Raw genomic sequence first — 57,181 nt, 5'->3', positions numbered from 1 at the left:
ACCACGGCGATGAATTGCTCGTGGATTTCGTTGAGCATGCTCAGTGCGTGCTGCTTCTGCTTGTCCGACTGCGGGCTGAACGGATCGAGGAAGCCCTTGTTTTCGCCCGCGGTCAGCAGGCGCCGCTCCACGCCCAGCTTGTCCATCAGCCCGGTAAAGCCGAAGCCATCCATCAGCACGCCGACCGAACCCACAATGCTGGCCTTGTTGACGAAGATCTTGTCGCCGGCAGAGGCAATGTAATAGCCACCCGAGGCGCAGATCTCGTCGACCACCACGTACAGCGGCTTGTTCGGATAGCCGCGCTTCAGGCGCTGGATCTCGTCGACGATAATGCCGGCCTGGACCGGACTGCCACCCGGGCTGTTGATGCGCAGCACGACCGCAGCCGAGCCCGCATCCGAGAAGGCCTTGTTCAGCGACGGGATCACGGTGTCGGCGGCGCCGCTGCCTTCTTCGTCGATAGAACCCTCGATTTCGATCAGGGCCGTGTGACGCCCCAGCGATTCAATGTCGGATGTGCCGAAATTGAAGTCGAAATAAGCCCAGATCGAGAAAAAAGCCAGCACCAGGAAGGACAGCTTGAAGAAGATGCCCCAGCGCCGCGCCGCCCGCTGTTCCCTGACGGTGGCAAAGACCAGGCGCTCGAGGGTGTCGCGTTCCCAGTTGTTGAACGTGGCCGGCGCGGGCTGGCGCGGCTCGTTCGGGTTGTCGTTACGGGTGTTATCGCTCATAAATGCCTGTTCAGTATCCCACTCGCTTTGTTACTGGGCGGCAGGCGGCCGGATAAATTGGTCCGGCTGCCAGTAGACGTCGCCCTCGACCTCGTGCACGCCGATCGGCCGCAGCTTGCCGCCGCGGCAGGGGCCGCCGGCACAGACGCCGGTGTCGGGGACATAGATCGCGCCATGGGTCGAGCACATCAGGTGCAGCTTGCTCGATTCGAAAAATTCGCCCTTGAACCAATCCAGTTCGACCGGGACGTGGGCGCAGCGGTTCAGGTAGGCGTACACCTTGCCGCCATAGCGCACGGCAAAGCCGGTCGCGTCGCTGCCGAACGCGACGACTGGAAAACGCACCCCCAGCCCGCCGTCGAGCAGGTCGCCCGATGCGCAGACGAACAATCCTTCAGTGGTGCTCATGCGTTCTCGACCAGCCAGTCGTGCAGCTCGGGCACGCTCTTTGCCGTGAATACCGGGTGACATGCCTGCAATTGCTGTACAGGATGCGCGCCATACTCGACCGCAATGCCGTATGCGCCGGCGCTATTGGCCATCAGCAGGTCATGCGTCGTGTCGCCGATCATAACGGTGCGCCGCATGTCCTGCCCCAGTTCCCGTGTCAATTCCTGCAACATGGCTGGATGCGGCTTGGAAAATGTCTCGTCGGCACAACGGGTCGCATCGAAGGTCGACAGCAGGCCGGTGGCGTTCAAGGCACGGTTCAGGCCGACCCGGCTTTTGCCGGTGGCAACCGCCAGGAAATAGCCCTGCTGCGACAACTCGTCCAGCATCGGCCGGACGCCTTTGAACAGCACCAGCTCGTGGTCTTTTGTCAGGAAATGGTAGCGATAGCGTTCTGCCATGCGCGGGTACAGGGCCGGATCGATATTCGGCATGGCCGCCTGCATCGCTTCCGACAAGCCCAGGCCGATCACGTGCGACGCCGCCATGTCGCTGGGCACCGGCAAGCCCAGGTCCTTGGCAGCCGACTGTATACATTTGACGATGGTGGCGGTGCTGTCCATCAGCGTCCCGTCCCAGTCGAAGACAATCAGGTCGAATTGCTTTCTTGCCATGTTATACGGCGCCTGGTAGGCACCCGCTCCTCATGTCGCCTTGTCAGCGTTTGTTGTGTTCATTAATGGGTTGCCCCAAGCTTACCAAGAAACGATCGCATTCCGCCGGCAATGGCGCCTTCAGGGTCATCGGCTTGCCCGTTTCCGGGTGCTGGAAGGTGATCTGGTAGGCGTGCAGGAACATCCGCCGCAGGGCGCCGCGCGTGTCGCTTGCCTTCTGAAGCTGCTTGTTCAATGCAAAATCGCCGTATTTCTCGTCACCTGCGATCGGGAAGCCGCTGGAAGCGAGGTGCACCCGGATCTGGTGCGTGCGCCCGGTCTTGAGTTCCGCTTCGAGCAGCGCGAAATCCTTCCACTTGCGCAACAGGTTGAACACCGTATGCGATTCCTGTCCGCCGGCCTGGACCACTACCCGGCGTTCGCCGTCCGGTGTCGTGTACTTATGCAGTGGTAATTTCACGTGCTGGCGCGGGTTTTTCCAGTCACCCACGGCCAGGGTCAGGTAACGCTTGTCGGTTTTGCCGTCGCGCATCTGCTCGTGCAAATTGGTCAGGGCCGAGCGTTTCTTGGCCAGCAACAGCAGGCCCGAGGTTTCGCGGTCGAGCCGGTGCACCAGTTCCAGGAACTTGGCATCCGGACGCGCGGCGCGCAATTGCTCGATGACGCCATACGACACGCCCGAACCGCCATGCACGGCGACGCCGGCCGGCTTGTCGATCACGAGCAGGTGATTGTCTTCGTGCACGATATGGAATTCGGCACCCGGTACCGGCGCGCTGCCGGCAGCTTTTTCGGCGATGCGGATCGGCGGGATACGCACCAGGTCACCTGTTGCCAAACGGTACAACTGGTCGATGCGGCCCTTGTTGACGCGGACTTCACCGGAACGCAGGATGCGGTAGATATGGCTTTTTGGCACACCCTTGCAAACACGTAGCAGGTAGTTATCGATACGTTGGCCGGCTTCTTCCTCGGTGATCGTGACGAACTGTGCAGTGGCGGCGGGGCGGCTGTCTGTCTGTGATGAAGGGGGAACAACATCGTTTTGCAAGGTCATTCGCTCTGTCTTCCCAGAAATTCTCTCTAAGTCCTTCATTTTGAATATATAATCGACAGGCGGCGGTCAAACCTCTGCTGGTGTAAGAATTAAAACGATATTTTACACAGGGGCGTGTCCATCGGCCTCGCTAAGATGCAAATTCGATGGAAACTAACGTGTACGCACATTCCTGTGCGAACCAGGGTTGCACCGCAGTTGTAATCGGGTAGCGCACAGGATTGCAGGATAGGATTGTTTGGAATTAAAGGATAAGTACCGGAAAGCCTACCGGAACCTCAGGTCCCGTACAGGTAGGCTCGCCGGGTAATGGCGTCGATAACGCTTGCTGTTTCCGCCGGATTTGTTAGCAGTCACCTTCGTGGAATCCTGGACGCCAAGGCTGGTTGATCGCCTGGCGCGATCCATGAAGTGTTCGCCGGCTAAATCCGGCCCGTGCCGCACTGCCTGAAGGCCCCCTGCGCCGCCCCGATCGGGCCGCCCGGGCCTTGCAGGACAGCTATGCGCGCGGCAATGACGTTCGATGCCATTTGCGCCCTGTGGCCGGCCCGCCGTGCCACGCTCCGGGCATACCACCGCCAACACTCCGCTCCCCGCGTACATCCCTGTACATGAGAACGGCCCTCGGGTCGCGGAGTCTATAAAAATGAAACGAATGTTGTTTAACGCTACGCAGCAAGAGGAGTTGCGCGTAGCGATTGTCGACGGCCAAAAACTGATCGACATCGATATCGAGACCGCCGGTCGCGAGCAACGCAAGTCGAATATCTACAAGGGTGTCATCACCCGCATCGAACCCTCCCTCGAAGCCTGCTTCGTCAGCTACGGCGAAGACCGCCACGGTTTCCTCCCCTTCAAAGAAGTCGCCCGTTCGTATTTCCGTGACGGTGTCGACGTCCGCAATTGCACCATCAAGGAAGCCCTGCGCGAAGGCCAGGAAATCATGGTGCAGGTGGAGAAAGAGGAGCGCGGCAACAAAGGCGCCGCCCTCACCTCCTTCATTTCGCTGGCCGGCCGCTACCTGGTCCTGATGCCGAACAACCCGCGCGGCGGCGGCGTGTCGCGCCGGGTCGAAGGCGAAGAGCGCCAGGAACTGCGCGAAACCATGGACAAGCTGGACCTGCCGCAGGGCATGTCGGTGATTGCCCGCACCGCAGGCATCGGCCGCAATGTCGAAGAGCTGCAGTGGGACTTGAACTACCTGATGCAGCTGTGGCGCGCGATCGAAGGCGCCGGCAAGTCGGCCCCGGGTCCTTTCCTGATCTACCAGGAATCCTCGCTGGTCATCCGTGCCATCCGCGACTATTTCCAGCCTGACATCGGCGAAGTCCTGATCGACACCGACGAGATCTACGACCAGGCCCAGCAGTTCATGAGCCACGTGATGCCCGACATGGCGCACCGCGTGAAGCGTTACAGCGACGACGTGCCGCTGTTCTCGCGTTTCCAGATCGAACACCAGATCGAAACCGCCTACGCACGCACCGTGCCGCTGCCATCCGGCGGCGCCATCGTGATCGACCACACCGAAGCCCTGGTCTCGATCGACGTCAACTCGGCACGCGCCACCCGCGGCTCCGACATCGAAACCACCGCCTTCAACACCAACTGCGAAGCCGCCGACGAAGTGGCGCGCCAGCTGCGCCTGCGCGACCTGGGCGGCCTGATCGTGATCGACTTCATCGACATGGAAGTCGCCAAGAACCAGCGCGAAGTCGAACAGCGCCTGAAGGATGCCCTGCACCACGACCGTGCACGCGTGCAGATGGGCAAGATTTCGCGGTTCGGCCTGATGGAACTGTCGCGCCAGCGCCTGCGTCCGTCGCTGTCGGAAGGCTCGCACGTCACCTGCCCGCGCTGCTCGGGCACCGGCCACATCCGCGATACCGAATCGTCCGCCCTGCAAGTCCTGCGCATCATCCAGGAAGAGGCGATGAAGGAAAACTCGGCGACCATCCACGTGCAGGTGCCGGTCGACGTCGCCGCCTTCCTGCTGAACGAGAAGCGTGGCGAGATCCTCAAGATCGAGACCCGCCACCGCATCACCGTCATCCTGATCCCGAACAAGCACCTCGAGACCCCGCACTACAAGCTCGAGCGCATCAAGGTCGACGATCCGCGCCTGGAAGACGCCGCCGCCAGCTATACCCTGGCCGAGTCGACCGAAACCGACATGGCTTACGCCAAGCGCCAGAAGGAAGAAGCCAAGCCGCGCCAGGAAGCCGTGGTCAAGTCGATCACCCCGGCCCAGCCGGCACCGGTGGTCGAGCGTCCGGCGAAGCCTGAGGTTGCTACATCAGCTGCACCTGCGGCCGCGGCCCCGGCCGAACCGGTGTTCACCCCGCCGCCGCCGCCGCAAGGTTTCTTTGCCAAGCTGCGCAGTTTCTTCTTCGGCGAGCCGGCACCGGTGACGCCGCCGCCGGCCCCGGTGGCCCCGGCCAAGCCCGCTGAACCGGCCCCGGCCGCGGCAGGCGAACGCGGCGACCGCAATGGCCGCGGCCAGCGCAACGCGCGCGGCGGCCGCAACGGCAATGGCAATGGCAAGGGCCGCGAGCGCGACGAGCGCGAGCCGGTCGCGAAAGCCGCGCCGGGCGAAGACAGCGTCAAGCCGGTCGACCTCGAAGGCAAGCCGGCACGTCCGCCGCGCCCGCCGCGTCCGCCACGCGAAGGCCGTGAGCCGCGCGAACCGCGCGAGACCGTCGACGCCCAGGGCCAGACCGCGGCGCCGGCAGCACGTCCCGAGCGCGCCGAGCGTCCGGAGCGTGGCGAACGCGCCGAGCGTGGCGAGCGCCAGGAACGCGCACCGCGCCAGCCGCGTGAACGCACCGAGCGTACCGAGCGCACCCAGCAGGCGATCGAAGCCAAGCTGGACGAAGTAAGTATCGTCCAGGCAACGTCGGCGACGACCGTCACCGTGGCCACCACCGGTCCGGATGGCGAGCAGGAAATCGTCCAGCAACAAGTCGTGAAATCGGTCACGGCAATCGGCCCGAACGGCGACGCCGACGAACTCGACGCCAATGGCGACGAACCGCGCCGCCGCCGCCGCCGTGGCGGACGCAACCGCAATCGCCGCGACCGCGACCAGGTCGAGGGCATGGAGCAGGACGGCATCGACGGCGACGCCACCCCGGCCTTCACGCCGGTGGCCGACGAGGAAGCTGCCAAGGTCCAAGCCGAAGCCCGGGCTGCACGCAAGAAGGCCGAGCCGAAAGCGGCCAAGGCCGCCGACAAGGGTCCGTGGCCCTTCCCGACCGCCGCATCGGTGAAAGCCGCCGCGGTCAAGGCTGCCGCCGAGCAGGCGGCCGAGGCTGACGCTGCTGCGGCTGCCGTTGCGGCCAAGGCCGCGCCGCTGGCACAGCCGCAAGCCGCTTCGGCCCAGGCACCGTGGCCGTTCCCGACCTCGAAGTCGGTGGCGGATGCCGTGGCACGCACTGCCGCTGCCGAGGCACCGGCTGAAGCTGCGCCTGCTGCGCCGGTCGAATCGGCTCCGGTTGCTGCGGCACCGGTTGCTGCCGAGCCTGCACCAGCCGTTGCGCCGGCTGCGGCCCCAGCAGTTGCGCCGGTGGAAGCACCGGCAGCAGCACCTGCCGCGGTAGCTGCCCCGGTGGACACCGCCCCGGCAGTCCAGGCAGTCCAGGCTGTCACGGCGACGCCGGCACTGGCCCCGGCAAGCGCCCAGGCTGCTGCACCGGCCGACATCGACGCCGCCCTGGCCCAGGCCGGCCTGACCCTGGCCGCGACCGACCCGGCAAAGCTGCGCGCGGCCCAGGAAGCCGCCGCCCAGGCAGCGGCCCCGGTCCGCGTCGGCCGCGCCCGCAAGGTCGCACCGCCGCCGGTCGACGAGCCGCTGATCCAGGTCGACACGCGCCAGTAAGCAAGACTTGTTGAACAAGGCTTGTTGAAATAAAAAGGGAAGCTTCGGCTTCCCTTTTTTATTGCACATGAATTGGATGTTTGGCGGCAATGCTGCGACCGCCTGCGGAGGAACTGGGCACACTATTCGTTCAGATTGTCTTATTGAGAATTGCAATGAATGGTGTCAAGAAAATCAGTCTCGGGCTGCAGGGTGGCGGGGCCTACGGCGCCTTCGGTTGGGGTGCGCTGGATTGCCTGCTGGCCGATGGCCGGCTGCAAATCGATGGTATCGGCGCCGCCAGCGCGGGCGCGATCAATGCGGTGGTGCTGGCCGACGGTTATGCGCGCGGCGGCGGCCCCCAAGGTGCGCGCCGCAAGCTGCGCGCGTTCTGGAATGCATTGGGCCAGAGCGCGATGATGGGACCGATGCGCCCTACCCCATTCGATTGGTTCAGCGGCCGCGGCAGCATCGAAAGCTCGCCCGGCTACCTGCTGCTGCAACTGGCCAGCGCCGGCATGGCGCCCGGCGTCATGAATCCGCTGAACATCAATCCGCTCGGGACACTGCTGGCGAGCCTGGTCGATTTCGAGCGGGTGCGCGCCTGCGAGGAACTGAAGCTTTTTATATCGGGCACGAATGTGCGTACCGGCAAAGGCCACAATTTCCGGCGCGACGAACTGACCGTCGACCACGTCATGGCATCGGCTTGCGTCCCCCAGGTGTTCGCACCGGTGCATATCGATGGCGAAGCCTACTAGGATGGCAGCTTCGCCGGCAATCCCCCGCTGGCGCCGCTGGTCGACGAAGTGGCCGCGCGCGACCTGCTGGTGATCCTGAACAACCCGATTTCGCGGCGCGACCTGCCGCTGACCATGGCTGACGTGCACAACCGCACCAACGAAATCGCCTTCAATACCAGCCTGATCCGGGAGTTCAGCGCGATCCAGCACATGGCCGCCGCAGTCGACGAAGAAGATGGGGAACGGGTGCACATGGGCGCGGTCCGCCTGCACGTGATCAGCGGCACGGCGCTGATGCGCGACCTGAGCATTTCGAGCAAGTTCAATACGGACTGGTCGTTCATCCTGAAATTGCACGACCTCGGCCACGCGGCGGCCGAGCGCTGGCTGAACGACCGGTTCGACGGCGTGGGCATCGCGTCGACCTTCGATCCGGCCGAGATTTACGCCTCGGAGACCATCGGCCGGGCCGTGTAAATATGGCCGTGTCCTGTGCGCTTTCGTCGCGCGTGCTATCGTAACGGAATGTCTGAAAAAATCATTATGCTGGCAGATGCCAGGGCGCCGTCCCTGCCCGTCCCGGACGCGCTCGAAGCCCCGACCGGGCTGCTGTCCGACGCGCTCGCGCGTCCGTTGCACGACCTGCGCATCTCCGTCACCGACCGCTGCAACTTCCGCTGCGTGTATTGCATGCCGAAGGAAGTGTTCGACAAGGATTACGCCTACCTGCCCCACTCCTCGCTGCTGAGCTTCGAGGAGATCACGCGCGTGGCCTCGCTGTTCGTCGCCCATGGCGTGGAAAAGCTGCGCCTGACCGGTGGCGAGCCGCTGTTGCGCAAGAACATCGAAGGTCTGATCGCCCAGCTGCGCGCGCTGCGCACGCCGTCCGGCAAGCCGCTCGACCTGACCCTGACCACCAACGGCTCGCTGCTGGCGCGCAAGGCGCAGGCGCTGAAGGATGCCGGCCTCGATCGGGTGACGGTCTCGCTCGATGCGCTCGACGATGCCGTGTTCCGGCGCATGAACGACGTCGACTTCGCCGTGTCGGACGTGCTGGACGGGATGGCGGCGGCGCACGCCGCCGGCCTCGGCCCGATCAAGGTCAACATGGTGGTCAAGGGCGGCATGAACGACGACCAGATCCTGCCGATGGCGCGCCATTTCAAGGACACGCCCTATATCCTGCGCTTCATCGAGTACATGGACGTCGGCGCTTCCAATGGCTGGAACATGGACGAAGTCGTGCCCTCGAGCGAAGTGGTGCGCCGCATCTCGGCCGAGATGCCGCTGGTGCCGGTGAGTGCCAACTACGCCGGCGAGACCGCCGCGCGCTGGCGCTACCAGGATGGCCAGGGCGAGATCGGCCTGATCTCCAGCGTCACCCAGGCCTTCTGCCAGGACTGTTCGCGCATCCGCCTGTCGACCGAGGGCAAGCTGTACACCTGCCTGTTCGCCACCCGCGGCCACGACCTGCGCGCGCTGATGCGCGAAGGCCGCAGCGATGCCGAGCTGTCGTCCGCAATCGCCCAACTGTGGCGCAAGCGCGCCGACCGCTATTCCGAGACCCGCACCATCAATACGGCCGGGCTGGAGCGCAGCGGCCAGCGTATCGAAATGTCCTATATTGGCGGCTAACCGGGGTCGGATAAAATAACGGGATGAACAAGGAATCGATCAGCGGCCTGCTCCTGGCCGGCGGACGCGGCACGCGCATGGGCCACGTCGACAAGGGCCTGCAGCCGTTCGGCGGCACCACCATGGCCGCGCACGTGCTGGCGCGCCTGGCGCCGCAAGTCGCCACGCTGGCCATCAACGCCAACCAGAACCTCGACACCTACGCCGCCTTCGGCGTGCCGGTATGGCCGGACGATACGCCCGGTTTCGCCGGTCCGCTGGCCGGGCTGGAGGCGGGCCTGCGCCGCTGCACCACCCCCTACCTGCTGACGGCCCCCTGCGACTCGCCCCTCCTGCCCGCCGACCTGGCCGAGCGCCTGTTCGAGGGCCTGCAGCGTGAGGATGCCGACCTGGCCGTCGCCGTCACCGAAGAGAACGGGCTGCGCCAGCCGCACCCGGTGTTCTGCCTGCTCAAGACCGGCCTGGCGCCGGTGCTGTCGAACTACCTGGCGGCCGGCGGCCGCCGCATGGATGGCTGGTACCCGCAGATCAAGGTGGCCGAAGTGCTGTTCGGGGATGCCGACGCCTTCCGCAACATCAATACCCGGGAAGAGCTGCAGCAGCTCGATCCGTCTGCGCATCAAGCCAAACCCTTGCCGCGGCTGGCCGACGTCGTCAGCTGCCTGTCCAGCTACGACCCGGAGGCGCTGCCGGTACGCGATGCCCAGCGCATCATCCGCGACTTCGTGACGCCGGTGCGCGCCACCGAACAGGTCGCGCTGCGCGCCGCGCTCGGACGCGTGCTGGCGCTCGATGTCATTTCGCCGATCAACGTGCCTTCGCACGACAATTCGGCCATGGACGGCTATGCGCTGCGCGGATCCGACCTGCTGCCCGACACACCAACCCGCCTGCGGGTGGTCGGCACCACCTATGCCGGCCGTGCCTTCGACGGTGCACCGCAAGCCGGCGAATGCATCCGCATCATGACCGGCGGCGTGATGCCGGCTGGCTGCGACAGCGTGGTGCCCCAGGAATTCGTGCAGATCGACGGCGAATCGATTGTCCTGGCGCCGGGCGTGATCCGTCCCGGCGACAACCGCCGCTTTGCCGGCGAAGACCTGAAGCTGGGCAGTGCCGCGCTGGCCGCCGGCAAGGTGGTGCGCCCGGCCGACCTCGGGCTGCTGGCCTCGCTCGGCGTGGCCGAGGTGCCGGTACGGCGCCGCCTGCGCGTCGCCTTCTTCTCGACCGGCGACGAACTGCGCTCGATCGGCCAGCCACTCGACGAAGGCTGCGTCTACGACAGCAACCGCTACACCATCTACGGCATGCTGCAGCGCCTCGGCTGCGACATCATCGACATGGGCGTGGTACGCGACGACCCGCAGGCGCTCGAGCAGGCCCTGCGCGATGCCTGCGAAAGCGCCGACGCCATCATCACCTCGGGCGGCGTCTCGGTCGGCGCTGCCGACTACACGCGCGACATCATGGCGCGCCTGGGCGACGTCACCTTCTGGAAGATCGGCATGCGCCCGGGCCGCCCGCTGGCCTTTGGCCGCATCGCGTCGAACGGCCGCAGCGCTTTCCTGTTCGGGCTGCCGGGCAATCCGGTGGCGGTGATGGTCTCGTTCTACTTCTTCGCGCGCGAAGCGCTGCTGCGCATGATGGGCGCCGAGGCGCCATTGGAACTGATGCGCGCGCGCTCGAGCGCCACCATCCGCAAGAAACCGGGCCGCACCGAATACCAGCGCGGCATCCTGGCGCGCGGCGCCGACAGGCAGCCGGAAGTGCGCATCACCGGATCGCAGGGTTCGGGCATCCTGCGCTCGATGTCCGAGGCGAATTGCATGGTGGTGCTGCATGACGAGCAGGGCAACGTGCAGGCCGGGGACATGGTCGACGTGCTGCTGTTCGAAGGGCTGATTTAGCACACGCCGCGTCGGTGGCGGCACGGATCGATGTCCGTGCCGCCACCCCGGCTGCATCCGCCACGATTATCTGGCGGTGGCCATTTTTGCATCCGTTTCCAGTCGTTTTTGCAGGCGAACCCGGGCGGTAGCGACGTAGGCCTTGCACGCATTCCCATCGATGAACGCCGTATTGCCCATCTGCGGCTGCTTCGCCTTGCGTTCCCACAGTCCGCTGAATTCGGGATGCGCCGACACCAGCACGTCGCATTTCAGCCCTTCCACCGTCGCCATCGAGCGTTCGATGTCGGCGCGGGCGGTCGGGTAGCCCGGGTTGCCGTCGAAGCGCTTGCCGTCGGCGGCGACCGCGTTCAGGCTGTCGGCATAGACGATGTCGACGGTCTTGCCGCCTTCCGATGCGCGCCAGGTCCAGCTGGTGCCGCCGCGGGTGTGGCCGGGCGTGAAGCGGGCGGTCACGGCCAGCGGGCCGAGCGTGACCACTTCGCCGTCGCGCACTGCGCGCAGTTTGGCGACCGGCGTCATCGGCGGCAGGTCGCCGTCCGGACCGGTGTATTGCGGGTCGCCCTTGTCGGCCTGGCCGGTGCGCAGGACCTTGAGCGCTTCCGGGCTGGTCAGCACGGTCGCGCCGCTCAGTTTCTGCAGCTCGGCGAGGCCGCCGGCATGGTCGAAGTGTTCGTGCGAGGTCAGGATGTAGCGGATGTCCTCGACCCGGAAGCCGAGCTGGCGGATGTGCTGCGCGATCTGCGCCGCGGCCTGGGGCGTGGCGCCGTCGATCAGGATGTGGCCGGCCTTCGAGGTGATCAGCACCGAACTCAGGCCGGCGGTGCCGACATAATAGGTGTTGCCGAACAGGGCGAACGGTTCCTGCGGGCCGTTCCAGTCGGCGGCCAGCACGGGCGCGGTCAACGCGGAGGCGCACAGGGCGGCGGCAAGGAGATGGCGGAGAGTGGTTTTCATGGTGGTCCTATTGTAGGGCAGCCTCCCTGCCCGCCCGGCCGCCGTGTGACGAAACGCCGGCCTCGTGTGACGCCGGCGGTCCTGCTTACTCGTCGCGCTCGGCCGATGCCGACGATTCGGCGGTGCCCAGCATCAGCTGCGCCGCCTCGTTCGGCAGCGCTTCCACCGATTTCAGCTTGCGCGCCATCTGCCGGCTCCTGACTTCGGCGCTTTCGATGTTCTTGGCGGCGCGCTCCAGCGTCAGCTTGGTCGCGGCCAGCACGTCGCCGAACTTGCCGAATTCCGTCTTCACCGCGCCCAGCACCTGCCACACCTCGGACGAGCGCTTTTCCAGCGCCAGCGTGCGGAAGCCCATCTGCAGGCTGTTGAGCAGCGCGGTCAGGGTCGACGGGCCGGCGATGGTCACGCGCAGCGTGCGCTGCAGGTCGTCGGCCAGGCCGGGGCGGCGCATTACCTCCGCGTACAGGCCTTCGGTCGGCAGGAACAGGATCGCGAAGTCGGTGGTCTGCGGCGGCGACACGTACTTGTCGCAGATGGTCTTGGCTTCATTGCGCACCGCGCGTTCCAGCTCGGCGCCGAAGCGCGCGACGCCGTCGGCATCCGCGCTGTCGGCCGCGTCCACCAGGCGCTCGTACTGCTCCTTCGGGAACTTGGCGTCGATCGGCAGCCACAATGGCGGGCCGCCGTCGACGGTGCCCGGCAGCTTGATCGCGAATTCGACGCGCGCATTGGTGCCGCGCACCGTCTCGACGTTCTTGGCGTACTGGTCGACGGTGAGCACCTGCTCGAGCAGCATCTCGAGTTGCACTTCGCCCCAGGTGCCGCGCGTCTTGACGTTGGTGAGCACGCGTTTCAGGTCGCCGACGCCGACCGCCAGCTGCTGCATCTCGCCCAGGCCCTGGTGCACGCGCTCCAGGCGGTCGGACACCTGGCGGAACGATTCGGTGAGGCGGGTCTCGAGCGTCGCGTGCAGTTTTTCGTCGACGGTCTGGCGCATCTCTTCCAGGCGCTTGCCGTTATCGTTCTGCAGGTCGCGGATCTTCGATTCCAGTGTGGCGCGCACTTCGAGCATGCGCTGGGCGTTCGATTCGGTCAGGTTGGCGAGCGCGCCGTTCAAGGTATCGGCGAAGCGCTTCAGGGTGCGCGCCTGCTCTTCGCGGCCGCCGGCCGCGTGCATCTGGATCTGCTGGCGCATGGCGTCCAGCTGCTGGGCGGTGGCGCCCTGGTTCTGCGCCAGGTGGGCGGCGAGTTCCTGGCGCGTGGCCTGGGCGCTGGCCTGCAGTTCGTGGCGCAGTTCGCGCTCGAGGCGCTCGAAGGCCTGGGCCGAGCCGTCGTTCCTGGCGCCGGCGCGGCTGCGCGCCAGCAGTGCGAACTGCAGCGCGATCACGGCCGCCAGGCCGATCGCGAGGACGATGAATTCGATGGTGGACATGGTGTTCTCGGTGCGGCCGCTCAGTGGGGCTTGTTGCGCATCCAGTCCGCGGTCTGGAAGAAGGCGGTCATCAGACGCAGGCGCAGGTCGTAGTCGTAGCCGAGGTCTTCCAGCGCCATCGCCATCGCGCGCAGCCACTGGTCACGCTCGCTGGTGCCGATCGCGAACGGCAGGTGGCGCGCGCGCAGCATCGGGTGGCCGTATTTTTCGATGAAGAGATTGGGGCCACCCATCCAGCCGGACAGGAACATGAACAGTTTCTCGCGCGAGCTGTCGTTGGGGACCGGGTGCATCGCGTGGATGCCGGCGAAATCGGCTTCCAGCTGCATGATGTCGTAAAAACGGTCGACCAGTTCGCGCAGGCGGCTTTCGCCGCCGATGATCTCGTACAGGGTAGGTTGTTGGGTGTCTTCGGTATCAGGCATCCATCCATGATAGCGCAGCGGATGGATGCCGTGAATGGCGCGCCCCCTTACGTTGCCTCGCGCAGCGTCTGCAATGGCGGCTGGCGCAACACATTGCGCAGCCCCAGCCAGCCGCCGATCAGCGCGCACGCCGCGCCCACCACCAGCCCGGCCACCCACACGGTCGGATCGAAATGCCAGGGAAACTTGAACTGGTACTCGGCCAGCGCCCACCCCAGCGCAGCGGCGCCCGACGCCGCCAGCAGCCCGGACAGGCCGCCGACCAGCGCGAATTCGATGCGCTGGGCCTGCGCCAGCTGGCCGCGGGTGGCGCCCAGCGCGCGCAGCAGGCCGGCTTCGCGCGTGCGCTCGGCCTGGGACCCCATCAGCGCCGCATACAGCACCAGCACGCCCGAAGCCAGCGTGAACAGGAACAGGAACTCGACCGCGGTAACGACCTGGTCGAGCACTTCCTGCAGCTGGCGGATGATGCCGCTGACGTCGACCACGGTCAGGTTCGGAAACTGGCGCGTCAGCGTGTTGGCCAGGCCGATGCCCTTGGCCGGCAGGCGGAACGCAGTCATGTAGGTGGTCGGCGCGTCGCGCATCGCGGCCGGGTTGATGATCACGAAGAAATTGGCGCGCATCGAGCCCCATTCCAGCTTGCGCAGGCTGGTCACCCTGGCATCGACCGCGAGGCCGCCCATGTCGAAGCGCAGCGTGTCGCCCAGCTTCAGGCGCAGCGTGTTGGCGATGCCCTGCTCGACCGAGGCTTCGGCCATGCCCGGCTTGTCGTCGTACCAGCGCCCCGCCACCACCTCGTTCCCGGCCGGCAGGTCCGGCACGCTGGACAGGTTGAATTCGCGGTCGGACAGGCTTTTCGCGCGTGGATCGGTATACGTGGTGGCCGTCACCTCCTTGCCGTTCACTGCCGTCAGGCGGCCGCGGATCATCGGGTACAGCGGCAGCTCGGTGACGCCGGCGCTGCGGATCTGGCGCGCGACCGCATCCTTCTGGTCGGGCTGGATGTTGATGATGAAGCGGTTCGGCGCATCGGGCGGCGTCGACAGGCGCCAGGCCTGCATCAGGTCGCCGCGCACCACGGTCAGCACCAGCAGCGCCATCAGGCCCAGCGACAGCGACACGACCTGCACGATGGTGGCGCCGGGACGCCGCTGCAGCGAAGTGATGGCGAAGCGCCAGCCCTGGTGGCGGGCGGCGCCGCGCAGCCGCCGCAGCGCCTGCAGGCACAGCCAGCCGACCAGCGCGAACACGGCCAGGCCGCCGAGGAAGCCGCCGGCGGTCAGCATCGCCAGGCGCACGTCGCCGGCCTGCCACAGCAGCAGCGCGAAGAACACCGCGATGCCCAGGCCATAAGTGATCAGCGCCATCGGCTGCGGCGCCGCCTGCTCGCGCCGGATCACGCGGTTGTGCGGCACGTTGCGCAGCTGGAGCACCGGCGGCAATGCGAAGCCGACCAGCAGCAGCATGCCGGTGGCAATGCCCTGCAGCGCCGGCAGGATCGAGACCGGCGGCAGCTCGGCCGGGATCAGGTTGCCGATCATTTCGAGCAGCACGAAGTGGGCGCCGAAACCGGCCAGCACGCCGAGCACGCTGCCGGCCAGGCCGACCAGTGCGAATTCGAGCAGGAACATCAGCCCGACCTGGTTCTGGGTCATGCCGAGGCAGCGCAGCATGGCGCAGGCGTCGAGGTGGCGCTGCATGAAGCGGCGCGCCGCCATCGCCACGGCCACCGCTGCCAGCATCGCCGACAGCAGGCTGACCAGCGCCAGGAAGCGCTCGGCGCGGTCGAGCGTGTTGCGCATCTCGGGGCGGCCGTTTTCCAGGGTCTCGATGCGCACGCCTTTCACGTTGTCGGCCTCGATGCGCGCACGCAGCCAGCGCTCGTAGCCGGCGATCGGCGCAATGTCGTTGGGCGAGGCCGATGCCACCTGCATGCGGTAGGTCACGCGCGCGTAATTGTCGACCAGGCCGGTGCCCTTCAGGTCGGTCAAAGGCAGCATCACGCGCGGCGCGAAGTTCGAGAACGAGGCGCCGCGGTCCGGTTCGGTCGCGATCAGGCGCGCCACCTTGAAAGTCTTGTCGCCCAGCTGGATGGTGCTGCCCACCTTGATGCGCAGCGGCGGCAGCAGGTTGACGTCGACCCACACCGTGCCCGCTGCCGGGATGCCCTCGGCGGCATCGCCCAGCGCCTCGCTGGCGTCGTCTGGACTGGTGGTGGTGCGCAGCTGGCCGCGCAGCGGATAGCCTGTGGACACCGCCTTGACCGAAGCCAGCACCGCCTGCGAGTCCTTGCCCTGCCCGGCCTGGGCCATGCTGGGGAAGGTGACGGTATCGGCCAGCACCAGCCCGCGCCGCTGCGCCTCCGCGCGCCAGGCGGCGGGCAGCGGCTGGTCGGCGTTGACCAGCAGGTCGGCGCCGAGCAGCTGGTGGGCATCGCGATTCAGGCCGCTGCGCATGCGGTCCACGAAAAAGCCGACCGCGGTGAGCGCGGACACCGCGACGATCAGCGCCACCAGCAGGAAGCGCAGCTCGCCGGCGCGCCAGTCGCGCGCGGTCATGCGCAGGGTTTGGATCAGTAACGGCAGCCGCATGGCGATATCCCTTTTGTACCTGTGTACCTTGCTTTATGCGGCGGCCGCGAAAAAGCGGTCGACTTCGTCGAGGAAGGCGCGCTTCTGTGCCGGCGCCAGGAAAGCCGCCTCGAAGCTGTTGACGGCCAGCTGGCGCGCGTGCGAGGCGTCCAGCGGCAGCGCCTCGAACGCGGCCAGGTAGTTGTCGTTGACGTAGCCGCCGAAATAGGCCGGATCGTCGGAGTTCACGGTGGCCGCCAGGCCGGCGTCGAGCAGCGTGCGCAGGCTGTGGCTGCCCATCACGTCGAACACGCGCAGCTTGATGTTCGACAGCGGGCACACGGTCAGCGCCATGCGTTCGCGCGCCAGGCGCTGCACCAGGGCCGGGTCGTCGAGGCAGCGCACGCCGTGGTCGATACGCTCCACGTGCAGCACGTCGAGCGCGCTTTCGATGTAGCTCGGCGGCCCCTCCTCGCCTGCATGCGCGACCAGATGCAGGCCGAGCTGGCGGGCGCGCGCGAACACGCGCGCGAATTTCTCGGGCGGGTGGCCGAGTTCGGACGAATCGAGGCCGACGCCGATGATCTTCTCGCGGTACGGCAGCGCCTGTTCCAGCGTGGCCAGGGCGTCGTCCTCGGACAGGTGGCGCAGGAAGCACATGATCAGGCTGGCGCTCACCGGGCTGTCCTGGCAGGCGCGCCAGATGCCGTTGACGACGGTCTCGAACGGCACCCCGCGCGCGGTGTGGGTCTGCGGATCGAAGAAGATCTCGGTATGGCGTACGTTGTCGGCAGCGGCACGCGCCAGGTAGGCTGCGGTCATGTCGTAAAAGTCCTGCTCGGTCAGCAAAACGCTTGCACCCGCATAATAAATATCGAGGAACGATTGCAGATCAGTGAAAGCGTAAGCCTGACGCAACGCTTCGACCGAGGCATAGGGGAGCGAAACGCCGTTCCTTTGCGCGAACTCAAATATCAGTTCGGGCTCGAGCGAGCCCTCAATATGGATGTGCAATTCTGCTTTAGGCATCGCCTGCAACATGCGGCGCAAGGGTTCGTTCAGCATGGGAATCTCCGCGGTGGATCGGGCCGTTTCGGGCATTGGAAGAGAGTGTAGCGCATGCGCGGATAAGCCTCATTTCACTCTGGAATTTTTGTAAATCGCGATGCGATATGCGTGCGCCACTGCTTAGCAAGATGGTGCACTATCCATTTACCATTTGATAAATATGATGGGTTCTTGTGGCGCCAAAAGTTCCACCTGCCAGCCCCATCCGGACAATGTACAGAGGCCTGCAACCCCATCGCAGCGGACTCTTCAAAAACCTTATTTCCTTATTCGTTTCAAGGACTTGGAATCAGATCACACAAGAATGTGACACGGTTTTGACTTCGGGAACTAATAGGCACATAATAAATTTCATAAGCGTAATAAGACGCTCTCAGCGGGCGCTAACCAACCGGTGCACGTCATGGAAATTGTTGCATGCAACGTTTTCATGACTCCTCAAAAAACCGGACGACAAAGAACTTCGCCCTCCGTTTCATGATGGCGACCCGGCCGACAGCATTCCACATGCTGCGTATCCCATCCGGCCGGGCTTGGGCAACCGTCTTTCATCGGTTGCCGGACAGTGATCAGTGTTAGCACATTAGAGGACATTCACATGACCATTTTTGATAACTACGCAGCCCGCTATGAGCGTACCCGCGAAGAGGAATACTCGCTGTCCGAGTATCTTCAGCTTTGCAAGAAGGATCCCCTGACTTACGCCAGCGCTCCCGAGCGCATGCTGGCCGCCATCGGCGAACCTACCCTGGTCGATACGCGCCTCGACCCGCGCCTGTCGCGCATCTTCGCCAACAAGGTCATCAAGATTTATCCCGCATTCCGCGAGTTCTACGGCATGGAGGAAGTGATCGAACAGGTCGTTTCCTATTTCCGCCATGCGGCCCAGGGCCTGGAAGAACGCAAGCAGATCCTGTATTTGCTGGGCCCGGTGGGCGGCGGCAAATCGTCGATCGCCGAAAAGCTCAAATCGCTGATGGAGCAGGTGCCGTTTTACGCGATCAAGGGTTCGCCGGTCAATGAATCGCCGCTCGGGCTGTTCAGCGAAACGGAAGACGGCGCCATTCTCGAAGAGGATTACGGCATTCCGCGCCGCTACCTGCGCAATGTGCCGAGCCCGTGGGCGGTCAAGCGCCTGCATGAATTCGGCGGCGACATCAACAAGTTCCGCGTCGTCAAGCGCTATCCGTCGATCCTGAAACAGATCGCGATCGCCAAGACCGAACCGGGCGACGAAAACAACCAGGATATTTCTTCGCTGGTCGGCAAGGTCGATATCCGCAAGCTCGAGGATTACGCCCAGGACGATCCGGACGCCTACAGCTATTCCGGCGGCCTGTGCCTGGCGAACCAGGGCCTGATGGAATTCGTCGAAATGTTCAAGGCCCCGATCAAGGTGCTGCACCCGCTGCTCACCGCGACCCAGGAAGGCAATTACAAGGGCACCGAAGGCTTCGGCGCGATTCCCTTTGAAGGCATCGTGCTGGCCCACTCCAACGAATCGGAATGGAAGACCTTCCGCAACAACCGCAACAACGAGGCTTTCCTCGACCGGATCTATATCGTCAAGGTGCCGTATTGCCTGCGCGTGTCGGACGAAATCAAGATCTACGACAAGCTGCTGCGCAATTCCTCGCTCGATAAAGCGCCGTGCGCGCCAGGCACCCTGCGCATGATGTCGCAATTCGCGATCCTGTCGCGCCTGAAGGATCCGGAAAACTCGAGCATCTATTCGAAGATGCTGGTGTACGACGGCGAAAACCTGAAGGACACCGATCCGAAAGCGAAGTCGATGCACGAGTACGTCGATTATGCCGGCGTCGACGAAGGCATGAACGGCCTGTCGACCCGCTTCGCCTTCAAGATCCTGTCCAAGGTGTTCAACTTCGACAACACCGAAGTGGCGGCCAATCCGGTGCACCTGCTGTACGTGCTCGAACAGCAGATCGAGCGCGAGCAGTTCCCGCCCGAGACCGAACAGCGCTACATGTCGTACATCAAGGAACACCTGGCCCAGCGCTACGTCGATTTCATCGGCAAGGAAATCCAGACCGCCTACCTGGAAAGCTATTCGGAATACGGCCAGAACATCTTCGACCGCTACGTGACCTTTGCCGACTTCTGGATCCAGGACCAGGAATTCCGCGATCCGGATACCGGCGAAAGCTTCGACCGCGAATCGCTGAACGCCGAACTGGAAAAGATCGAAAAGCCGGCCGGCATTTCGAACCCGAAGGATTTCCGCAACGAGATCGTCAACTTCGGCTTGCGGGCGCGTGCGACCAACGGCGGCAAGAACCCGGCCTGGACCAGCTACGAAAAATTCCGCACCGTGATCGAGAAGAAAATGTTCTCGAACACCGAGGAATTGCTGCCGGTGATCTCGTTCAATGCGAAAGCGAGCGCCGAGGACGCGACCAAGCATGCCGACTTCGTGGCGCGCATGGTCGAGAAAGGCTACACGCCGAAACAGGTGCGACTGCTGTGCGAGTGGTATCTGCGGGTACGTAAATCCTCTTGAGTCCGCAGGATGGGCACGGCGTGCCCATCCTGCTCCACCGCGAGGAGCGTGGTTGCAGGGCTGTTAGGCTGGGCGCGCTTGATGTGTAGTCCCTGTCCCACCAAAGTCCGGTATGCCAACCACGTAACGCCGCGAAGCGTTAAGATACACAGGACCGGGAAGGAATCCGGCCCGCCGCGAATTTGAGCAGGAGGCCTGTTTTGACTTACCTCATCGACCGACGCTTGCAGGGCAAGAACAAGTCTGCGGTCAACCGCGAACGCTTCTTGCGCCGCTACAAGGCGCAAATCAAGGATGCGGTGGGCCGGGCGATCAAGGGTCGCTCGATCACCGACATCGAAAATGGCGAAAAGGTCTCGATTCCCGTCAAGGACGTGAACGAACCCCGCTTCGGACACGCGCATGGCGGTGTCTGGGAGACCGTCAACCCCGGCAACACCGAATACCAGAAAGGCGACCAGTTCAACCGTCCGCGCGGCGGTGGCGGCGGCGCCGGCCGCGGCAAGGCGGGCAACAGCGAGCAGACCACCGAAGACGATTTCATCTTCGAACTGAGCCGCGAAGAATTCATGAACTACTTCTTCGAGGACCTCGAGCTGCCGAACATGATCAAGACGCAGCTGACCCAGGTCGTCGAATTCAAGAACCAGCGCGCCGGCTACAACATTTCCGGCACGCCCTCCAACATCCACGTGCTGCGCTCGCTGCGCGGGGCGCTGGGACGCCGCATCGCCGTGGGCGGACCGTCGCGCAAGCAACTCACCGCGCTCGAGCACGAGCTGCGCGAACTGCGCGAGAACGGCGCCGAGGACGACGACCCGCAGGTCCTCGAACTCAAGCACAAGATCCACCACCTGCACACGCGGCTGCTGGCGATCCCCTTTATCGACCCGATCGACCTGCGCTACAGCAACCGGATCAAGATCCCGAAGCCTTCTACCGCGGCCGTGATGTTCTGCATCATGGACGTATCGGGCTCGATGGATGAAAGCCGCAAGGACACCGCCAAGCGCTTCTTCATCCTGCTGTACCTGTTCCTGAAGCGCGTGTACGAAAAGATCGAAGTGGTCTTCATCCGCCACCACACGGCCGCGGCCGAAGTCGACGAGAACGAGTTCTTCCATTCGCGCGAATCCGGCGGCACGGTCGTGTCTTCGGCGCTGCACATGCTGAACAAGATCGTCACCGAGCGCTACAGCAACGGCGACTGGAACAGCTACGTGGCGCAGGCGTCCGACGGCGACAACTGGGACAACGACTCGGTGCTGTGCAAGCAGATCCTCAACAGCCAGATCATGCCCCGGGTGCAGTACTACACCTATGTCGAGATCACCGACGGCCCGCCCCAGAACCTGTGGGAGCAGTATGCCGAAGTGGCGGCCACGCATCCGAACTTCGCCATGCAGAAGATCGTGACGCCGGCCGATATTTATCCAGTGTTCCGTGAACTGTTCAAGAAGCAGCCCAAATAAACGGTAGACAGCAGCAATGCAAAGCGAGGCCCGCTCATGCCAAGAGATCCCAACAACCCGCGCGCCCTGCCCGAACAGTCGGAGTGGACCTTCGACCTGATCGAACAGGCACACGAGGAAATCCGCCGGGTGGCCAGGAAGTTCGGCCTGGACACCTACCCCAACCAGCTCGAAATCATCACCGCCGAACAAATGATGGATGCCTACACCTCGGTGGGCATGCCGGTGTCGTACAACCACTGGTCCTTCGGCAAGCACTTCCTCAGCACGGAAAAAAGCTACAAGCGCGGCCAGATGGGCCTGGCCTACGAGATCGTGATCAACTCGAATCCGTGCATCGCCTACCTGATGGAGGAAAACAGCCTGACCATGCAGGCGCTGGTGATCGCCCACGCCGCCTATGGCCACAATTCCTTTTTCAAGGGGAATTACCTGTTCCGCACCTGGACCGATGCCGACGCCATCGTCGACTACATGGTCTTTGCCAAGAACTACATCGCCGAATGCGAGCAGCGGCACGGCATCGACGCCGTCGAGGAATTGCTCGACTCCTGCCATGCGCTGCAAAACTATGGCGTCGACCGCTACAAGCGGCCGGCCAAGCTGTCGGTCGCGCAGGAACAGAACCGCCAGAAGGAGCGCGAAGAATACATCCAGTCCCAGGTGAACGAACTGTGGCGTACCCTGCCGCGCCGCGAGGAAGCCCAGAAGGATGCGGCCGCGCCGCCGCGCTTCCCGGTCGAGCCCGAGGAAAACCTGCTGTACTTCATCGAGAAATACGCGCCGCTGCTGGAGCCCTGGCAGCGCGAGCTGGTGCGTATCTCGCGCAAGATCTCGCAATATTTCTATCCGCAACGCCAGACCCAGGTGATGAACGAGGGCTGGGCCACCTTCTGGCACTACACCATCCTGCACGAGCTGCACAAGGAAGGCATCGTCGGCGACGGCTTCATGCTGGAATTCCTGCAGAGCCACACCAACGTGGTGTTCCAGCCGGCCGCCAACAGCCCCTATTACAGTGGCATCAATCCATATGCGCTGGGATTCGCAATGATGATGGACATCAAGCGCATCTGCGAGAACCCGACCGACGAAGACCGCGCCTGGTTCCCGGACATTGCCGGCAGCGACTGGATCAAGACACTGGACTTCGCCATGCGCAACTTCAAGGATGAAAGTTTCATTGCCCAGTACCTGTCGCCCAAGCTGATCCGCGAATTCCACTTCTTCGCCGTGCTCGACGACGACCGCAGCGATAAATTGACGATTTCGGCGATCCACGACGAGGCCGGCTACCGCTACGTACGCCAACAGCTGGCCGAGCAGTACAACCTGGGCAACCGCGAACCCAACATCCAGGTCTGGCAAGTCAATACGCGCGACGACCGCGCGCTGACCCTGCGCCATACGCAATTCCAGCGCCGCCCGCTCAACCAGCAGGCGCATGAAGTGCTGAAGCACGTGGCCCGCCTGTGGGGCTTCGACGTGCGCCTCGAAACCGTCGACCCGTCCGGCCGCGTGGTCAGCAGCCTCGAGTGCAGGCGCGAAAAGCGCGCGCGCTACTGAGATCCGCGCTTCCTTTCCCTCCGCCCGCACCCTTCCGTGCGGGCTTTTTTTCGGCTGCGGCACCGGCCGCGCTGCATCCCTCTATATATATAGTGTGCACCGCGGGCGTGCCGCCTCCGCGCGCTCCGGCACCTGCTTGGTGCGAGCGCAAACATTCCTGGTCCGCCAGCGCGGTACGATTGAATGCATACCTTCTCGTCATTACATTACTTATCTGATATTGTTCAAAAACCATCTTACATGCACACTGAGCCATATCAAGAGCCGATATCCATATAAGGTCCTCTTATGGCTTTCGCCTTGTTTTTAAAGGGTTTTTTGTTCAACAGAACACCCACTGGCATGTAAATTGGTTATAGTTGGCAGAAACGCCACGACCGTTTCACCATATATTTGCTAAGTAGCAAATTCAGCATGGAAAATTCGGCAGAAGGCGTCTGTTGCCTGATCTTCCACGCATCAAAAAAGGGCACCACTTGACATTGTTAAACAGCTAAGTTTTTGCGTCGTCGACGGGCCTGCGGATTCTTCATACTGATGTGCTTGTTTGCTTGTTTTTACAGGCAAATAGCCTCTCTTTGAGGGCATAAAAATGTATGTGCAAAAAAGAATTCGTAGGTATAATTCGCCGATGTCCCGGATGCGGCTCTTAGCATTTTGTCGTGTTTAGTGGGTTTGGTAGCAACAAAAAAGGTTGGTATTGGAGAAAGCAGGATGAATTTTTCGCAAGAGAAGAACGCCGGGAAGAATTTCACTGGTATCGCCATTGTTATCGTCTTGCACCTGATTGTCGCTTACGGGCTGGTTACCGGTCTCGGAAAGCGCATGGTCGCCAAGATGATGGAACCAGTGGAGACCAAAATTATCGAGGAAGTGAAACCGCCGCCACCGCCGGATGTTCCGCCCCCGCCGCCACCGCCGGAAATGAAGGCCCCGCCGCCTCCATTCATTCCGCCGGTTGAAGTGCAGGTGCAGACCCCGCCGCCGCCGCAGAATGTGATCGCTAACACGACCACTGCGAAACCGGCAACGACGGAGATCAACCGCACGCCACCGGCACAGCCGGCCCCTCCGGCACCGGCAGCACCGGCCAAGGGTCCTTCGCGTACCGAGGCAGTGGCAGACTTCAACACCTGCGCGAAACCGGAATACCCGAAATCGTCGCTGCGTAATGAAGAAACGGGTGTGTCGACCATTTCGTTCCTGATTGGCGTGGATGGTCACGTGATGGATTCCAAGATGGCGAAGTCGAGTGGCTTCCGCGATCTGGATAAAGCTGCGCAGTCAGCTCTTGGTAAATGCCGATTCAAGCCAGCAATGGTTGATGGGGCGCCCCAACAAGCATGGGTAGCAGTGCAGTACGTCTGGACTTTGGAATAAACCGGGACGGCAGCAACGTCTCAAACTGTGATTTTCGTTGTCATCTGTTCAGCGAACTGTTCATTTTAATTTTTGGAGGAAGCATGTTTAAGAATACCCGTTTGTCCGCTCTGCTGGCGGCTGTCCTGTTCTCGGTTACGGCAGCTTCGGCGCTGGTGTCCGCACCGGCCTTCGCTGACGCTCCGGCAGCAGCGAGCGCCCCGGCAGCTCCTGCGGCTGACGCAGCAGCACCGGCAGCAGCACCGGCAACCGACGCAGCAGCAGCTCCGGCTGCAGGCGCCCCGGCCGCTGCTGAAGGCAAGAAAGAAGAAGTCGAGAACCCGTTCGGCATCCAGGCCGTGTGGGAAGGCGGCGTCGTGTCGCGCGGCACCCTGATCATCCTGGCCCTGATGTCGATGGGTTCGTGGTACATCCTGATCACCAAGCTGATCGACCAGTCGAAGATCTTCCGTCAGTCGAAGGAAACCAACCAGAAGTTCTGGAAAGCTCCGTCGATCGCTGCCGGCTCGGCACAACTGACCGAAGGCTCGCCGTTCCGCTTCATCGCTGAAACCGGCACCAAGGCAACCCAGCACCACGACGGCGCCCTGCTCGAGCAGATCGACCTGTCGACCTGGACCACCATGCAGATCCAGCGCGCCGTGGACAAAGTCCAGTCGCGTCTGCAAGATGGCCTGTCGTTCCTGGCAACCGTCGGCTCGACCGCACCGTTCATCGGTCTGTTCGGTACCGTCTGGGGTATTTACAACGCACTGACCAACATCGGTATGACCGGTAACGCGTCGATCGACAAGGTTGCAGGTCCGGTGGGTGAAGCACTGATCATGACCGCATTCGGTCTGTTCGTTGCAGTCCCGGCCGTTCTGGGCTACAACTGGCTGGTCCGTCGTAACAAGACCGCAATGGAAGACGTCCGTTCGTTCAGCGCCGACGTGCACTCCGTCCTGATCTCGGGCGCAATGCACACCTCGGAAGCTGCCCGTGCTGCCGCTGGCGCTAAAAAGGTTGGCTAATCATGTCGATGAGTGTTGGCTCCGATAGCGGAGAAGATACCGTCATGTCAGAGATCAACACCACGCCCCTCGTGGACGTGATGTTGGTTCTGCTGATCATCTTTCTGATCACCAGCCCGGTTGTTCTTAAACTGCAGAAGATCAAACTGCCCGTCGAGACCAACCAGGCTGCCAAAACCACGCCGGAAGACGTGAACATCGTCGTCAACAAGGATGGCGATATGTACTGGAACCAGCACAAGCTGGCCAACACCGACGAACTCTTCGAATTCCTGAAGAAAGAAGCGGTGAAAGTGCCCCAGCCGGAAGTGAAGATTCGTGGCGACCAAGAAACCCGCTACGAAGCAATCGGCAGGGTGCTCTACACGGCCCAGCGTGCGGCGATTCAGAAAGTCGGTTTCATCACCGAAATTCCTGACAAGGGCTGATCGAAGTGAAGAGGGGTCCGCCCCTCTTCCGATGATGACCCCGCAGCCCGATACAGGAAGACCCCTAGCGGGAAACCCGTATCGGGCTGGTTCCCAAGATTTGAAAGGAAGCACTCATGTCTATGAACGTTGGTTCACCCGGAGGCGCAGGCGCCGATCCGGAACCGATGATGGAAATGAACATGACGCCGCTGATCGACGTCATGCTGGTGCTGATCATTATGATGATCATCACCATTCCAAAGCAAAACCACTCGGTTAACTTGAATATGCCGGTCGGCACCCCGCCACCGTCGACCAAGGAACCGCAGGTGGTCACGATCGACGTGGACTTCGACGGTACTGTCCTCTGGGACAATACCCCGATCCCGGATCGTGCCACCCTCGAAGCCAAGCTGTCCAACGTGGCGGCGATGGCCGATCAGCCGGAAGTGCACCTGCGTCCGAACAAGCTGGTCGAGTACAAGGTTGTCGCTGGTGTGATGGCGTCGGCTCAACGTCTTGGTGTCACCAAGATCGGTATGGTCGGCAACGAACAGTTCCAGTAAATCGCTTTGGCTATAATGAACACGGCAGGGTTTCCCTGCCGTGTCTATTTTGAATGAAAGAATGTCGATAATGTCCAAGTTCCGCCTCGCACACCTCGGCCTCGCACTGGCCGCACTCGGATTCACCGCCGCCGTCCCGGTGGTTGGCCTGGCCCCGGCCTATGCCGCCGAGACCCTCCGTCCCGAAGTCGGCAAGCCGCTGCAAGAAGCGCAGCAACTGATGAAGCAGGGCAAGAACAAGGAAGCCCTGAATCGTCTGCATGACCTCGACAAGGTCGGCAACAAGTCGGCAAACGAAACTTACCTGATCGAACGCACCCGTGCCGGTGCCGCCTCGAGCGCAGGTGACTACGCCGCCGCCGCCAAGTCCTTCGAATACCTGATCGGTTCCGGCAAGCTGTCGGCCTCCGAAAAAGCCCAGATGTCCAAAGGCCTCATCGGCATCTACATGCGTGGTGGCGACCTGGGCAAGGCAAACGCCGCGATCCAGGCCCAGCTGAAAGAGCGCGACGATCCTGAACTGCGCGCCTACCTGCTGCAGAACTATTACAAGCAGGGCAACACTGCTGCCCTGGAAGCTGAACTGCACAATGCCGAGAAGAGCGGCCGCATGAGCGAAGACCAGCTCGGCATGCTCGCCAACGTCCAGCTCAAGAAGGGTGACAAGGTTGGCTACGTCAACACCATCGAGAAACTGGCCGCGAATTATCCGAAGGCCCAGTACTGGACCGACCTGCTGAACCGCGTGCAGGGCAAGCCTGGCTTCTCCGGCCGCCTGGCCGTCGACATCTACCGCCTGAAGCTGGCCAACGGCCTGATGAAGAAGCCGAGCGAGTACATGGAAATGGCCCAGCTGGTCCTGCAAGCCAAGGCCCCGGCAGAAGCGATCAAGGTCATCGACAAGGGCTACAAGGCCGGCGCACTGGGTACCGGTGCCGACGCCGCGCGTCACCAGCGCCTGAAGGACCTGGCCGAGAAGACCCTGGCCGAGCAGAACAAGACCGTCGCCGCCGAAGAAGCCTCGCTGACCAAGGCCAACGACAACGACGGCCTGATCGCCCTGGGCTACAGCCTGGTGCAGTCGGGCCAGGCCGACAAGGGCCTGAAAATGATGGAAGCCGCCATCAAGGCCGGCAACCTGAAGTACCCGGAAGACGCCAAGCTGCACCTGGGCGAAGCCTATGCCGTCGCCGGCAAGAAGCAGCAGGCGATCAGCACGCTGAAAGGCGTGGGCGGCAAGGACGGCACCGCCGAACTGGCCCGCTACTTCATCATGGCCATCAACAAGCCGCTGGCGTAAGCCAACACGCCATCCGGCATGCACTGCCGCCCATGCGGCAGTGCTTCGAAAGCGCCGCCCGCGTTCCCGCAGGCGGCGCTTTTTACGTTTACGCGACCCGGCGCGGGCCACTGCGCACGCCTTTCCCCTGCCCCGCGCTTTCGGCCATTGCGCTTTGCAACATCGCAGTTGCCGTATAATCTGGTATTTCGCCTCGGAGCACGAATCATCCAATGAAGGTATTTCGCGGACTTCCCAACGACAGGGCACGTGCCCCGTGCGCACTCACGATTGGCAACTTCGACGGTGTCCACCGCGGACATCAGGCGCTGTTGGCCCACGTGACCGCCAGTGCGCGGCGCCTTGGGCTGGAATCCGCCGTGATGACGTTCGAGCCGCATCCGCGCGAATATTTTGCGCAGCGCAGCGGGGATCTGTCCAAGGCCCCGGCACGCATCGCCAACCTGCGCGACAAGCTGGAATCGCTGTCGAATGCCGGCATCGACCGTGTCATCGTCGAGCATTTCAACGAGCATTTCGCCGCCATGTCGCCGCGCGAATTCACCGAGCGGGTACTGGTCGAAGGCCTGCACGTCAAATGGCTGATGGTGGGGGACGATTTCTGCTACGGCGCCCGGCGCGCTGGCAATGTCGCCCTGCTGGCCGAAGCCGGCAAGGAGTACGGCTTCGAAGTGCACAGCCTGCCTGCCGTGCTGCACGACGCCACCCGCATCTCGTCCTCGGCCGTGCGCAGCGCGCTGGCCGCCGCCGATTTCGACGCCACGCGCGCCCTGCTCGGCCATCCGTATTCGATGTCCGGCCACGTGATCCACGGTGCCAAGCTGGGCCGCACGCTGGGCTTCCCGACGCTGAACCTGCGCGTCGTGCACCGCCCGGCCCTGGCCGGCATCTTCGTGGTGCAGGTGCACGGCCTGGGACCGCAGCCGCTGCCGGCCGTCGCCAGCCTGGGCGTGCGTCCGACCGTCGAGGACGCGGGCCGCATGCTGCTCGAAGTGCATGTGTTCGACTATAACCAGCCCTGCTACGGCAAGCTGGTGCAAGTGGAATTCCTGGCCAAGCTGCGTGACGAGGAAAAATACGTCGACCTGCCCACGCTGACGGCCGCCATCGAGCGCGATGCCCAACAGGCGCGTGCCTGGTTCGCCCAGCGCGCCGGCGCCCTCACCGCCACCGATCGAATTTGAACACCGTCATTCGCGGCGCCGCGGCTTCGGCCGCCGCGCCCTGCTTGTCCATGTTCACACCCAACAGCAGTCCACCTTAGAAAAGTCCTATGTCCGATACCAAACCAGGCCAAAAAGGCGCCAAGAAGCCCGAAAGCAAATACCCGGTCAACATGACCGACACGCCCTTCCCGATGCGCGGCGACCTCGCCAAGCGCGAACCAGGCTGGGTCAAGCAATGGCAAGACAAGAAAATCTACGAGCGCGTGCGCAAGGCCGCCGCCGGCCGTCCGAAATTCATCCTGCACGACGGTCCGCCCTACGCCAACGGCGACATCCACCTCGGCCACGCCGTCAACAAGATCCTGAAGGACATGGTCGTCAAATCGCGCACCATGGCCGGCTTCGATGCGCCCTACGTGCCGGGCTGGGATTGCCACGGCATGCCGATCGAGATCCAGATCGAAAAACTGTACGGCAAGAACCTGCCGACCGCCGAGGTTCTGCAAAAGGCGCGCGCCTATGCGCTCGAGCAGATCGACCGCCAGCGCGCCGGCTTCATCCGTCTGGGCGTGCTCGGCGAATGGGACAACCCTTACATGACCATGGCCTACGGTAACGAAGCCGACGAACTGCGCGCCCTCGGCACGCTGCTCGACAAGGGTTATGTCTACCGCGGCCTGAAGCCGGTCAACTGGTGCTTCGATTGCGGCTCGGCGCTGGCCGAGGCCGAAGTCGAATACCAGGACAAGCGCGACCCGGCGATCGACGTCGGCTTCCCGTTCGCGGAACCGGACAAGCTCGCGGCCGCCTTCGGCCTGGGCGCACTGCCGGCCGGCGACGGCTTCATCGTGATCTGGACCACGACCCCGTGGACCATCCCGTCGAACCAGGCGCTGAACGCGCACCCGGAAGTGACTTACGCGCTGGTAAAGACCGTCCGTAACGATAAGCCGGTGCTGCTGATCCTGGCCAAGGACCTGGTCGAATCCGTCATGCAGCGCTACAAGCTGGAAGGCGAGATCGTCGCCGAGACCACGGGCGCCAAGCTGGACGGCATCCGCTTCAAGCACCCGCTGCACGCCGCCGATCCGTTCTACGACCGCACCTCGCCGGTCTACCTGGCCGACTACGTCACCACCGACAGCGGCACCGGCGTGGTCCACTCGGCGCCGGCCTACGGTATCGAAGACTTCCAGTCGTGCAAGGCGCACGGCATGAAGGACGAAGACATCCTGAAGCCGGTGCTGGGCGACGGCCGGTTCGCCGCCACCCTGCCGCTGTTCGGCGGCATGACGATCTGGGAAGCGAGCAAGCCGATCGTCGCCGCGCTGACCGAAGCGGGCGCCCTGTTCGAATTCAAGATGTTCGAGCACAGCTACATGCACTGCTGGCGCCACAAGACCCCGATCGTCTACCGCGCCACCAACCAGTGGTTCGCCGGCATGGACATCACGCCGAAGGATGGCGGCCCGACCCTGCGCGAGACCGCGCTGGCCGGCATCGCGGAAACGCAGTTCTTCCCGGACTGGGGCCAGGCGCGCCTGCAGGGCATGATCGCCAACCGTCCGGACTGGACCCTGTCGCGCCAGCGCCAGTGGGGCGTGCCGATGGCCTTCTTCATCCACAAGGAAACCGGCGCGCTGCACCCGCGCACCCCGGAACTGCTGGAACAGGTGGCCAAGCTGATCGAAGCGGGCGGCATCGACGCCTGGCACCAGCTGGATGCGCGCGAGCTGCTCGGCGACGACGCCGACACCTACGAGAAAAACCGCGACACCCTGGACGTCTGGTTCGACTCCGGCTCGACCCACCAGACCGTGCTGCGCGGCTCGCACAAGGAACAATCCGCGTTCCCGGCCGACCTCTACCTGGAAGGTTCGGACCAGCACCGCGGCTGGTTCCACTCGTCGCTGCTGACGTCGTCGATGCTGAACGGCCGTCCGCCGTACAAGGCGCTGCTGACCCACGGCTTCACGGTCGACGAGAACGGCAAGAAGATGTCGAAGTCGCTCGGCAACACGCTGGCGCCGCAAAAGATCTCGGATACCCTCGGTGCCGACATCCTGCGCCTGTGGGTCGCTTCGACCGACTACACCGGCGAGCTGTCGATCGGCGAAGAGATCCTGAAGCGCGTGACGGAATCCTACCGCCGCATCCGCAACACGCTGCGCTTCCTGCTGGCGAACACCTCGGACTTCGACCCGGCCGTCAACGCCGTGCCGGTGGCCGAGATGTTCGAGATCGACCGCTATGCGATGGCCGAAACGGCGCGCCTGCAGCTCGATGTGGCAGCCCACTTCGAGCGCTACGAATTCCACCCGGTGGTGTCGCGCCTGCAGATCTTCTGCTCGGAAGACCTGGGCGGCTTCTACCTCGACCTGCTGAAGGACCGCCTGTACACCACCGGCGTCGATTCGCTGGCACGCCGCTCGGCCCAGACTGCGCTGTGGAACATCGCGCACAGCCTGCTGCGCCTGATGGCACCGATCCTGTCCTTCACCGCCGAGGAAGCCTGGGCCGTGTTCGCCGGCGAGAAGGCGTTTGCCGACTCCGACGACACCATCTTCACCCAGACCCTGTGGGCCTTCCCGGAGATCGCGGACAGCGCCGCCCTGCTGGAAAAGTACGCGCTGATCAGGAACGTGCGCAACGACGTCACCAAGCAGCTGGAAGAAGTGCGCGGTTCGGGGGCGATCGGTTCCTCGCTGCAGGCCGAACTGGCGCTGAAGGCGGCCGGCGACAAGTACCGCGCCCTGGCCAGCCTGGAGGACGACCTGAAGTTCGTGTTCATCACTTCGCAGGCGAGCGTCGAGCAGGTCGAGGACGCGGCCCAGGAAGCCGTGGCCGTGACCCCGTCCGACGCCGAGAAGTGCGAGCGCTGCTGGCACTACCGCCGCGACGTCGGCCACGACCCGGCCCACCCGGGCCTGTGCGCCCGCTGCACGAGCAACCTGTTCGGCAGCGGTGAGAAGCGCCGCTTCGCGTAATTAAAAAATGCCCTGCATCCGGCACGTCCGGGTGCAGGCGCTCCGCGAGTTCCCATCCTTCCCATCGACATGGCCACCAAAAAAAAATCAACATCGTCCGGCGCCGCCGGTTCCAGCCTCCTGCCCTGGCTCGGCGTCGCCTTCATCGTGATCCTGATCGACCAGATCACCAAGATCACCATCACGCGCACCTTCATGCACGGCGAAGAAAAGCCGGTCACCAGCTTCTTCAACCTGGTGCTGGCGTATAACCCGGGCGCGGCCTTCAGCTTCCTGGCGGCCCAGGGCGGCTGGCAGCGCTGGTTCTTCGGCGCCATCGCGCTGGTGGCCGTGGGCTTCATCCTGCACCTGCTGCGCAAGCACGCCGGCCAGCGCATGTTCTGCTGGGCGCTGGCGCTGATCATGGGCGGCGCCCTGGGCAACCTGATCGACCGCGTCGCCTACGGCCACGTGATCGACTTCCTCGATTTCTACTGGCGCGGCCTCGGCCACTTCCCGGCCTTTAATATTGCCGACAGCGCGATCTGTCTCGGCGCTTTCCTGTTCATCGTCGACGAACTGCGTCGGGTGAACAAGAAGTAAATACGGAAGGAGATTCCATGAGCATGGACCTGAAGGGCAAGAAGATCGTCCTCGGCCTGTCCGGCGGCGTGGCCTGCTACAAGGCCGCGGAACTGTGCCGCGCCCTGACCAGGGAAGGGGCCAGCGTGCAGGTCGTGATGACCGACGCCGCCACCCACTTCATCGGCGCGGTGACGATGCAGGCGCTGTCCGGGCATCCGGTGTATACCGACCAGTGGGACGGCCGCATCCCCAACAACATGGCCCACATCGACCTGACGCGCGGCGCCGACGCGATCCTGATCGCGCCCTGCTCGGCCGATTTCATCTTCAAGCTGGCGCACGGCGCCACCGACGACCTGCTGTCGACGCTGTGCCTGGCGCGCCCGCACACGGTGCCGCTGCTGGTGGCGCCGGCCATGAACGTCGAAATGTGGGAAAAGCCGGCGACGCAGCGCAACGTGGCCCAGCTGCGCGACGACGGCATCGGCATCTTCGGCCCGGCCGCCGGCTCCCAGGCCTGCGGCGAGACCGGCATGGGCCGCATGCTGGAACCCCACGAACTGCTGGAAGAATTGATTGCATCCTTCCAGCCGAAGGTCCTGGCCGGCAAGCGCGTCCTGATCACGGCCGGCCCCACCTACGAAGCGATCGACCCGGTGCGCGGCATCACCAATCTGTCTTCGGGCAAGATGGGCTATGCGATCGCACGCGCGGCGCGCGAAGCCGGCGCCGAGGTGACGCTGGTATCCGGCCCGACCGCGCTCGACGCGCCGCACGGCGTGCGCCGCATCGACGTGCGCAGCGCGCAGCAGATGCTGGACGCGGTGATGGCGGGCGTCGCCGGCCAGCACGTGTTCATCGGCGTGGCGGCGGTGGCCGACTGGCGCGTCGAGAATGCGAGCGAGCACAAGATCAAGAAGGACGGCAGTGCCGCGCCCCAGTTGCAGTTTGCGCCGAACCCCGACATCCTCGCCAGCGTGGCCGCCACCACCTCGCTGAGCGGCTGGCCCTACTGCGTCGGCTTTGCCGCCGAATCGCAGAACCTGATCGAATTCGGCGCCGTCAAACGCGAAAAGAAGGGCATCCCCTTGCTCGTTGGCAATATCGGCCCACAGACCTTCGGGCAGGATGAGAACGCTATCGTGCTGTTCGACGACAGCGGCCACACGGTCCTGCCGCGCGCCGGCAAGCTGGCGCTGGCGCGCCAGCTGGTCTCCGAAATCGCCAAGCGCCTGGAACAGCGTTCGCTGCTGGACTGACCATTCACCACGCCTCACGTATCAAGCATCAATGAAACAGATCGACCTCAAAATCCTCGACCCGCGCATGCAGGACTTCCTGCCGGCCTACGCAACGACCGGCAGCGCCGGCCTGGACCTGCGCGCCTGCGTCGACGCCCCGCTCACGATCGAGCCCGGCCAGACCGTGCTGGTGCCGACCGGCCTCGCCATCCACCTCGGCGATCCGGGCTACGCCGCCATGATCCTGCCGCGCAGTGGACTCGGCCACAAGAACGGCATCGTGCTCGGTAATCTGGTAGGCTTGATCGACTCCGATTACCAGGGGCAACTGATGGTGTCTACCTGGAACCGCAGCCAGTCCGCCTTCACCCTGCAGCCGATGGACCGCCTGGCGCAGCTGGTCGTGGTGCCGGTGCTGCAGGTGGGCTTCAACGTCGTCGACGACTTCACGTCGAGCGAGCGCGGTGCCGGCGGCTTCGGCAGCACCGGAAAAGAATAAACGATATAAACAATAATGAGGAGCCTATGATTCGCCATTTGCGCCTGCCCGCGCTGGGCATGTCCCTTGCCCTGCTGCTGTCGGCCTGCGCCACGCAGGACATCCGTCCGATCCCGACCACGCCGGGCACGGTGCAGCACCAGCCGGAAGCACCGGGTCTGTCGCCGCAGATCAGCGCCGCCGCCGACACGCTCACGAAAATGGCCGACCTGCAGGACCGCCTGTACAAGGTCGCGGCGCCGCTCCTCATCCAGAACGCGGAACTGTGCAAGGGCCAGGCGCGCCCGCTGCTCGGCTTCACCGCCAAGAACCGCTGGTCCTATCCGGGCGACTACAACGAAGCCGCCCACGTCGCCTTCGGCATGGACGAACGCCTGCAGGTGACCGGCGTGCTGGCCGGCAGCGGCGCCGCGCGCGCCGGCCTGCAGAGCGGCGACGTGCTGCTCGCCGCCGGGGGCAAGCCGCTGCCGACCGGCCAGCATGCGCTGTCCCAGGCCGGCACCATCTTCAACCGCATCATCGCCTCCCAGGCCAGCATGCCGCTGACGATCGAGCGCCGCGGCAGCGAACGCCAGATGGCGATCCCGGTCACGCGCGCCTGCGCCTTCGCGATCGACGTCGGCAACGCCGACAACGTGAATGCCTACGGCGACGGCACGCGCGTGCTGGTCACGCGCGGCATGATCCGCTTCACGCGCGACGACGACGAACTGGCCTTCGTGGTCGCCAAGACCATGGCGCACAACATGCTGGGCCACCCGGCGACCCAGCGCAACCAGGCGACCATCGGCAGCATCATCGACAACCTGCGCAGCATCAATCCGGACACCTCGATGCTGATCGGCAGCGGCGGCATCAAGGCCATGCCGGCCGACGCCGATGCCGCGGCCGACCGCCTCGGCATCTACCTGGCCGCCCGCGCCGGCTACGACGTCGCCGAGGCGCCCGCCTTCTGGCGGCGCCTGGCCGAGGCCTATCCGCCGTCGGTGCTGAACGGCTATACGGCGAACCACCCGGCACTGCCGGCGCGCATGGCGGCGGTGGAGCGGGCGCTGAACGAAGTCAAGAGCAAGCGCTCCGGCAAGAAGGCCTTGATGCCGTAATACCTTCCAGCTTGTCGTTCCTGGCACTGCCAGGAACGACTCTCCGCAGCACCCCTCCCCCGTTTCTTGTACCATTGCCAATCCGCGCCCGTCCCCGAATTCAAAAGCAAGAACCGGGAAGTCCGGGCGCGCGCCGCCGTCGATAATCCTCTCCCTGCCACAGGGATAGCACAACCATGAACACCGCAAACCTGCTGCGCCTCATCCTGCTCGCCGCCATCTGGGGCGGCTCCTTCCTGTTCATGCGCATCAGCGCGCCCGTGCTCGGGCCCGCCGTCCTGATCGAATTGCGGGTGCTGTTCGCTGCCCTGTTCCTGGCCGCCGTCGGCCTGGTGCTGAAGAAGCGCCTGCACCTGCGCGCGCACTGGAAGCATTACTTCATCCTCGGCTTCTTCAATTCGGCGCTGCCGTTCCTGCTGTTCGCCTTTGCCGCGCGCACGCTGTCGGCCTCGGTGCTGTCGGTGCTGAATGCAACCGCGCCGATGTGGGGCGCACTGCTCGGCGCCGTGTGGTCGCGCCAGGCAGTGGGACTGAAGAGCGGCATCGGCCTGGTGCTGGGGACGGTGGGCGTCGCGCTGCTGGTCGGCTTCGACCACGTGGCGGCCCGGCCCGGCGCCGGCATCGCGGTGGCGGCAGCCCTGCTGGCAGCCTTCAGCTACAGCGTGGCCAGCCTGTACGCGCGCTCGGCCAAGAGCGTCGAACCCTTCGCCAACGCCCACGGCACCATGTGGACCTCGGCCCTGATGGTGCTGCCGGTGCTGCCGCTGTTCCCGGCCACGGGCAGCTTCACGCCCGGCATCGCGGCGGCGGTGCTGGCGCTGGGCGTGCTGTGCAGCGGCATCGCCTACATCCTGTACTTCAAGCTGATCGAGGAAGTCGGCACCACCTCGGCCCTCACGGTGACCTTCCTCAACCCGGTGTTCGGCATCCTGTGGGGCGCGCTGTTCCTGCACGAAACCATCGGCTGGTACACGATCGTGGGTTCGGCCATCGTGCTGGTCGGCACCGCGCTGGTGACCGGCTTCGTGCCCCGCTTCGGGCGCGCCGCGGCGCTGTCCGCACCCGCCAAGTGATGCGCCGCCAGCTCGACATCGCCCTGCCCGCCGGCTACCGCCGCGAGGATGCGCTCGCCTTCCACGGGCGCGATGCCGAAGGCCTGGCCGAACGGATCGAGGGCGGGACGATCCGCAAGGGGGTGCTGCTGGACGGCGTGCCGGTGCTGCTCCAGATCGTTCTCGACGGCGACCGGGCCCGCTGCATGGTCGATGCCGCCGCGGACAGCATCCCGCCGCAGGCCGAGGCCGCGCTGGTGAACATGCTCGGCCTGCGCATCGACCCGGCATCGTTCGAAGCGGCGGTGCGCGACGATCCATTGTTCGGCCCGGTGGTGCGGCGCATGCCGGGCCTGCGCGTGATCCAGGCCGCCACCGTGTTCGAGGCACTGACCTGGGCCATCATCGGCCAGCAGATCAACCTGCCGTTCGCGATCGCGCTGCGCCGCAGTTTCATCCAGCAGGCCGGCCGCCCCCATCCGAACGGCTTGTGGTGCTACCCGGAAGCCCTGGACGTGGCCCGCCTCGACGTTGAGCAACTGACCAGCCGCAAGTTCTCGCGCGCCAAGGCGGACACCCTGCTGCGCCTGGCACGGCTGGTGGCGGACGGCGCGCTGTCGCTCGATCCGCCGGCGGACGGCGGCCTGGCCGCGACCGCCGCGCGCCTGCTGGCGATCAAGGGCATCGGTCCCTGGACCGTGAACTACGCGATGCTGCGCGGCTATGGCGATCCCGACTGTTCCCTGCACGGCGACGTCGCAGTGCGCAGCGCGATCGGACGCCTGCTGGGTACGGATACCCGGCCGGGCATCGCCGAAGCCGAAGCCTTCCTGCAAGCATACCGTCCGCAGCGCACGATGGCGGCGGCCTACCTGTGGGCCAGCCTGAACCAGCTCAGTGGCTGAATCTATCGGCTGAACGTAGTGTGCAACTGACAGCTTGCGCTAGACTGCACCCTTTCTGCGACGAAGCCGCTAGACTGGCCGTACATTCCAACGGCATAAGCCGACTCAGCGAGGATCCCGTGACTCCGAGAACCGCCATCCTGGCGCTGCTACTGGGCAGCGCGGCTTGTCCCGCCCAGGCGCAAACAGGCGCCGCGCCCGCCGACAGCGAGGGTCCCGGCGCCTACCTGTCCCTGGAGTTCGGCAACGGCCGCATCTACGGCGGCAACCGCGACGACGCCCCCGGCGGCTCGCGCTCGATGGGCCGCCGCGCCTTCGAGGCGCGCGCCGGACGCGAAGAGCCCTCCCCACTCGGCCCGGGACGCATCGACTTCGTCCACTACAACGAGGGCCATCCCGACAACAACCACCGTGACGGCTTCGCCCTGCAATGGGTGGGCGTGCGTCCGCTCGGCAGCACCCTCACCGGCGAACTGGGCATCGGCCCCTACCTGAGCATGAACACGACCACCATCGATGGCCGCGAGTTCGACGATTCGCACTTGGGCCTGCTGTTGGGGGGCGCCTTGCGTCTGCCGCTGCGCTCGCTGCCGCCCGGCACCCACCTGCGCCTGGGCGTGAATTACGCATGGATGCCCGGCGCGCACCGTTCGGCCGCCGTGCTGCTCGGCGTCGGGCGCCAATTCGGACCGGCGCAGCCCGAACCCGATACCGAACCGAAGACCGGCCCGTGGTGGTTCGGCGGCTCGATCGGCAGGTCGATCACCAACATGTCGGGCACCGATGGCGCGAATGCCGGCGTGCTGGAAGCCCGCAAATACCTCGATGAACGCTTCGCGCACTGGGCCGTGTCCGGCAAGCTGATCTGGGAAGGCGACGACGGCCGGCGCGTCGACCGCGACGGCGTCGCCGCCCAGCTCTCCTACGTGCAGCAGGTGACGCCGCGCTTTGCGATGAGCGCGGGCGTGGGCCCCTACGTCGCCCGCAACGACCGCGACGAAGACGACAAGACGCGTGCCAACCTGTTGATCAGTTTCCAGGCCGAGCACGCGCTGTCGAGCGCAACCCGCGCCTTCGTCAATTTCAACCGGGTCAAGACCTTCCGCCGGACCAATGACCGCGACCTGCTACAGATCGGCATCCTGAAGCGTTTCCGGTAAGCGCGGCTCTCAGTTCAAACGTGGCAAGCCCTCGAACTGCTGCGCGCCCTCCCCGGCAAACCGGATCAGTTCGGACAGCGGCACGGTGGCCAGGTTGTCGCTGCCGTAATGGCCGCCGAGCGCGCTCGGGATCTTGAGGCAGTACTTGCGCCCGGCCGCCAGCGGTCCGAGCGTGGACTCGGCCAGGTGCACGGCCTCGGGCATGTACCAGTCGCGCAGGAAATCCTGGTTATAGGAGAGCGCATCGAGGGCGGCGCGGTCTTCGGCCACCGGTTCGCAGCGCAGGTCCTGGGGCGAGAGGCGCCAGTACATCCCGTCCGCATCGCGGATGATGAGGTTGCCGAAGGCGTTTTCGCCCAGCACCTCGGCCGCATCCAGGCCGACCCAGCCCCAGGCTTCGTTTATCTCGTCAACGGTAATCATGAACGCATGCTCCATTGGTCAATGTCAGGCAACGCCGGTTTGACCGGCGCACGCCGACACTGTTGCGTCAGCTTGAACGGGATTTGCGCTGTGTCGAGCCGCCTTGGCTCAGGTCGACTGGTGCTGTTCCGGCGCAAGTCCTCGTCTGGACGCCTTGCGCGCATTCGCGTTCTTGATCGCGTACACGCGCTGCGCGAGGACGCAGGCCGTGCGCAGGAACAGCGGCACCTTGCGCTGATGCGCGGGCGGACCAAAGCGGCCGCGCAGGTAGTCCCACATGCCGAGCAGGGCCGCGTCGCTGTAGGTGTAGCGGCCATATTCGCGATAGCGGACGGCGTCGTACATGGCCTTGTCCACCAGCTTCAGGCGCAACAGGCGACGGTGGGCCGGCGGCGTATGCGTATCCAGGAACAGCATCTCGTTACGCTGCAGCAGATAGACCAGGTACAGCGGGAACTCTTCGAGTTCCTTGCGGTTTTCGTGGAACACCGTCGCATTCAGGGCACAGCGGACCATCCAACCATGCTTGACCAGGCGCATGCCGATATCGTCGTCGTCGTAGTATGCGAACAAGCGGTCGTCCAGCGGCCCGGTATCCTTCAGCGCCTGCACCCGGTACAGCACCGCGGTGCCGTCGACCCAGACTTCTTCAGGATGTGCGTCCTGGAAGCGGCGCGCCTCCTCGATGTCGAGGATGAGCCGGGTCTTTCGCTTGTTCCAGTCATGGTAGTTGACGCAGCGTGCGATGTGGCCGTCATGGATGTCGCGCAGAACCGGCGATACCGCCCCGCAACGGGCATGGGCCTGGAGTTCCGCAACCAGCTCACGCAGGGTGCCAAGCTCGACCGTGGAATCGTTGTTCAGCAGCCAGATGTAATCGTAGCCTTCGCGGATCGCCAGTTCGATGGCGACGTTATGGCCGCCGGTGAAGCCCAGGTTCTGCGGCAGGCATTCGAGCACCACGTCGCGCGCCGCCAAGGCCGCGGACAGCGCCGCCGCTTCCTCGCTACGCGACCCGTTGTCGATGACCAGCGTCGTCACGTCGGCAGGGGCAACCGCCACTTCGTTTTTCACCGAATCCAGGCAGGCCAGGGTCTTGGCGGTCCCGTTCCAGTTGAGGATGCTGACCAGCACCCTCGGCAGGGCGGGTTGCATAACTTTCAATGTCGCGTCGCTCATAGTCGGATGAAAATCGCTGAACTTCAATCGGCAGGCAAAAAATCTTTCCTAATCGACATTGAATATAGCAGATTTTATTAGCGCAAAGGCAATCGTACACCTGAAACCGCTTTGGAATGACGCGAGAAACGAAAAAAAGCCCGGTCGACGCAGTGTCGACCGGGCTTTTTGAGGGAGTGTCTTGATCGACACTGCCTTGAATTTGGTTGCGGGGACAGGATTTGAACCTGTGACCTTCGGGTTATGAGCCCGACGAGCTGCCAGACTGCTCCACCCCGCGTCTGATGGTTCGTATTATACGGGGCCTGGCCGATTTAGGCAATGGCGATCCCATCGCGCCTGTCCGGGGGCGGCACAGCCGCCGCATTACGGTGTAAAGTAAGGGCAAGCCCATAACCTTTGTTTTCTATGAAATTCTGCTCCGAGTGCGCCCATCCGCTGACGGTGGCCATCCCCGAAGGCGATAACCGTCCACGCTACGTGTGCACCCATTGCGGCACCATTCATTACCAGAACCCGAAGCTGGTGATCGGCTCGATTCCAGTGTGGCAGCGCGAAGGCGAATTCAAGATCCTGCTGTGCAAGCGTGCGATCGAGCCGCGCTACGGCTACTGGACCCTGCCGGCCGGCTTCATGGAGAACGAGGAAACCACCGAGCAGGCCGCGGTGCGCGAGACCGAGGAAGAAGCCGGCGCCAACGTCAGGCTGGGCAAGCTGTTCACGCTGCTGAACGTGGCGCATGTGCACCAGGTCCACCTGTTCTACCTGGCCGAGCTGCTCGACCTCGATTTCGCGGCCGGCATCGAAAGCCTGGACGTGCGCCTGTTCGCCGAAGACGAGATCCCGTGGGACGACCTCGCCTTCCCCACCATCCGCACCACGCTGGAGCTGTTCTTCGCCGACCGTGCCCGCATCCGCGAAGCGGGCGGCGACTACGGTTTCCACGGCGGCGACGTCACGCGTCCCATGCGTCGCGCCGACGAGCCGGCCCCGGAACAACCCGACTGACCGGCCCGAGCGAGCACCGCCATGATTCCCTGGCTCGAGGCGAACACGCCCTTCCCCGACGTCTCCGAAGCGCTGACGACCGATGCGCCCGGACTGCTCGCGGCCGGCGCCGACCTGTCGCCGCGGCGCCTGCTGCAGGCGTACCGCAACGGCATCTTTCCGTGGTTTTCGGAAGGCCAGCCGATCCTGTGGTGGAGCACCGACCCGCGCATGGTGCTGCATACGGATGCCTTCAAGATCAGCGACAGCCTCAAGAAAACCCTGCGCAAGGTCGAGCGCGCGCGCACGGCAAAAACGACGGGCGCCGAGCCTGCCGGCAGCGGCTGGGACGTGCGCTTCGACAGCGCCTTCGAACAGGTGATGCGCGCCTGCGCCGCCCCGCGCAAGGATGGTCCCGGCACCTGGATCTCGGAAGACATCATCGCCGGCTACGGCGGCCTGCACCGGATGGGGTATGCGCATTCGTCCGAAGTGTGGCTGGACGGCGAACTGGTCGGCGGCGCCTATGGCGTCTGCATCGGCCGCATGTTCTATGGCGAATCGATGTTCGCACGCGTGTCGGACGCGTCCAAGGTGGCGCTGGCCTACCTGGTCGCCTTCCTGCGCAGCCACGGCGTGCGCATGCTCGATTGCCAGCAGGAAACCGGACACCTGGCCTCGCTGGGTGCGAAGCCGATCCCGCGCAGTCAATTTCTTGAGCATTTGCGCCACGCCATCACGGAAGCGCCAATCGAACACTGGGAAGTCGCGCCACCGTTGACGACTTAACGTTGCGGTGCGCCGTCTTTGGCTACAATGAGCCTACATGTCGTCCCGAGAGCATTGCATGACGCACCTAAACGATCTGCCCTTTTCCACGCTGCAGTTCTACACCACGGCGCCCTACCCGTGCAGCTATCTCGATGCGCGCCAGGCGCGCTCGCAGGTGGCCACGCCGTCGCACCTGATCAACGCGGACGTCTACTCCGAACTGGTGCGCAACGGTTTCCGGCGCAGCGGCATCTTCACCTATCGCCCGTACTGCGACGGCTGCCGCGCCTGCATCCCGGTGCGCGTGGCGGTGAACGATTTCGTGCCCAACCGCAGCCAGCGGCGCGCCTGGAAGCACCACGGCGACCTGACGGCGATGGTCGCCAACCTGTCGTTCTCCGACGAGCACTACGCGCTCTACCTGCGCTACCAGACCACGCGCCACGTCGGCGGCGGCATGGACCAGGACAGCCGCGACCAGTATGCCCAGTTCCTGCTGCAAAGCCGGGTGAATACGCGGCTGGTCGAATTCCGCGAGCCGGACGGCACCTTGCGCATGGTCTCGATCATCGACGTGCTGTCCGACGGCCTGTCGTCCGTGTACACCTTCTTCGATCCGGACGTGGTGGGCGCCTCTTTCGGCACCTACAACGTGCTGTGGCAGATCGAGCAGGCGCGCGAACTGGGCCTGCCCTATGTCTATCTCGGCTACTGGATCGAACAGAGCCCGAAGATGGCCTACAAGATCAATTTCCGGCCACTGGAAGCGCGCATCGATGGCGCATGGGGCGTGCTGGAGCGTTGACTTGCGCGTGGCGCCAGCGGCATGCCGGCTTACGCGTGGGCCGCATTCCGGTTGCGTGCTGATCTGCCAATAAAGTAGAGCGGCCCACCCTACGCGTACAGGTTAAAATGTCGTGAATTCACGATCGACCGACACATGTCCGACAAACTCCTGTACGCGCTTGCCCGTCCCCTGCTGTTTTCGCTCGATGCCGAAACGGCCCACAACCTGACCTTGCCGGCCCTGCGCCGCGCGGCCGCGCTGGGCCTGACCGGCGTCGTACGCAAACCCGCGCCGGACCCGCGCACGGTGATGGGCATCACCTTCCCCAACCCGGTCGGCCTGGCGGCAGGCCTCGACAAGGATGGCGCCTACATCGACGGCCTGGCCGCGCTCGGCTTCGGCTCGATCGAAATCGGCACCGTCACCCCGCGCGCCCAGCCCGGCAATCCGCGTCCGCGCATGTTCCGCCTGCCGGCCGCGCGCGGCATCATCAACCGCATGGGCTTCAACAACGGCGGCGTCGACGCCTTCATCGCCAACGTGCGGGCGTCGCGCTTCTATCAGGAACGGCAAGGCGTACTCGGCCTGAACATCGGCAAGAACGCCGACACCCCGATCGAACGCGCCGCCGACGACTACCTGGAATGCCTGCGCAAGGTGTACCCGTATGCCAGCTACGTCACGGTCAACATTTCCTCGCCCAACACCAAGAACCTGAGACAGCTGCAGGGCGCGTCCGAACTGGATGCCCTGCTGGCCGAGCTCAAGGGCGAGCAGTCGCGCCTGGCCGACAAGCATGGCCACTACGTGCCGCTGGCGCTGAAGATCGCGCCCGACGTCGATGCCGACCAGATCCGCAACATCGGCGCCGCCCTGCTGCGCCACGGCATCGACGGCGTGATCGCCACCAACACCACCCTCAACCGGCGCGACGTCGAAGGCATGAAGCATGCCGGCCAGCAGGGCGGCCTGTCCGGGGCGCCGGTGTTCGACCTGTCGAACATCGTGATCCGCGCGCTGAAGAAGGAAGTCGGCGACGCGATCCCGATCATCGGCGTCGGTGGCATCCTGCGCGGCCAGGATGCCAAGGCCAAGATCGCGGCCGGGGCGCAGCTGGTGCAGCTGTACAGTGGCCTGATCTATCGCGGGCCGGCGCTGGTGCGCGAGTGTGCGAATGCGCTGCGCGGCGTGAAATAAAACAAGGCGTGGTACGAAAATAAAACACACTGCAAAAATATGAACCGTCGCCCCTGCGAAGGCAGGGGTCCAATTTGCGAGCGTTTCGATGGCTCATGCAAACTTGGGCCCCTGCCTCCGCAGGGGCGACGTTTATGAGCCAACGAAACAGGACACATCATGAAGATGCAAAAACTCGGCCGCACCGACCTCACCGTCTCCCGCGTCTGCCTCGGCACCATGACCTTCGGCGAACAGAACACCGAAGCCGACGCCCACAGCCAGCTCGATTATGCGATGGAGCGCGGCATCAACTTCATCGATACCGCGGAAATGTATCCGGTGCCGCCCAGCGCCGCCACCCAGGGGTCGACCGAACGCTTCATCGGCAGCTGGCTGAAAAAGAGCGGCAAGCGCGCCGACATCGTGCTGGCCACCAAGGCCGCCGGTCCGAACGCGAACCAGACCTGGATCCGCGGCGGCCGCCACAACCTCGATGCGGCGAACATCCGCGCCGCCCTCGACGCCAGCCTGCAGCGCCTGCAGACCGATTACGTCGACCTCTACCAGCTGCACTGGCCGAGCCGCAACGTGCCGATCTTCGGCGCCAACCAGTTCGACCCGCAGAAGGAACGCGCCAGCGTGCCGATCGAAGAGACGCTGGCCGTGCTGGGCGACCTGATCAAGGAAGGCAAGATCCGCCACATCGGCGTCTCCAACGAGAGCCCGTGGGGCGTGAGCGAATACATCAAGCAGGCCGAGATGCAGGGCCTGCCGCGCATCGCCACCATCCAGAATTTATACAACCTGACCGCGCGCGCTTTTGAAACCACGCTGCTGGACGAAGTCTGCTACCGCGAAGAGGTCAGCCTGCTGGCCTACAGCCCGCTCGCCTTCGGCCAGCTCAGCGCCAAGTACGTCGACAACCCGCAGGCGCACGGCCGCCTGACGATCTACCCGCCGACCTGGAGCCCGCGCTACCTGCGCCCGGCGGTATTCGCGGCCGTGAAGGAATATGCGGCTTTGGCGCGCGCCAATGGCATGTCGCCTGCACAGATGGCGCTGGCGTGGTGCTATTCGCGCTGGTTCACGGGGTCGACCATCATCGGGGCGACGACGCTGGCGCAGCTGAAGGAGAATATCGATGCGGAGCAGCTCACGCTGCCGGATGAGGTGGTGAAGGCGATCGATGCGATTCATGCCCGCTACACCAATCCGGGCCAGTAAGCTACAAACCGTCGTTCCCGCGAAGGCGGGAACCCATGCTGAGGATCCGAAGTCTGTATTTAGGAAGTAGTCGACATACTTCTGGCATACCGAATTCTGTTGCTCAGCATGGATCCCCGCCTTCGCGCGGACGACGGAGAATTTATTTCGTCGCCGGAGGTACGGTCTACTCCACCACCACCGGATGCAAAGCCTTCTCGATATCCGCCCGGGTAAACCCCTGCGCAAAGCGCTCGATGAAGTCGTACGCATACGCCCGCAGGTAAGCCCCGCGGCGCACCGCCAGGCGCGTCACGTTGGGCGCGAACAGGTGCGACGATTCGATCGCGCGCAGGCCGCGGTCGCGTCCATGGTCGAAGGCCATCGAGGCGACGATGCCGACGCCCATGCCGAGTGACACGTACTGCTTGATGACGTCCGAATCCATCGCCGTCAGCACGATGTCCGGGCTGACGCCGGCGCTGGCAAAGGCGGCGTCGATGTGGCTGCGGCCGGTGAAGCCGACGTCGTAGGTAATCAAGGGATACTCGGCCAGGTCGGCCAGCTTGATCGGGCTCTGGCCCAGCAGCGGGTGCCCGTCCGGCACCACCACCAGGTGGCTCCAGCGGTAGCACGGGAAGGACACCAGGTCGGGGAAGGCGCTCAGGCCCTCGGTCGCGATGCCGATGTCGGCGCGGCCCGACAGCACCCATTCGGCGATGTGCTCCGGGGCGCTCTGCTGCAGCGAGATGCGCACGCCCGGGAACGAGCTGCGGAAGGCTTGCACCACCTGCGGCAGCGCATAGCGCGCCTGGGTGTGGGTGACGGCAACGGTGAGCGTGCCGCTGTCCTGGGCCGCGTATTCGCTGCTGGCCTGCTGCAGGTTCTCGGCCTCGACCAGCAGGCGCTCGACGATCTTCAGGATACCCTTGCCAGGGTCGGTCAGGCCGGTCAGGCGTTTGCCGTTGCGCTCGAAAATGACCACGCCCAGCTCGTCCTCGAGCTCGCGGATCTGGCGCGACACGCCCGGCTGCGACGTGAACAGCGCATTCGCCACGTCGGTGAGGTTGAAGTTGCGGCGCGCGGCTTCGCGCACCGAACGCAGCTGCTGGAAATTCATATGCCTTCCCCTTGGTCGACGAATACATGCATGCGCTTTGGCTTGACCAGCAGGGTCTCGCCATCGCGCAAATCCAGTTCGCGGAAGCGCTCATTCGGTATCACCGCTTCGATCAGTTGCGCATTGTCGGCGCGCTCCAGGTCGAGCTGGGCCAGCGGGCCGATCGCATGGGCACGGCGCAGTTTCACCGCCACGCCCTCGCCGCCTGCCACGTAGCGCTCGACGTCGAGGTCGTGCGGCCGCACGTAGCCGATCGCCTCGCCGTTGCGGACGCCCGTGTGCTGCGGCGTCGCCAGGCGCGCATCGCCGCTGGCCAGCACGCCTTCGTCGACGCGGCCGTGGAACAGGTTGACGTTGCCGAGGAAGCCGTAGACGAAGGGCGAGGCCGGCTGGTTGTACACCTGGGCCGGGGTGCCGGTCTGCTCGACGCGGCCCTTGTTCATCAGGACCACGCGGTCGGCCACTTCGAGCGCCTCTTCCTGGTCGTGGGTCACGAAGATCGAGGTCACGTGCAGCTCGTCGTGCAGCTGGCGCAGCCAGCGCCGCAATTCCTTGCGCACCTTGGCGTCGAGCGCGCCGAAGGGTTCGTCCAGCAGCAGCACGCGCGGCTCCACCGCCAGCGCGCGCGCCAGGGCGATGCGCTGGCGCTGGCCGCCCGACAGCTGCGGCGGATAGCGGTCGGCGATCCAGTCCAGCTGCACCAGCTCGAGCAGCTTTTTCACTTTCTCGCGGATCTGCTGCTCGGACGGACGCTCCTTGCGCGGCTTGACCCGCAGGCCGAACGCCACGTTCTCGAACACGGTCATGTGCTTGAACAGCGCGTAATGCTGGAACACGAAGCCGACCTGGCGTTCGCGCACGTGGCGCGCCGAGGCATCGTCGCTGTCGAGCAGCACGCGGCCCGAATCCGGGAATTCCAGGCCGGCGATGATGCGCAGCAGCGTGGTCTTGCCGCAGCCGGATGGGCCCAGCAGCGCGGTCAGCTCGCCGTCGTCGAACTGCAGCGACACGTCGTCCAGGGCCGTGAACTGGCCGAACTGCTTGCGGATGTGTTGGACTTCGATCGTCATGTCAGTGCTCCGTGGTTTGCATCTGCAGATTGACCTTGCGGGCGGCGTGCAGGCGCCATTCGATGAGGGATTTCACTGCCAGCGTGACCAGCGCCAGCAGGGCCAGCAGCGATGCGATCGCGAACGCGGCGGTGAAGTTGTATTCGTTGTAGAGGATCTCGACCTGCAGCGGCATGGTGTTGGTCTCGCCGCGGATGTGGCCGGACACCACCGAGACGGCGCCGAACTCCCCCATCGCCCGGGCATTGCACAGGATCACGCCGTACAGCAAGCCCCACTTGATGTTGGGGAGGGTCACGCGGAAGAAGGTGGCCCAGCCGGACGCGCCCAGCACCAGCGCCGCCTCTTCCTCCTCGCTGCCCTGCGCCTGCATCAGCGGAATCAGTTCGCGCGCCACGAAGGGGAAGGTAATGAAGATGGTCGCCAGCACGATGCCCGGCACCGCGAACAGGATCTTGATGTCGTGGTCCATCAGCCACGGACCGAACCAGCCCTGGGCGCCGAACAGCAGCACGTAGATCAGGCCGGCGATGACCGGCGACACCGAGAACGGCAGGTCGATCAGGGTCAGCAGCACGCTTTTGCCGCGGAAGTCGAACTTGGCGATGGCCCAGCTTGCCGCCACGCCGAACACCAGGTTCAGCGGCACCGAGATGCCGGCCGCGATGAAGGTCAGCTTGATCGCCGCCAGCGCATCCGGGTCGACGATGGCTTCCTGGTAGGTGGCCCAGCCGCGCTTGAGGGCTTCGTAGAACACGGCGACCAGCGGCACGAACAGGAACAGGGTCAGGAACAGCAGCGCGACCGTGATCAGCGTGTAGCGGACCCAGTTCGGTTCCAGCGTGTTGGTGGCCTTGCGCGGCGCTGGGGTGGCCGTGTCTTTGACGGCGCTATCGAGGACTGCGCTCATATTATTTCCCTGCCCGCTTGCGGGTCCATGCCTGCAGCAGGTTGATGGCCAGCAGCAGGATGAAGGAGACGATCAGCATCACCACGGCGATCGCGGTGGCGCCGGTGTAGTCGTACTGCTCCAGCTTGGTGATGATGAACAGCGGCGTGATCTCGGACACCATCGGCATGTTGCCGGCGATGAAGACCACCGAACCGTATTCGCCGGTGGCGCGCGCAAAGGCCAGCGCAAAGCCGGTCAGGAGTGCCGGCACGATGCCGGGCAGGATCACGCGGATGAACGTTTGCCACGGGCTGGCGCCGAGGCTGGCCGCGGCTTCTTCCAGTTCGCGCTCGGCGTCTTCCAGCACCGGCTGCACCGTGCGCACCACGAAGGGCAAGCCGATGAAAGTGAGGGCCAGCATCACGCCGAGCGGCGTGAAGGCGACCTTGATGCCGATTTTTTCCAGGTACTGGCCGATCCAGCCGTTGGCGGAATACAGCGAAGTCAGCGTGATGCCGGCCACCGCGGTCGGCAGTGCGAACGGCAGGTCGACCAGCGCATCGATGAAGCGCTTGCCCGGGAATTTATAGCGGACCAGCACCCAGGCGACGATGCCGCCGAAGATGACGTTGATGAAGGCGCCGACCAGGGAGGCGCCGAAGCTCAGCCGGTAGGACGCCATCACGCGCGGCGAGGTGACGGCGCTCCAGAACGCGTCCCAGGTCATGGTGAACGTCTTCAGGAACAGCGCCGACAGCGGTACCAGGACGATCAGTCCCAGGTAAAAAATCGTGAACCCGAGCGAAAGCCTGAAGCCGGGGATCACCCGGTTCGCGCTGCTGCGGGAAGCCAATGGATTCATGCGATCGCCTTATTACTAATTCTTCTAATAAGGTCAGATAATCGCACTCATCACTCATATTGCAAACGAAGCATTCGTTATTTGCATAGATGATTCGGCTAATAAGATATTTACTAACTAATTAAGCAAGGAGTTTGATGGCGACCGTGGCCAGCGTTAGCGCCAGCAGGCCACGCAGCAGGCGTTCGGGGACGATGCGCGCCGCCCACGAGCCGAGGGTGATGCCGGGCACCGAACCGATGAGCAGGGTCAGCAGCAACATCCAGTTGATCGAACCCAGCCACCAGTGGCCAACCGCGGCGATGGCGGTCAGCGGCACCGCGTAGGCGATGTCGGTGCCGGCCACTTCGGCCGGGGTCAGCTTCGGATACAGCATTACCAGCAGCGTCGCGCCGATGGCGCCGGCGCCGATCGAGGAAATCGTGACCAGCGTGCCGAGCACGGCACCCGACGCGATGGTGGCTGCGGCCAGGCTGCGGCCGTGCAACTGGCGCCCCGGCTTGGCATTCACCCAGGCCATCATCTTGCCGCGGAACAGGATGGCGACCACGGTCAGCAGGACCGAGACGGCGATCGAATAACGGATCAGCTGGCCGATTTCAGGGCCGAGCGGACCGAAATACTGGAGCGCCAGCGTCGCCAGCAGCGCAGCCGGCAGCGCACCGATGCACAGGCGGCGCACGATATCCCATTGCACGGTGCCGCGCGAACGGTGGGTGACAGTGCCTGCGCTCTTGGTGATGGACGCGAATGCGAGGTCGGTGCCGACGGCAACCGACGGGTTAACGCCGAACAGCAAGGTCAGCAGTGGCGTCATCAGCGAGCCGCCACCGACACCGGTCATGCCGACCAACAAGCCTACTGCAAAACCCGAAACAATATAAGTGATGGACATTCATTACCCTCAGACTAGTACCAAGGGTAAAGTGCCTCAACTGTAAACCAAACGACAGCTTCCTTATTTGCTTATGCAGGAAGCGTTTTACGACAAACGCTGGTAGATACTCAATGAACGTAGGGTGGGCACCCCGTGCCCACCCTACGATATCAACACGCCAACTATTATTTGTTGGGCTGCGGCGTCAGGCGCAGATATGGCTTCGGCGCCTTGAAACCCTTAGGATATTTCTGCTGCAACTGCTCAGGATCCTGCACGGTCAGCGGGATGATGACGTCGTCGCCATCCTTCCAGTTGCCCGGCGTGGCCACGGTGTAGCCGTCGGTCAATTGCAGCGCGTCGATCACGCGCAGCACTTCGTCGAAGTTGCGGCCGGTGCTCATCGGATAGGTAATGATCAGGCGCACTTTCTTGGCAGGATCGATCACGAACAGCGAACGCACGGTGGCGGTGGCCGACTGGTTCGGGTGGATCATGTCGTACAGGGACGAGACCGACTTGTCGGCGTCGGCGATGATCGGGAAGCCCACCACAGTCTGCTGGGTTTCCTCGATGTCCTTGATCCAGGCAGCGTGCTGCTCGGCCGGGTCGACCGACAGCGCGATCGCCTTGACATTGCGCTTGTCGAATTCCGGCTTCAGTTTCGCAGTCAGGCCCAGTTCGGTGGTGCACACCGGCGTGAAGTCGGCCGGGTGCGAGAACAGCACCACCCAGGAATCGCCTGCCCAGTCGTGGAAACGGATGCGGCCGATGGTGGAATCCTGCTCGAAATCGGGGGCGATGTCGCCCAGACGCAAGGTCATAATCTTCTCCTTAGATGTGGTTCTTTAAAAGAACCGGTTGTACAGCACCACGGCCCAGGTCGCGCCCGCCATCGTGATCGCCAGCGCCACCGCTGCACTGCCGAGGTCCTTGGCAGCCTTGGACAGCGGATGGCGTTCGAGCGACACGCGGTCGACCACGGCCTCGATCGACGCGTTGATCAATTCCACCAGCAACACCAGACCCAGCACGGCGATCAGGGCCAGTTTCTGGAAGGCGGAGATCGGCAGCACCAGGGCAATCACGGTGGCCGGGACTGCCACCATCAATTCCTGGCGAAACGCATGTTCGTGCCGCAGCGCATGCCCGAAACCGTCGATCGAATACCGGAACGCGGACACGATCCGCTTCAGGCCGCCTTTACTCTTGAACTCGCTACTGGATTGATCCATCGATATCGTTGTGCTGTGTGAGATCTGCATTATGCCCACACAGCTTGCCGATGACGCAACACCAATCTAAAGGCTTTACCAATTTTTTTCACATTATGGTATAAACTAGAGCAATATACCGCACTGCACCAACCACATCATGAAAATGGAAACCCCTGAACCGGCGAAGACTTCCATCCAAGTGATCGAGCGCATGGTCGCCCTGCTCGATGCGCTGGCCAGTTATCCCGACCCTGTCAGCCTCAAGGAACTGTCGCGGGTTTCGGGACTGCACCCGTCGACGGCGCACCGTATCCTCAACGACATGGTGGTGACGCGCTTCGTGGACCGGGTCGAACCCGGCACCTACCGCCTCGGCATGCGCCTGCTGGAACTGGGCAACGTGGTCAAGAGCCGCCTGTCGGTGCGCGAAGCCGCCGTCGACCTCATGCGTGCACTGCACAACAAGACGCGCCAGACCGTGAACCTGTCGGTGCGCCAGGGCGACGAGATCGTCTACATCGACCGCGCCTTCTCCGAACGCTCGGGGATGCAGGTGGTGCGCGCCATCGGCGGCCGCGGTCCGCTCCATCTGACCTCGACCGGCAAGCTGTTCCTGTCGGTCGACGAGCCGAAAGCCACGCGCGCCTACGCCACCCGCACCGGCCTGGCCGGCCACACCAAGAATTCGATCACCGACCTGGCGCGCCTGGAGCGCGAACTGTCGCTGGTGCGCGCCCGCGGCTATGCGCGCGACAACGAGGAACTCGAAGTGGGCGTGCGCTGCATGGCGGCCGGCATCCACGACGACAGCGGCAAGCTGGTGGCGGGATTGTCGATTTCGGCGCCGGCGGACCGGTTGCAGGAAGAATGGCTGGAAGATCTGGTGAATACGGCGTCGCAGATTTCGACGACGCTGGGGCACCGGGTGGTGCCGGCGGTATAGATTACTGAACGGCCGGCACAGCCGCCGAAGCCGACACCGTCACCGGTGCGCCGGCCGCAGGCACGCCGGCCGCAGCCGTCGCCGGCATCGTGGCCGGCTTCAATGCCTCCAGCCAGCGCCGCATGCGCCCGGCGTCGGCCGTACGCGACTGCTTGCCCTTCGAATCCAGGAACACCATCACCACGTTGCGGCCCTGGATCATGGCCTGCATCACCAGGCAGCGCCCTGCTTCGTTGATGAAGCCGGTCTTCTGCAAGCCGATGTTCCAGTCCGGCAGCGCCACCAGATAATTGGTATTCGAATATTGCAGCGAGCGGTTGCCGGCCTGCACCACGTAGTTGGGATCGGTCGTGTACTGGCGCAGCAGCGGTTCCTGGTGCGCGGTCATGACCAGCCGCGCCAGGTCGCGCGCGCTCGACACGTTCTGGCTCGACAGGCCGCTCGAATCCACATAATGCGTATCGTTCATGCCGAGTTCGCGTGCCTTGGCATTCATCGCCGTGACAAAAGCCTCGATGCCGCCCGGGTAATTGCGCCCCAGTGCCGCGGCCGCGCGGTTTTCCGAACTCATCAGGGCGATATGCAGCAGGTTGCCGCGCGTCATGCGCGTGCCGACGGCGAGGCGCGAACTGGTGTACTTGTGGCGGTCGACGTCGGCGTCGGTGACGGTCAGTACTTCGTCCAGGTCCTGGTGCGCCTGCACCACCAGCAGGCCGGTCATCAGCTTGGTGATCGAGGCGATCGGCAGCGCGACGGTGGAATTCTTTTCGAACAGGACTTCCGAACTGGTCTGGTCGAGCACGTAGGCGACGCTGGAACGCAGTTCGAGGGGGTCGGCAGTCCGGTTCAGGCCGGCCAGGTCGCCGGCGCTGAGGATGGCCAGGGCCGGCGCGGCGCGGCGCACGTTCTGGTACACGACCCTGCGCTTGCCGTGCACCATGGCGACGCGGCGCACCATGTGGCCACGGTTTTCCTTCGCGATCAGCTTGGCGGGTTCGGCACGCTTGGCCTTGACGCGCTTGACCGTGCCGGCACGGCCTTTCGATTTCGATTTCGCCTCGGCCACGGCCGGTTCGAACATCAGCATCATGGAAATGGCGGCAGCCAGCGCGAACTTGAACATCGGATTCCTCGGGCGCGAACGGATGAGTCGGAAACGTCGTACGAAAGACGGGTGCGGTGCGACAGACTTTACCACCCGCGCCAAATTTTTACTACAGCGCAAGACCGTCTGCGTTGCAGAAATCTCTTGATTTTTCAACAGCTTATTCCAACAACTCTGCTGCCGAGTATAGCGCGCTAACCGAGAAAACAGGCGAACGCCGACACCGGTTCGCGCTCCGTGATCAAGGTATTTTCGATCTTGTCCGGATCGGCGAATCCGAGCGCCATGCCGCACACGACCATCTCGTTGGGCGGCAACTGCAACTGTTCCGCGATGATCCGGTGGAACTGGGTGAAGGCCGCCTGCGGGCAGGTGTCGAGACCGCGTCCGCGCGCCGCCACCATGATGTTCTGCAGGAACATGCCATAGTCGAGCCAGGAACCCTGCTCCATCATGCGGTCGATGGTGAACACCAGCCCGACCGGCGCATCGAAGAAGCCGTAATTGCGGCCGTGCTGGGCGGCCATGCCGGCCTTGTTGTCGCGCGTCAGGCCCAGCAGCGCATATAAATCCCAGCCGACCTTGCGCCGGCGGTCGAGGAAGGGTGATTTCCATTCGCGTGGATAATAGTTGTACTCCTCGGTGTGGCGGGCGGCTTCCTGCGGATCCATGTAGGCGGCCAGGACCGCATCGCTCAGCTGCGTCTTGCGCTCGCCGGTGAGCACATACACGCGCCAGGGCTGGGTATTGGTGCCGGACGGCGCCCGCGCCGCCACGTCGAGGATCGCTTCGATGTCCTCGCGCGCCACCGGCGTCGGCAAAAAGGCGCGGATCGAGCGGCGCGAGGTGATGGCCGCGTCGACGGCCTGTTGCTGGGGTGTATCGATCATGGTGTCTCCTGGTTATTTCTTGACGACGAATGCGACGCCGGCCACGGCCACCGCCATGCCGGCCAGGCCGGCGCTGCCCAGGGTCTCGCCGAACATCAGCCAGGCCATGACCGCGGTGGTCGGCGGTGTCAGGTACAGCAGGCTCGTGACCCGGGTGGCGTCGTTGCGGCTGATCAGGCGGAACAGCAGGAAGATGGCGCCGATCGACAGCGCCAGGATCGACCACAGCAGCGCGCCGGCGAAGTGGATGTTCCAGTGGATATTGGCCAGGGCGGGCGTGAAATCTTCGAACACGATCGCGAGCGGCAGGAGCATCAGCGCGCTCGCGCTGAACTGGATCACGGTGCCGGTGCGCAAGTCGAATTGGGGACAGTAGCGTTTTTGATAAAGCGTGCCGGCCGTGATCGACAGCAGCGCCAGCACGCACAGGCCGACCGCGGCCGGCGCCAGCCCATCCAGGTTGAGTTTGCTGTAGACGACCAGCCCCACGCCGGACAGGCCCAGCAGCAGTCCCAGCCACTGGCGCGGCGTCACCCGCTCGCCGACCAGGGGCGCGGCGAAGGCAGTCAGGATCGGCTGCATGCCGACGATCAGCGCCGACAGCCCGGCCGGCATCCCGATCTTGATGGCGCTCCAGACGCCGCCCAGGTAACCCGCCTGCAGCAGCAGGCCGGCCAGTGCCACGTGCAGGATGCGGCCACGCGGCCACGGCGCGCGCGTGAGCAGCACCACGGGCAGCAGGATCAGCACCGCGCCGAGGCAGCGCAGGATCAGGAAGGACAGGGGTGGCGCATACGGCAGTCCGTAGCGCGCCGCGATGAAGCCGGTACTCCACAGCAGCACGAAAAACAGCGGCACCGGGGATAGCCAGCTGGCCTGGTGGGCGGTGGATGGGGCGGATGGGGTGGCAGGACTGTCGGGCATCATCTGGCCAAAAGATCAACCCGGCAAGTCTAGCATGGGGCTTGTACAGCGTGCGGCCGAGCGCCGCGAGCAGGCCTGTTGTTGTATCGGTACAAACAAAAAGCACGCAAACGATTGCAGGTATTGATATAAATCAAAGTATCGTTTTCTTATTGTGCGCCGCATCAAAAGTGCTTGACGCATAATCAGAAACGAGTAAAACTTGCTCATGTTGCGGCGCACAAGCCGTCTCGTTTTTTAGAATTCCCCCGCATTACTGGTCCAAAGCAACACGTCCGACGCAACACGTCCAATAAACGTTCCACACTGGAGAACTACATGTTTGCATTCCCTGAGCAGTTTTCGAACGCGACCAAAGCCAATCTCGAATCCCAGTTTGCCCTGATGTCCACCCTGACTTCGAAGACCTTCGAAGGCATGGAAAAGCTGGTCGAGCTGAACATCAACACCGCCAAGGCCGCCCTTGAAAACTCGTCGGCAACCGCACGCCAGCTGCTGGCGGCCAAGGATGCCCAGGAATTCTTCTCGGTGTCGGCTTCGCAAGCCCAGCCGAGCGCAGAAAAAGCCATGACCTATGGCCGTCAGGTTGCATCGATCGCCGCCGACACCGGCGCCGAATTCTCGAAAGTCGCCGAAAGCCAGTTCGCTGAAGTCAACCGCAAGGTGATCTCGCTGGTCGACGAAGTGACCAAGAACGCCCCGGCCGGCTCGGAAGCCTACGTCTCGGCCCTGAAGACCGCCATCAGCAACGCCAACGCCGGCTACGAGCAGTTCAGCAAGACCACCAAGCAGGCACGCGAAGCCATGGAAACCAACGTGAACGCGGCCGTGTCGCAGTTCACCCAGGCTGCCAACAAGGTTGCCGCTGCCTGAGCATAAAGCTATCTGAATGATTAAACGGCCCGGATCGCTTGCGCGGTCCGGGCCGTTTTTATTTACTCGCCAAGATACGCCGCCTGCACCCGCGGATCGTGCAGCAGGTCCGCCGCATTCCCGCTCATCGTCAGCGCGCCGGATTCCATCACATAGGCGCGGTCGGCCGCCTGCAGCGCCAGTTTCGCGTTCTGCTCCACCAGCAGGATGGTGATGCCCTGCTTCGATACGTCGCGGATCACCTCGAAGATCTTTTCCACCATGATCGGCGCCAGGCCCATCGATGGCTCGTCCAGCAGCAGCAGGGTCGGATGGCACATCAGCGCGCGCGCCATCGCCAGCATCTGCTGCTCGCCGCCGGACAGGGTGCCGGCCAGTTGGCTCGCGCGCTCCTTCAGGCGCGGGAAGACGGCGTACCACTTCTCGATGTCGGCCTCGATGCCAGCCTTGTCGTTGCGCGTATAAGCGCCCATCAACAGGTTTTCGTGGATGCTCATGCGGGTGAACACGCCCCGCCCTTCCGGCACCATCGCCAGTTTTTGCTGCACCAGCTTGAAGGATTTCGTGCTCGCCAGGGGCTGGCCCAGGTAGCTGATCGTGCCTTCCACCTTGCACTGCGGCAGGGTGCCGGTGATCGCCTTCAGGGTCGTGGTCTTGCCGGCGCCGTTGGCCCCGATCAGGGTCACCAGCTCGCCGCGGTCGACCCGCAGGTCGATGCCCTTGACCGCCTTGATGCCGCCGTAGGCGACCTTCAGGCCGGCGATATTCAGGATATTTTCACGCATCGTTCAATGTGCTCCACCCAGGTAGGCCTCGATCACCGCCTGGTTCTTCTGGATCTCGGCCGGCAAGCCTTCCGCGATCAATTTGCCGTACTCGAGCACCGAAATGCGGTCGCACAGGCCCATCATGAGTTTCACGTCGTGCTCGATCAGCAGGATCGTGATGCCGGCGTCCTTGATCTTGACCAGCAGTTCGCGCAACGCCAGCTTTTCGGTGGCGTTCATGCCGGCCGCCGGCTCGTCCAGCGCCAGCAGGCGCGGCTCGGTCGCCAGCGCGCGGGCGATTTCCAGGCGGCGCTGGTCGCCGTAGGACAGGTAGCGCGCGGTGCGGTTGCCGAACTGCCCGATGCCGACGAAGTCGAGCAATTCCTGGGCGCGGGCGCGGATCGCCGCTTCTTCGCGGCGCGCCGCGCCGTGGCGGAAGATGGCGCCGAACACGCCCTGGCGGGTGCGCACGTGGCGCCCGACCATCACGTTTTCCAGTGCCGTCATCTCGCCGAACAGGCGGATGTTCTGGAAAGTGCGGGCGATGCCGGCCTGCGCAACCTTGTGCGGCGCCGACGGCGAATACGGCTTGCCGTCCAGCTCGAAGGTGCCGGTGTCCGGCTGGTACAGCCCGGTGATCACGTTGAAGAAGGTCGTTTTACCCGCGCCATTCGGACCGATCAAGCCATAGATCTGGCCCTTGGCAATCTGGATGCCGACCTCGGTCAGCGCCTGCAGGCCGCCAAAGCGTTTATT

At 64.2% G+C, this 57,181-nt stretch carries 52 protein-coding genes and 1 tRNA gene (2 of these 53 running past the window's edge); 29 read left to right on the top strand and 24 right to left on the bottom strand.

Going from position 1 to position 57,181, the window contains the following annotated elements; genetic code table 11:
• The 4 genes in view from FBX97_RS13710 to FBX97_RS13695 are tightly spaced (at most 43 nt apart) and all read right to left on the bottom strand, a layout consistent with a single transcriptional unit that may run on beyond the window.
• On the bottom strand, nt 1-734 hold the 5' portion of the coding sequence (locus FBX97_RS13710) for a S49 family peptidase (RefSeq protein WP_141832463.1). It extends 268 nt beyond the left edge of the window; the window shows 734 of its 1,002 coding nt (coding positions 1-734); its start codon is at nt 732-734; the stop codon falls past the left edge of the window.
• Between the two features lie 30 nt (nt 735-764).
• The gene (locus FBX97_RS13705) at nt 765-1,142 is read right to left on the bottom strand and encodes a Rieske 2Fe-2S domain-containing protein (RefSeq protein WP_141832461.1); all 378 of its coding nucleotides are present in this window, start codon (nt 1,140-1,142) and stop codon (nt 765-767) included.
• On the bottom strand, nt 1,139-1,798 hold the full coding sequence (locus FBX97_RS13700; RefSeq protein WP_141832459.1) for an HAD-IA family hydrolase: 660 nt from the start codon (nt 1,796-1,798) through the stop codon (nt 1,139-1,141). Before FBX97_RS13700 ends, FBX97_RS13705 begins: the two co-directional genes overlap by 4 nt.
• Nucleotides 1,799-1,841: 43 nt before the next feature.
• Nucleotides 1,842-2,855: an RluA family pseudouridine synthase gene (locus FBX97_RS13695; RefSeq protein WP_141832457.1), complete on the bottom strand. Its 1,014-nt coding sequence runs from the start codon at nt 2,853-2,855 to the stop codon at nt 1,842-1,844.
• 646 nt (nt 2,856-3,501) lie between these two features.
• Between FBX97_RS13695 and FBX97_RS13690 the strand changes: the two genes are divergently transcribed.
• The 5 genes from FBX97_RS13690 to glp all read left to right on the top strand — a co-directional run bounded on the left by FBX97_RS13690 (nt 3,502) and on the right by glp (nt 10,996).
• Nucleotides 3,502-6,732: an Rne/Rng family ribonuclease gene (locus FBX97_RS13690; RefSeq protein WP_141832455.1), complete on the top strand. Its 3,231-nt coding sequence runs from the start codon at nt 3,502-3,504 to the stop codon at nt 6,730-6,732.
• A gap of 155 nt (nt 6,733-6,887) precedes the next feature.
• Nucleotides 6,888-7,472, top strand: coding sequence for a patatin-like phospholipase family protein (locus FBX97_RS29875; RefSeq protein WP_221631807.1), 585 nt, complete (start codon nt 6,888-6,890; stop codon nt 7,470-7,472).
• 48 nt (nt 7,473-7,520) lie between these two features.
• Entirely contained in the window at nt 7,521-7,931 is a 411-nt protein-coding gene (locus tag FBX97_RS29870; protein ID WP_221631805.1) for a hypothetical protein, read from the top strand.
• A gap of 48 nt (nt 7,932-7,979) precedes the next feature.
• Complete coding sequence (gene moaA, locus FBX97_RS13680) at nt 7,980-9,089, top strand: GTP 3',8-cyclase MoaA (RefSeq protein WP_141832453.1); 1,110 nt, start codon at nt 7,980-7,982, stop codon at nt 9,087-9,089.
• A 23-nt stretch (nt 9,090-9,112) separates the two neighbouring features.
• Complete coding sequence (gene glp / locus FBX97_RS13675) at nt 9,113-10,996, top strand: gephyrin-like molybdotransferase Glp (protein ID WP_141832451.1); 1,884 nt, start codon at nt 9,113-9,115, stop codon at nt 10,994-10,996.
• Nucleotides 10,997-11,062: 66 nt separating this feature from the next.
• Here the strand turns inward: glp and bla are convergent, their stop codons facing one another.
• From bla to FBX97_RS13650, 5 genes are all read right to left on the bottom strand, one after another.
• Nucleotides 11,063-11,953, bottom strand: a complete 891-nt coding sequence (gene bla, locus FBX97_RS13670; RefSeq protein WP_141832449.1) for a subclass B3 metallo-beta-lactamase — start codon at nt 11,951-11,953, stop codon at nt 11,063-11,065.
• Nucleotides 11,954-12,038: 85 nt separating this feature from the next.
• Nucleotides 12,039-13,385 (bottom strand): DNA recombination protein RmuC, encoded by a 1,347-nt coding sequence (gene rmuC / locus FBX97_RS13665; protein ID WP_141832447.1) that lies wholly within the window; start codon nt 13,383-13,385, stop codon nt 12,039-12,041.
• Nucleotides 13,386-13,405: 20 nt separating this feature from the next.
• Nucleotides 13,406-13,810, bottom strand: a complete 405-nt coding sequence (locus FBX97_RS13660) for a group II truncated hemoglobin (RefSeq protein WP_141832445.1) — start codon at nt 13,808-13,810, stop codon at nt 13,406-13,408.
• A 47-nt stretch (nt 13,811-13,857) separates the two neighbouring features.
• Entirely contained in the window at nt 13,858-16,404 is a 2,547-nt protein-coding gene (locus tag FBX97_RS13655; RefSeq protein WP_255517456.1) for an ABC transporter permease, read from the bottom strand.
• Nucleotides 16,405-16,437: 33 nt separating this feature from the next.
• On the bottom strand, nt 16,438-17,448 hold the full coding sequence (locus tag FBX97_RS13650) for an adenosine deaminase (RefSeq protein WP_141832443.1): 1,011 nt from the start codon (nt 17,446-17,448) through the stop codon (nt 16,438-16,440).
• Between the two features lie 601 nt (nt 17,449-18,049).
• Here FBX97_RS13650 and FBX97_RS13645 point away from each other — a divergent pair.
• The 17 genes from FBX97_RS13645 to FBX97_RS13565 all read left to right on the top strand — a co-directional run bounded on the left by FBX97_RS13645 (nt 18,050) and on the right by FBX97_RS13565 (nt 38,356).
• Nucleotides 18,050-19,972, top strand: a complete 1,923-nt coding sequence (locus FBX97_RS13645; RefSeq protein ID WP_141832441.1) for a PrkA family serine protein kinase — start codon at nt 18,050-18,052, stop codon at nt 19,970-19,972.
• A 200-nt stretch (nt 19,973-20,172) separates the two neighbouring features.
• Nucleotides 20,173-21,444, top strand: coding sequence for a YeaH/YhbH family protein (locus FBX97_RS13640; protein WP_141832439.1), 1,272 nt, complete (start codon nt 20,173-20,175; stop codon nt 21,442-21,444).
• A gap of 36 nt (nt 21,445-21,480) precedes the next feature.
• Entirely contained in the window at nt 21,481-23,010 is a 1,530-nt protein-coding gene (locus tag FBX97_RS13635) for a SpoVR family protein (protein WP_141832437.1), read from the top strand.
• A 714-nt stretch (nt 23,011-23,724) separates the two neighbouring features.
• Nucleotides 23,725-24,390 carry an energy transducer TonB gene (locus tag FBX97_RS13630; protein WP_141832435.1) on the top strand — a complete coding sequence of 222 codons (666 nt, stop codon included), beginning with the start codon at nt 23,725-23,727 and terminating at the stop codon, nt 24,388-24,390.
• Between the two features lie 83 nt (nt 24,391-24,473).
• Nucleotides 24,474-25,403 (top strand): MotA/TolQ/ExbB proton channel family protein, encoded by a 930-nt coding sequence (locus FBX97_RS13625; RefSeq protein ID WP_221631803.1) that lies wholly within the window; start codon nt 24,474-24,476, stop codon nt 25,401-25,403.
• Nucleotides 25,404-25,405: 2 nt separating this feature from the next.
• On the top strand, nt 25,406-25,831 hold the full coding sequence (locus FBX97_RS13620; RefSeq protein ID WP_141832433.1) for a biopolymer transporter ExbD: 426 nt from the start codon (nt 25,406-25,408) through the stop codon (nt 25,829-25,831).
• A gap of 116 nt (nt 25,832-25,947) precedes the next feature.
• Complete coding sequence (locus FBX97_RS13615) at nt 25,948-26,379, top strand: biopolymer transporter ExbD (RefSeq protein ID WP_185748586.1); 432 nt, start codon at nt 25,948-25,950, stop codon at nt 26,377-26,379.
• 70 nt (nt 26,380-26,449) lie between these two features.
• Nucleotides 26,450-27,679, top strand: a complete 1,230-nt coding sequence (locus FBX97_RS13610; RefSeq protein ID WP_141832431.1) for a hypothetical protein — start codon at nt 26,450-26,452, stop codon at nt 27,677-27,679.
• A 212-nt stretch (nt 27,680-27,891) separates the two neighbouring features.
• Nucleotides 27,892-28,863 carry a bifunctional riboflavin kinase/FAD synthetase gene (locus FBX97_RS13605; protein WP_141832429.1) on the top strand — a complete coding sequence of 324 codons (972 nt, stop codon included), beginning with the start codon at nt 27,892-27,894 and terminating at the stop codon, nt 28,861-28,863.
• An 89-nt stretch (nt 28,864-28,952) separates the two neighbouring features.
• Nucleotides 28,953-31,832: an isoleucine--tRNA ligase gene (gene ileS, locus FBX97_RS13600; RefSeq protein WP_141832427.1), complete on the top strand. Its 2,880-nt coding sequence runs from the start codon at nt 28,953-28,955 to the stop codon at nt 31,830-31,832.
• A gap of 69 nt (nt 31,833-31,901) precedes the next feature.
• Nucleotides 31,902-32,414 carry a signal peptidase II gene (gene lspA / locus FBX97_RS13595; RefSeq protein WP_141832425.1) on the top strand — a complete coding sequence of 171 codons (513 nt, stop codon included), beginning with the start codon at nt 31,902-31,904 and terminating at the stop codon, nt 32,412-32,414.
• A gap of 23 nt (nt 32,415-32,437) precedes the next feature.
• A complete protein-coding gene (coaBC, locus tag FBX97_RS13590) occupies nt 32,438-33,655 on the top strand; it encodes a bifunctional phosphopantothenoylcysteine decarboxylase/phosphopantothenate--cysteine ligase CoaBC (protein ID WP_141834446.1) in 1,218 nt (405 codons plus the stop codon).
• Between the two features lie 31 nt (nt 33,656-33,686).
• Nucleotides 33,687-34,136, top strand: a complete 450-nt coding sequence (dut, locus tag FBX97_RS13585; protein WP_141832423.1) for a dUTP diphosphatase — start codon at nt 33,687-33,689, stop codon at nt 34,134-34,136.
• 26 nt (nt 34,137-34,162) lie between these two features.
• Nucleotides 34,163-35,239, top strand: coding sequence for a M48 family metalloprotease (locus FBX97_RS13580; RefSeq protein WP_141832421.1), 1,077 nt, complete (start codon nt 34,163-34,165; stop codon nt 35,237-35,239).
• A gap of 176 nt (nt 35,240-35,415) precedes the next feature.
• A complete protein-coding gene (locus FBX97_RS13575) occupies nt 35,416-36,312 on the top strand; it encodes a DMT family transporter (protein ID WP_141832419.1) in 897 nt (298 codons plus the stop codon).
• A complete protein-coding gene (locus FBX97_RS13570; protein WP_141834443.1) occupies nt 36,312-37,196 on the top strand; it encodes a DNA-3-methyladenine glycosylase in 885 nt (294 codons plus the stop codon). The genes FBX97_RS13575 and FBX97_RS13570 overlap by 1 nt, the downstream gene beginning before the upstream one ends.
• Before the next feature lie 119 nt (nt 37,197-37,315).
• On the top strand, nt 37,316-38,356 hold the full coding sequence (locus tag FBX97_RS13565; RefSeq protein ID WP_141832417.1) for a hypothetical protein: 1,041 nt from the start codon (nt 37,316-37,318) through the stop codon (nt 38,354-38,356).
• Between the two features lie 9 nt (nt 38,357-38,365).
• Here the strand turns inward: FBX97_RS13565 and FBX97_RS13560 are convergent, their stop codons facing one another.
• The 3 genes from FBX97_RS13560 to FBX97_RS13550 all read right to left on the bottom strand — a co-directional run bounded on the left by FBX97_RS13560 (nt 38,366) and on the right by FBX97_RS13550 (nt 40,238).
• Nucleotides 38,366-38,779 (bottom strand): T6SS immunity protein Tdi1 domain-containing protein, encoded by a 414-nt coding sequence (locus FBX97_RS13560; RefSeq protein ID WP_141832415.1) that lies wholly within the window; start codon nt 38,777-38,779, stop codon nt 38,366-38,368.
• Between the two features lie 108 nt (nt 38,780-38,887).
• Complete coding sequence (locus tag FBX97_RS13555; RefSeq protein WP_185748585.1) at nt 38,888-39,934, bottom strand: glycosyltransferase family 2 protein; 1,047 nt, start codon at nt 39,932-39,934, stop codon at nt 38,888-38,890.
• Nucleotides 39,935-40,161: 227 nt separating this feature from the next.
• Nucleotides 40,162-40,238: transfer RNA gene (locus tag FBX97_RS13550), tRNA-Met, on the bottom strand.
• Between the two features lie 128 nt (nt 40,239-40,366).
• Between FBX97_RS13550 and FBX97_RS13545 the strand changes: the two genes are divergently transcribed.
• The 5 genes from FBX97_RS13545 (at nt 40,367) to FBX97_RS13525 (ending at nt 44,906) form a co-directional block, all read left to right on the top strand.
• Complete coding sequence (locus FBX97_RS13545) at nt 40,367-40,966, top strand: NUDIX hydrolase (RefSeq protein WP_141832411.1); 600 nt, start codon at nt 40,367-40,369, stop codon at nt 40,964-40,966.
• A gap of 21 nt (nt 40,967-40,987) precedes the next feature.
• Nucleotides 40,988-41,734: a leucyl/phenylalanyl-tRNA--protein transferase gene (gene aat / locus FBX97_RS13540; protein ID WP_141832409.1), complete on the top strand. Its 747-nt coding sequence runs from the start codon at nt 40,988-40,990 to the stop codon at nt 41,732-41,734.
• A 58-nt stretch (nt 41,735-41,792) separates the two neighbouring features.
• Entirely contained in the window at nt 41,793-42,521 is a 729-nt protein-coding gene (locus FBX97_RS13535; RefSeq protein WP_141832407.1) for an arginyltransferase, read from the top strand.
• Nucleotides 42,522-42,656: 135 nt separating this feature from the next.
• On the top strand, nt 42,657-43,700 hold the full coding sequence (locus FBX97_RS13530) for a quinone-dependent dihydroorotate dehydrogenase (protein WP_141832405.1): 1,044 nt from the start codon (nt 42,657-42,659) through the stop codon (nt 43,698-43,700).
• Between the two features lie 159 nt (nt 43,701-43,859).
• Nucleotides 43,860-44,906, top strand: a complete 1,047-nt coding sequence (locus tag FBX97_RS13525) for an aldo/keto reductase (protein ID WP_141832404.1) — start codon at nt 43,860-43,862, stop codon at nt 44,904-44,906.
• A 166-nt stretch (nt 44,907-45,072) separates the two neighbouring features.
• On the opposite strand, the gene FBX97_RS13520 is transcribed toward FBX97_RS13525, so the two are convergent.
• The 7 genes from FBX97_RS13520 to FBX97_RS13490 all read right to left on the bottom strand — a co-directional run bounded on the left by FBX97_RS13520 (nt 45,073) and on the right by FBX97_RS13490 (nt 50,941).
• Nucleotides 45,073-46,005, bottom strand: coding sequence for a CysB family HTH-type transcriptional regulator (locus FBX97_RS13520; RefSeq protein WP_141832402.1), 933 nt, complete (start codon nt 46,003-46,005; stop codon nt 45,073-45,075).
• Complete coding sequence (locus FBX97_RS13515) at nt 46,002-47,075, bottom strand: sulfate/molybdate ABC transporter ATP-binding protein (RefSeq protein WP_141832400.1); 1,074 nt, start codon at nt 47,073-47,075, stop codon at nt 46,002-46,004. The genes FBX97_RS13520 and FBX97_RS13515 overlap by 4 nt, the downstream gene beginning before the upstream one ends.
• Nucleotide 47,076: 1 nt before the next feature.
• Nucleotides 47,077-47,985, bottom strand: coding sequence for a sulfate ABC transporter permease subunit CysW (cysW, locus tag FBX97_RS13510; RefSeq protein WP_141832398.1), 909 nt, complete (start codon nt 47,983-47,985; stop codon nt 47,077-47,079).
• 1 nt (nt 47,986) lies between these two features.
• On the bottom strand, nt 47,987-48,829 hold the full coding sequence (gene cysT, locus FBX97_RS13505) for a sulfate ABC transporter permease subunit CysT (RefSeq protein WP_141832396.1): 843 nt from the start codon (nt 48,827-48,829) through the stop codon (nt 47,987-47,989).
• Between the two features lie 121 nt (nt 48,830-48,950).
• Nucleotides 48,951-49,724, bottom strand: a complete 774-nt coding sequence (locus FBX97_RS13500) for a sulfite exporter TauE/SafE family protein (RefSeq protein ID WP_141832394.1) — start codon at nt 49,722-49,724, stop codon at nt 48,951-48,953.
• Between the two features lie 167 nt (nt 49,725-49,891).
• Complete coding sequence (locus tag FBX97_RS13495) at nt 49,892-50,530, bottom strand: peroxiredoxin (RefSeq protein ID WP_141832392.1); 639 nt, start codon at nt 50,528-50,530, stop codon at nt 49,892-49,894.
• Between the two features lie 24 nt (nt 50,531-50,554).
• Entirely contained in the window at nt 50,555-50,941 is a 387-nt protein-coding gene (locus FBX97_RS13490; RefSeq protein ID WP_141832390.1) for a diacylglycerol kinase, read from the bottom strand.
• Between the two features lie 139 nt (nt 50,942-51,080).
• Between FBX97_RS13490 and FBX97_RS13485 the strand changes: the two genes are divergently transcribed.
• The gene (locus FBX97_RS13485; RefSeq protein ID WP_141832388.1) at nt 51,081-51,866 is read left to right on the top strand and encodes an IclR family transcriptional regulator; all 786 of its coding nucleotides are present in this window, start codon (nt 51,081-51,083) and stop codon (nt 51,864-51,866) included.
• Nucleotide 51,867: 1 nt separating this feature from the next.
• Here FBX97_RS13485 and pbpG read toward each other — a convergent pair whose 3' ends face one another.
• The 3 genes from pbpG to FBX97_RS13470 form a co-directional block, all read right to left on the bottom strand.
• Complete coding sequence (gene pbpG / locus FBX97_RS13480) at nt 51,868-52,989, bottom strand: D-alanyl-D-alanine endopeptidase (protein WP_141832386.1); 1,122 nt, start codon at nt 52,987-52,989, stop codon at nt 51,868-51,870.
• Between the two features lie 176 nt (nt 52,990-53,165).
• Nucleotides 53,166-53,861, bottom strand: coding sequence for a nitroreductase (locus tag FBX97_RS13475; RefSeq protein WP_141832384.1), 696 nt, complete (start codon nt 53,859-53,861; stop codon nt 53,166-53,168).
• 12 nt (nt 53,862-53,873) lie between these two features.
• Nucleotides 53,874-54,788 carry a DMT family transporter gene (locus tag FBX97_RS13470; RefSeq protein WP_141832382.1) on the bottom strand — a complete coding sequence of 305 codons (915 nt, stop codon included), beginning with the start codon at nt 54,786-54,788 and terminating at the stop codon, nt 53,874-53,876.
• A 315-nt stretch (nt 54,789-55,103) separates the two neighbouring features.
• On the opposite strand from FBX97_RS13470, the gene phaP reads away from it, so the two are divergent.
• On the top strand, nt 55,104-55,658 hold the full coding sequence (phaP, locus tag FBX97_RS13465) for a TIGR01841 family phasin (RefSeq protein ID WP_141832380.1): 555 nt from the start codon (nt 55,104-55,106) through the stop codon (nt 55,656-55,658).
• A gap of 62 nt (nt 55,659-55,720) precedes the next feature.
• Here phaP and FBX97_RS13460 read toward each other — a convergent pair whose 3' ends face one another.
• Nucleotides 55,721-56,443, bottom strand: a complete 723-nt coding sequence (locus FBX97_RS13460; protein ID WP_141832378.1) for an ABC transporter ATP-binding protein — start codon at nt 56,441-56,443, stop codon at nt 55,721-55,723.
• A gap of 3 nt (nt 56,444-56,446) precedes the next feature.
• Nucleotides 56,447-57,181 carry the 3' portion of an ABC transporter ATP-binding protein gene (locus FBX97_RS13455; protein ID WP_141832376.1) on the bottom strand. It continues 33 nt past the right edge of the window, so 735 of the gene's 768 nt are visible here — the last part of the coding sequence; its start codon lies beyond the right edge, outside the window; the stop codon is at nt 56,447-56,449.

The organism is Herbaspirillum sp. SJZ107 (genome assembly GCF_006715485.1).
Taxonomy (GTDB): Bacteria; Pseudomonadota; Gammaproteobacteria; order Burkholderiales; family Burkholderiaceae_D; genus Telluria.
This window is presented reverse-complemented; position numbering and strand designations above follow the sequence as displayed.

Bases quoted from the DNA above. Each gene is read 5' to 3' on its own strand.
- FBX97_RS13705 (WP_141832461.1), bottom strand. From the start codon at position 1,142: ATGAGCACCACTGAAGGATTGTTCGTCTGCGCATCGGGCGACCTGCTC.
- FBX97_RS13700 (WP_141832459.1), bottom strand. From the start codon at position 1,798: ATGGCAAGAAAGCAATTCGACCTGATTGTCTTCGACTGGGACGGGACG.
- FBX97_RS13695 (WP_141832457.1), bottom strand. From the start codon at position 2,855: ATGACCTTGCAAAACGATGTTGTTCCCCCTTCATCACAGACAGACAGC.
- FBX97_RS13690 (WP_141832455.1), top strand. From the start codon at position 3,502: ATGAAACGAATGTTGTTTAACGCTACGCAGCAAGAGGAGTTGCGCGTA.
- FBX97_RS29875 (WP_221631807.1), top strand. From the start codon at position 6,888: ATGAATGGTGTCAAGAAAATCAGTCTCGGGCTGCAGGGTGGCGGGGCC.
- moaA (WP_141832453.1), top strand. From the start codon at position 7,980: ATGTCTGAAAAAATCATTATGCTGGCAGATGCCAGGGCGCCGTCCCTG.
- glp (WP_141832451.1), top strand. From the start codon at position 9,113: ATGAACAAGGAATCGATCAGCGGCCTGCTCCTGGCCGGCGGACGCGGC.
- bla (WP_141832449.1), bottom strand. From the start codon at position 11,953: ATGAAAACCACTCTCCGCCATCTCCTTGCCGCCGCCCTGTGCGCCTCC.
- rmuC (WP_141832447.1), bottom strand. From the start codon at position 13,385: ATGTCCACCATCGAATTCATCGTCCTCGCGATCGGCCTGGCGGCCGTG.
- FBX97_RS13660 (WP_141832445.1), bottom strand. From the start codon at position 13,810: ATGCCTGATACCGAAGACACCCAACAACCTACCCTGTACGAGATCATC.
- FBX97_RS13655 (WP_255517456.1), bottom strand. From the start codon at position 16,404: ATGCGGCTGCCGTTACTGATCCAAACCCTGCGCATGACCGCGCGCGAC.
- FBX97_RS13650 (WP_141832443.1), bottom strand. From the start codon at position 17,448: ATGCTGAACGAACCCTTGCGCCGCATGTTGCAGGCGATGCCTAAAGCA.
- FBX97_RS13645 (WP_141832441.1), top strand. From the start codon at position 18,050: ATGACCATTTTTGATAACTACGCAGCCCGCTATGAGCGTACCCGCGAA.
- FBX97_RS13635 (WP_141832437.1), top strand. From the start codon at position 21,481: ATGCCAAGAGATCCCAACAACCCGCGCGCCCTGCCCGAACAGTCGGAG.
- FBX97_RS13630 (WP_141832435.1), top strand. From the start codon at position 23,725: ATGAATTTTTCGCAAGAGAAGAACGCCGGGAAGAATTTCACTGGTATC.
- FBX97_RS13625 (WP_221631803.1), top strand. From the start codon at position 24,474: ATGTTTAAGAATACCCGTTTGTCCGCTCTGCTGGCGGCTGTCCTGTTC.
- FBX97_RS13620 (WP_141832433.1), top strand. From the start codon at position 25,406: ATGTCGATGAGTGTTGGCTCCGATAGCGGAGAAGATACCGTCATGTCA.
- FBX97_RS13615 (WP_185748586.1), top strand. From the start codon at position 25,948: ATGTCTATGAACGTTGGTTCACCCGGAGGCGCAGGCGCCGATCCGGAA.
- FBX97_RS13610 (WP_141832431.1), top strand. From the start codon at position 26,450: ATGTCCAAGTTCCGCCTCGCACACCTCGGCCTCGCACTGGCCGCACTC.
- FBX97_RS13605 (WP_141832429.1), top strand. From the start codon at position 27,892: ATGAAGGTATTTCGCGGACTTCCCAACGACAGGGCACGTGCCCCGTGC.
- ileS (WP_141832427.1), top strand. From the start codon at position 28,953: ATGTCCGATACCAAACCAGGCCAAAAAGGCGCCAAGAAGCCCGAAAGC.
- lspA (WP_141832425.1), top strand. From the start codon at position 31,902: ATGGCCACCAAAAAAAAATCAACATCGTCCGGCGCCGCCGGTTCCAGC.
- coaBC (WP_141834446.1), top strand. From the start codon at position 32,438: ATGGACCTGAAGGGCAAGAAGATCGTCCTCGGCCTGTCCGGCGGCGTG.
- dut (WP_141832423.1), top strand. From the start codon at position 33,687: ATGAAACAGATCGACCTCAAAATCCTCGACCCGCGCATGCAGGACTTC.
- FBX97_RS13580 (WP_141832421.1), top strand. From the start codon at position 34,163: ATGATTCGCCATTTGCGCCTGCCCGCGCTGGGCATGTCCCTTGCCCTG.
- FBX97_RS13575 (WP_141832419.1), top strand. From the start codon at position 35,416: ATGAACACCGCAAACCTGCTGCGCCTCATCCTGCTCGCCGCCATCTGG.
- FBX97_RS13570 (WP_141834443.1), top strand. From the start codon at position 36,312: ATGCGCCGCCAGCTCGACATCGCCCTGCCCGCCGGCTACCGCCGCGAG.
- FBX97_RS13560 (WP_141832415.1), bottom strand. From the start codon at position 38,779: ATGATTACCGTTGACGAGATAAACGAAGCCTGGGGCTGGGTCGGCCTG.
- FBX97_RS13555 (WP_185748585.1), bottom strand. From the start codon at position 39,934: ATGCAACCCGCCCTGCCGAGGGTGCTGGTCAGCATCCTCAACTGGAAC.
- FBX97_RS13545 (WP_141832411.1), top strand. From the start codon at position 40,367: ATGAAATTCTGCTCCGAGTGCGCCCATCCGCTGACGGTGGCCATCCCC.
- aat (WP_141832409.1), top strand. From the start codon at position 40,988: ATGATTCCCTGGCTCGAGGCGAACACGCCCTTCCCCGACGTCTCCGAA.
- FBX97_RS13535 (WP_141832407.1), top strand. From the start codon at position 41,793: ATGACGCACCTAAACGATCTGCCCTTTTCCACGCTGCAGTTCTACACC.
- FBX97_RS13530 (WP_141832405.1), top strand. From the start codon at position 42,657: ATGTCCGACAAACTCCTGTACGCGCTTGCCCGTCCCCTGCTGTTTTCG.
- FBX97_RS13525 (WP_141832404.1), top strand. From the start codon at position 43,860: ATGAAGATGCAAAAACTCGGCCGCACCGACCTCACCGTCTCCCGCGTC.
- FBX97_RS13520 (WP_141832402.1), bottom strand. From the start codon at position 46,005: ATGAATTTCCAGCAGCTGCGTTCGGTGCGCGAAGCCGCGCGCCGCAAC.
- FBX97_RS13515 (WP_141832400.1), bottom strand. From the start codon at position 47,075: ATGACGATCGAAGTCCAACACATCCGCAAGCAGTTCGGCCAGTTCACG.
- cysW (WP_141832398.1), bottom strand. From the start codon at position 47,985: ATGAGCGCAGTCCTCGATAGCGCCGTCAAAGACACGGCCACCCCAGCG.
- cysT (WP_141832396.1), bottom strand. From the start codon at position 48,829: ATGAATCCATTGGCTTCCCGCAGCAGCGCGAACCGGGTGATCCCCGGC.
- FBX97_RS13500 (WP_141832394.1), bottom strand. From the start codon at position 49,724: ATGTCCATCACTTATATTGTTTCGGGTTTTGCAGTAGGCTTGTTGGTC.
- FBX97_RS13495 (WP_141832392.1), bottom strand. From the start codon at position 50,530: ATGACCTTGCGTCTGGGCGACATCGCCCCCGATTTCGAGCAGGATTCC.
- FBX97_RS13490 (WP_141832390.1), bottom strand. From the start codon at position 50,941: ATGGATCAATCCAGTAGCGAGTTCAAGAGTAAAGGCGGCCTGAAGCGG.
- FBX97_RS13485 (WP_141832388.1), top strand. From the start codon at position 51,081: ATGAAAATGGAAACCCCTGAACCGGCGAAGACTTCCATCCAAGTGATC.
- pbpG (WP_141832386.1), bottom strand. From the start codon at position 52,989: ATGTTCAAGTTCGCGCTGGCTGCCGCCATTTCCATGATGCTGATGTTC.
- FBX97_RS13475 (WP_141832384.1), bottom strand. From the start codon at position 53,861: ATGATCGATACACCCCAGCAACAGGCCGTCGACGCGGCCATCACCTCG.
- FBX97_RS13470 (WP_141832382.1), bottom strand. From the start codon at position 54,788: ATGATGCCCGACAGTCCTGCCACCCCATCCGCCCCATCCACCGCCCAC.
- phaP (WP_141832380.1), top strand. From the start codon at position 55,104: ATGTTTGCATTCCCTGAGCAGTTTTCGAACGCGACCAAAGCCAATCTC.
- FBX97_RS13460 (WP_141832378.1), bottom strand. From the start codon at position 56,443: ATGCGTGAAAATATCCTGAATATCGCCGGCCTGAAGGTCGCCTACGGC.